The sequence below is a fragment of the Paenibacillus sp. ACRRY genome (assembly GCF_022346995.1).
Classification (GTDB): Bacteria; Bacillota; Bacilli; order Paenibacillales; family Paenibacillaceae; genus Paenibacillus.
In genome coordinates, this window is sequence record NZ_JAKRNM010000003.1 from 288,358 (window position 1) to 346,028 (window position 57,671).

Genomic DNA, 57,671 nt, shown 5'->3' on the forward strand with positions numbered 1-57,671 from the left:
TTGTTGTCTATTCATTATGGGTTCCTTCCTCAATCAGATTTGCGACATTGCGCACAAATTCATTCCATTCCGTAGTTAGTGCCTGCATGTAGTCACGACCTGTATCCGACAGCTTGTAATATTTACGGGGCGGTCCCTCGCTTGATTCCTGTAAATAGGTGGTGCAGTACCCGTCTTGAACAAGTCTGCGGAGTAATGGGTACAGTGCACCCTCGGCAACTTCAATATGTTTGGAAACCGCCTGAGCCAGTTCGTAGCCATACCGATCCTGGCGGTTAATCAGCACCAGGACGCATAGCTCCAGCACTCCCTTTTTGAACTGGATATTCACGTTCACACAGGTTCCTCCTTAATCCTTCTTCAATCACTAGTGTGTATTGATCAGTAGTTGTGAAATCATAATAGCATTCAGTACTGTATATTGCAAGGTAGTGATTTAAAAATAGTTCCGTATCATGGGTGTACTCAAGAAAAGACACCCGATGTTGGTGTAAACCTCGATTGACTTCCCATAAGAACAGCATACGCAAAACCCGGGTAGGATGCCTCCGTCCGAAGACGGAATCCTACCCGGGTCTGTAAACCGAATCTACCTTGTTTATTCTGTAGCTTCAAGCACTTTGAGATCTTTGACAGCCGGTCCTTCAATGACTTTGCCGGCAAAGTCGAAGCGGGAACCGTGGCAAGGGCAATCCCACGAGCGTTCGCCTTCATTCCATTCGACTTCGCAACCCAGATGCGTACAGGTTGTATCGACCAAAAACAGTTTGCCACTGGTATCCTTATAGGCACCAGCGCGTTTACCGTTATGTCGGACAACGGAACCTTCGTCATTGCCGATCTCGCTGACGTCCTTGTGAACGATGCCTACTTTTCCAGAGATCAACTCTTTCGCTACATTCGCGTTTTCGATAATAAAGTTTTTTACACCTGGATCTGTCTTGAATCTGGCTGGATCGAAGACAGCGGCATGGGGATTGTCACGACCGGTGATACGATCTGCCAGGATGTGTCCGGCCATCGTTCCAGTGGTCATGCCCCATTTGGCGAACCCGGTAGCGACATAAACTCGTTCATGTCTCCCGGTAATCGGTCCAATATAAGGCACCTTATCAATGGATATCAGATCCTGGGCGGACCAGCGGAACGGAATGCTGCGGATGCCGTACGTTTCTTCTGCGAAGCGTTCGAGGCGTTCATAGTGACCATAAGTGCAGATTCCTTGTCCGGTTTTATGGTTTTCCCCGCCGAAGAGGATGAGTTCCTTTCCTTCGTGGAGCACCTTGCGAAGGGAACGGGATGGCTCATCATCCGAGATATACATGCCGCCAGCATAAGGCTTTTGAGGTTCTACTGCAACCGCATAAGAACGCTCGGCGTGCAGCCTTGTGAAATAAAAGCCTGGGTCATACACAGGAAAGTGGGAGGCTACAACAACATGTTCTGCTGTCACGGATGGACCATTACCATAAGTCCGTACATGAAGTGAAGCATCTTCTTCCACGTCGGTGACTGTCGTATGCTCATAGATTTGCACTCCCTGCTTAACGGCAGAGTCAAGCAAGTGGTGTAAATAAGCGAGCGGATCAAAGCGTGCTTGACCTGGCATCTTAATGCCTGCTCTAGACGGAACATGGATAGGGAGCGGATCGACCCACTGACCTGGTATGTTCAATTTGCCGTAAGCGGTGAGCTCAATCTCCAGCTTTTTCAGATTATCTTCGGATTGAATATACACATAGGCATCTTCCTCCGCCCACTGGCAATCGATCTGTTTCTCTTTCACGAGATTGCGCATCCAGTTGGCAGCCTCAGCATTGCCTTCATAATACATGCGTGCCTGTTCTTGTCCGAAATGGTGAAGCAGTTCATCGAAAATTACCCCATGCTGAGCAGAAACCTTGGCTGTTGTATGTCCAGTTGTACCATCCAGTACTTTCCCGGCTTCAAGCACCACAACACGCATCCCAGTTTGGGCAAGCAAATAGGCTGTTGTGATTCCTGCAATCCCTGCACCAATAATGGCTACATCTGCAGTGATATCTTCAGTAAGCTTCGGATAGGCATCAAATTCGTGAGTAGCCCTCCAGATCGATTCCGGTATGGGGGGTAGGCCCGCCGGGGGCTGTTGATTGTTGCTCATTCGGTTGTCCTCCTTGATCTTTCTTCAGGTCATAATTAAATGGTTCGTATCCCAGGCAAGCGCGAAGGGGATGTACTCCTATCCATGATTGCCACACTATGTACGAATAAAACGAGGTGGCAGAGACTTTACAAATCATTGTTCACATTTTCCTGGGGAGGACCCCTGTTTTTTTTGCCAGACATGCATTATGATAGATTTATCGAAACCGTTTTAGTAAATGTAATAAGATAACGTGTACAGATGTGAAAATGCTGATTTAACAGTGTTTCCAACTATATAAAACGAGTCAAATATTTATTGAAGTGCACAATGTTCATTACATTTAATGTATTCGCTATCATTACCCAATAACGATCTGAAGTGCAAAGGAGATTCCAACCCATGACTAATCAAACCAAATATCCATTTCAGGATACATCGCTCGAACTGGACGCAAGGGTTAAAGACCTGGTATCCCGTCTGACAGAAGATGAAAAAATCGAATCCATGCTGCAATACCAGCCAGCGGTAGAACGCCTGGGTATTGCTGCTTATAAACACGGAACAGAAGCCGCTCATGGCCTGGCATGGCTTGGCGAAGCTACATCCTTCCCGCAGCCTGTTGGACTGGCTTGCACATGGGATGCGGAACTTATGAAAGAAATCGGTTCTGTCATTGGGGACGAGGCGCGCGTGTTCTACAAACGCAATCCGGCTGTGAACGGTCTCACCTTGTGGGCACCTACAGTAGATATGGAACGTGACCCGCGTTGGGGCCGCAATGAAGAGGCTTATGGCGAAGATCCGGAACTGACTGCCGAACTTACCACAGCACTGGTTAAGGGAATTCAGGGAGATCATCCGAAATATTACAAGGCTGTTGCAACGCTCAAGCACTTCCTTGCCAACAATAATGAAGTGGATCGCGGAAGCGGGTCATCCAGCATTGATCCGCGCAATATGCGTGAATATTATCTGAAAGCATTCGAGAAGCCGTTCAAGGAAGGTGGAGCGCAGTCGATGATGACCGCGTATAACTCCATTAACGGTACGCCGGCGCTGCTTCATCCCTTTGTGAACGAAATTGTCAAAGGCGAGTGGGGCATGGATGGTTTTATCGTCAGCGATGCAGGTGATGTGATGGGGATCAAGAACGATCATAAGTACTATGATTCCCATACACCAGGCACGGTGGAATCTGTAAAAGCGGGAATCGACAGCATTACCGATGATGCGGATCTGTCCAAGCAAGCACTGCGTGAAGGCCTTGAACAAGGAACACTTACAATGGAAGATATCGATCTGGCATTGTTCAATACATTCCGTGTACGTTTCCGCCTGGGTGAGTTCGATCCGGCTGAAGGCAACCCGTATGCGTCCATTGGCGAAGAAGCGATGATGACAGAGAAGGCGAAGGCCCTATCGCTAAGAGCGGCAAGAGAACAGGTCGTATTGCTCAAAAACGATAAAGGCACTCTGCCGCTGGATAAAACAAAATCAGGCAAAGTGGCTGTCATTGGTCAGCTGGGCGGCACCGTTTACCGTGACTGGTATGCTGGCACTATGCCTTACAGCGTATCTCCGCTTGAAGCGATTAGCAGCAAGGTAGGCAGTGATAAGGTTGCGTTCAAGGATGGAAATGACCGGATTACATTGACTTCAGTGGCGAATGGAAAAGCAATCGGACTGGCTGAAGGCGAGAAATCACCTCTCGTTGCATCGGGAGAAGCTGAGACGTTCACGCTAACGGATTGGGGCTTCGGCAGTCTTACTTTGCAGGCAGAAAGCAATGGCAAATATCTGACCACAGACGAAGAAACGGTAACGGCTTCAGCAGATGAAGTGTACGGCTGGTTCGTGAAGGAAGTATTCCACTTGCTTCCGCAGGAAGATGGTAGTGTGGGCCTGACAACATGGAATGGCAAAACGGTTACCGCACCAAATGGTGGAAATGACACATTTGCCGTGTCAGAAGAGCTGAAGTCTTTTGGTGCGACCGAGACGTTTAAGAAGGACATCGTTGTGAACGGGCTGGATGAAGCCGTAGCAGCAGCGAAGGAAGCGGAAACGGCTATTGTATTTGTCGGTAACAATCCACTTGTGAACGGGAAGGAAGAGATCGACCGTCCAAGTCTGGATCTGGCTGAATCCCAGCAGCGTCTGGTTGAGGCTGTATATGCTGCCAATCCGAATACCATTGTGGTTATTGTGGGCAGTTACCCGTTCACATCCAATTGGGTTCAAGAGAACATCCCGGCTGTATTGTACACTTCCCATGCAGGACAGGAACTGGGTACGGCTGTCGCTGACGTACTCTACGGAGATTACGCGCCTGCAGGCCGTCTGAATATGACGTGGGTGCAATCGGCAGATCAGTTAACGGATATCAAGGACTATGACATCATCCAATCCGGACGTACGTATCAGTATTTTGAAGGTAATGTACTGTATCCATTCGGACATGGATTAACGTATGCTGCGTTCAAATACAGCAACCTGGAGTTGAATCCTGACCAAGCGGGAACAGAAGAAACGGTTCAAGTAACCGTCGACGTAACCAACACCGGAACCATTGCCAGTGATGAAGTAGTGCAGTTGTATGTACGTGCTGGCAAATCCCGGGTGAAACGTCCACTCAAAACGTTAAAAGGATTCCGTCGTCTCCATGTTGAAGCTGGTGCAACCGTAAAAGTGAGTTTCAACTTGCCAGTACAGGAACTGGCTATCTGGGATGTAACCCGTGATCGTTATGTGGTGGAAGCAGGAACGTATTCCATCATGGTCGGTAAATCGTCATCCGATATTCAGCTTGTTGCTGATCTGACGGTAGATGGCGAAACAATTCCTGCCCGTAATCTGAGCGTGGTGACACGTGCTGAGAATTATGATGCCTACTTTGGTGTCGATCTGGATGAGAGCAAAGAAGGTGGAACTTCTGTCCGTGTGACTGGTGAGCAAGGATGGATTGCCTTCAAAGACGCCGATCTGGGTGATTATACAGCAGTCATTGAAGCACGTGTTTCGTCAGAACAGTCAGGTGCGGCGCTGGAAATTCGTCTGGATGCAGCGGATGGTACGCTGGCAGGACGTGTCGACATCGCACAAAGTGGTGCACAGCAATGGTCTACGGTAAAAGCCGATCTTCAAGGTGCAGCAGGTCAACGAGACATCTATCTTGTATTGTCTGCGGGTGTACGCATAAGCCATTTTGAGATTCGCTAAAAACAAATAGAATGAGCCTAAATTATATTCAATAGAAGAAAGCCTCCGAATCAGATTCGGGGGCTTTTCGACTTGAGCATCGATATGTAATTTACCTGCCGTCAAACGTAATCAGTTTGTTCACGAATTGTTTCAGTTGCTGGCTGGTTTCATTCAGCTGTTCAATGGTACTCATAAAATTGTTAACGAGTTCCGCCTGTTCCTGCGAGCTGGCGGTGATCTCTCCAAGCTCATTTTCCATCATATGAATGGATTGCCGGACAGCGAGGAGGGATTCCTCAATTTGGGTAGTGGCTTGCTTGGTATCTACCGATAGTTTGCGTATTTCCTTCGCAACGACGCCGAATCCTGCTCCTGCATCACCTACACGGGCAGCCTCAATGGCTGCGTTCAACCCAAGCAGATTGGTTTGTTCCGAAATCTCCCGAATGAAGCTCGCAACCTGAGTCACGTTTCCTGATTTCTGTACAGCTTGTTTGGAGTTGTTTCGAATCTCTTCTGTAGTGGCACTGAGCTCCTCGGAATGTGCAGCCACATGCTGGACGCTATCGATAAGCTGATTGGTCAGATGCTCCGTTGCTTCCATGAGTTGTTGTAACTGAGCCTGGTCGTCCATGCTGTAGAGCAGATTGAATATGGCAATGACCTCACCCTGTTCGTTTTTGATCGGCAAGTACGATACATCAAAGGGAACACCAAATAATTCTTTGGGGTAATGATCGAATTGTTTCTCCGTAGTTCCTTTCAGATCGGCAAAATTACGATTGGGTTCAAGCAAAGGGTCTCCCGCTTTGAATTCCAATTGTTTTAAGGACTCTCCTGCAGAAAAGTACAGGAACTTCTCCCGATCAATAATGGAAAGGGTTACATCCTGGCGTATGGTATCACGGAAAAACGGCATGCATGTAATGAGTGCTTGAATAATATCCATAATTGGGTAACTTCCTCCTAAAATGTTTAATATAGAAAAGTGCCAAAGTTTATTTTAGTAACCATCTATATATTATATCGACATGCAATAAAGAAGTGAGTAGTGAAAACCAAAAAAAAAATCTCATCGAAAATAAACGCAATTCATCCTCTGCGTATTTCCAATGAGAATATCGAATGGGATCATGCTACAACGACTCAAGGCTCACTGTAACAATTTTTTGTTCTCTTAATGTCGCCTGCACATCCACCAAGCGCTGATTGCGGCTGCCCCGAAAGGGTAAGGACACATCCCGCTCAGCAGCCACGTAGGGGCCATCTACAATGACATCACACAGCCAGGCCAGTTCTGCCCGAATGGGATCAGCGACAAGCTCTTCATAGGTAAATCCGGTATAGGCCCACACCGTCCGGTCAGGGCATGCTTCGCGGAAACGGCGAACCCACGGGAGGCATGCCTCTGCTGAGAAAAAGGGATCACCTCCGCATAATGTAATCCCATCCAGCAGGGGATGGGCAGTTACCTCATGCAAAATCTGCTGCTGCCGCTCCGCGGTGAACGGTTCCCCTGCCCGGAAGCTCCATGAATCCGGGCTGAAGCATCCCGGGCAGGCATGGCGGCACCCGCTGATGAAGATGACGGCGCGCAGACCAGGCCCTTCATTTACGGACTCGGGAATATATCCATACAGATTCACTTGTGTTTCACCCGGTCCCGCACTTCTGCCTGTTTCGCGGAATTGAAGCGCACCTTGTAGTCGCCGGTAAGATAACCGGTGACCCGGCGCAATCGCTGAAAGTGCACGTGGTCCTCATGTACCTCACACCCAGGACATACATCACCGATGACACCTTCATATCCGCATGCTGGACAGCGGTCAATCGGGTGATTAATGGAGAAATATCCGATATCCTGTGCGAGTGCATATTGAACAATACGCTGGAAGGCGCTGGTATTGGCCCGTACATTCCCATCCAGTTCAACATAGGATATGGCTCCGGCATTACATAGCGTATGGAAGGGAGCCTCCAATTCAATTTTGCGGTAGGCCGGCAGGGTGTAATAGACCGGAATGTGAAATGAATTGGTATAGTATTCCCGGTCATTGACCCCAGCAATGAGGCCATACCGCTCGCGATCAATCTTGGTGAACTTGCCGGACAGCCCTTCGGCGGGCGTGGCAAACAGCGTAACATTCAGGTTATGCAGTTCACTCATTCGATCACAGAATTCACGCATGGCGCGGATAACGTTCAACGCTTCACGGTGGATATGGGGGTCCTGTCCGTGGTGCCGGCCATACAGCGCGGTCATGCATTCGGCAAGCCCAATGAAACCAATGGACAAGGTGCCATGCTTCAACAGTTCGGCTACCGGTTCATCTGGTGCGAGCTGCTCACCGCCTTCCCACACACCTTCCCGCATCATGAAATCAGATGCCTTGGCAGGTTGTGCTGTTTGAATACGATAGCGGTGCAGCAGTCCGGAGGCCGCACGATCCATGACCTTTTCCAGTGCTGCATAGAATCCTGTACGGTCGGCGACGGCCCGTGCACCCTGACAGATGCCATAGCGAATGCCGAGTTTGACCAGATTGATGGTGTTGAACGACAGGTTGCCTTTACCGCTCTGCCGATTGCGTCCGAAGCGGTCTGCCAGCGTACGTGTACGGCATCCCATAGTGGCGATGATGGTATCCGGATCTTCAGGACGATAATATGGCAGGTTGAATGATGCATCCACGTTCACAAAGTTCGGATACATGCGCCGGGAAGAGCAGGTCACGGCTAGACGGAACAAGTCGTAGTTGGGTTCCCCTTGTGCCTGGTTAATTCCCTGCTTGCACTGGAAGATATGCTGTGGAAACACTGGGGTCTCCCCGCCGCCAAGGCCGCGGATGGTTGCTTCCAGCAGAGAACGGGATACAAGCCTGCCTTCGGCTGAGGTGCATAGTCCATAGTTCAGTGAGGTAAAAGGAATCTGTCCACCTGCCCGGCTGCTCATGGTATTCAAATTGTGAATCAAGGATTCGGCAGCCTGTCCAGTCTCCAGTTCTGTTTCCTCACAGGCAAAAGCGAAAGCGCGCGGGCATGCTTCCCGTGCCAGTGGACTGTCCAGGTGCAGCTGCTCGTCGTCAATCTGTGTGTGCTCTCCAAGCAAACGCTGTCCTTTGCGATAATGTTTGCGGAAGGAGCGTTGTACATAAGGAGCCAGATCCCAGTCGATTTTGTTGGCGGATACCCCGCCGTACTGACTGTTTTGCTGTGATTGAAATATGATGGCAACAAGCGCCATTGCAGACATGATGGTCTGCGGCGTACGCACGGAGCCGTTACCTGTATTGAAGCCAGAGGCCAGCAGTCGATCAAACGGAATAAAGATGCAATTGGTTGTTCCAAGGGCATACTGATCGAGATCATGAACGTAGAGATCTCCATTCTCCACAGATGCAGCAAGCTCTCCCGGCAGCACATGACGAAGAGCATGCCACTTGGCCGTCTCCGAGCCGAGCCTGCTCATTTTGCCGCTGAACGAATCGCCGTTGAGGTTAGCGTTCTCCCTCAATGTGTCCGCGTCTTCTGCGCCAATAATTCGTCTTCCCAGGTCGGATAATAGATCGGATGCCGGTGGTGTGGCATACTCAAGCAGGTTCATGTGAGATTCCTCCCAAATATTGATTTTTATTATCGGTTATTTCAACTAAATACTATATGTAGACTTGCATTATCCATTTATAAACTATATGTGGATTTTTGGGTGTGATCATTCTCACACAGTGACCTTCTATCGGCACGAGTTGAAGCGGGGGGAATGGATAAAGGTTTTCAAAGTGAACGGGTAAGAGTATAATTCCTATTTACGCTGTACTAGGGATAAGCATGGTTTTCATACACTATGGTTCTCTTGGGCTTCTATGGTGGTAAACATATATGTACATGTTGTGACAGTTAACTTAAGAAATTTGACCCTCATATACAGGACAGATTCATTTTGAGATAGAGATGTAGAAATACAGCTAAGATTTGAGGGGTGGATCATGGGAACGGCAGGGATAACGAGAGGCTTTTATGAAAATGTACAGGAAGCAGCGTCCCACATCGTGGACGTGTTAAGCGGCGTATTGAAGGTCAATACGATCTTCGTCGCTACCAATGATGGGATGACCAATGTCATTTTGGAAGCTTTTAACCGAAACGAGGAACTGGTTTTTAGTGGCAGTGAACTTCCATTTGATTCTTCCTACTGCAGTCTGGTACTGCGAAATACAAAAGAAAACCTGACCATAACGGATACTGCAGCACATCCGCTGACTTGCTCAATGGATGTAACGAAGGCGCTCGGTAACCGTTTTTTTGTGGGCATACCCATTATGCGGCGTTCGGGCGAAGCTTTTGGGACCATTTGTTTAATGGACAAGCCGGACTATGTCATCAGTGAGACAGATATGAAGACGTTGAACGCCATGGCTGTATTTCTTGGATATGTCGTTGACTTGGAGAGTAATTTGCTTATACAGAAACAGAAGCTGAACGATACGGAGCAGCTGAAGCAACAGCTGCAGTTGGAGAAGGAACGTGCAGAATCGGAAGCGATGACGAAAGCGCAGATGATCGCGCTGATGAGTCATGAGATTCGCAACCCGCTCAATGGCATTCTTGGTTTAACCGATCTGATGCGTACACCGAATATGCCCGAAGAGCATGTGGAATATGTGGACATGATCGAGACCAGTGGCAACATCCTCCTGTCTCTGCTGAATAATATAATGAACTTTAATATTAATGAAACAGGCAAAACGGTAGTTCATGACGATCCCTTTGATCTGGTTTCCACGATTGAGAGTACGGTGTACCTGCATGCCGGGCTGGCGATGGAGAAAGGAATCGAGCTGGGTTTGAACCTTGAAATGAACATCTCTCAGGTGTTCGTGGGAGATGAGGTCAAGATCGGTCAGCTGCTCGCAAATGTGCTGAAATATGCCATTGATTCAACACGTGCAGGCTCCGTGCTTGTTACGGCAATCGTAGATGGTCAGAATGTGGATGAGGCGGGTACGTTGCTGCTTCATATCAAATATACGGGTCGGATGCTGACATCAGACAAAAAACTGCAGGCATTTAATACATTGGACGGAAATGTCAGCATTCAAAAGCTTGTGGGCACCAACCTCAGTTTGGCTGTCAGCCAAAATCTCGCCATTCTCATGCATGGGCGTATTGAGGTGAGCAGCCTGGGTGAAGAGGAGACGGAATTTCAGATCAGACTGCCCCTGATGAGGCACTGGGAACTTCCGCAGCTTACAGGCATTCAAGAGCGATTGAAAGGTAAAACGGTACTGCTGGTCAAAGCTCCTGATATTCTGCAGGGGGTATCTTCCCTCATGCGCAGGTGGCAGATGGATGTGAACATGACATCAGACACGAGCCAGGCAAAAGACTGGATGAAAAATGGACTTGAGCCTGAAATTGCGGTTATTGATATGGGGTTACATCCAGACAAGGCCATGGAGTTTATTCAAGAATTGAAGGGAATGGCCGAACAACTCCCCATCATCATGCTGGTCCCCTACGGGATGCATATGGATCCTCAGGAGGCGGGGAACGTTAATGCTGTCTTGACCAAGCCGGTTAGACAGTTGGACTTGCTGAACGCACTGAGCGCGACATTGCACCGGGCATAATCAAATATAAGCAGCGTACCTAATCAGGTACGCTATTTTATTGTATAAGGAAAGGTTGCGACTCAACTTCGATTTGTTTATTTATCCGTTTTCTTTTGTTAAATCCCTTTTCATCCACGCTGGTTACGTTACAATAGAAAAGTAAGAACCATACTAATTAATCTAGAGGAGGATGTGCATTCAATGGAATACCGCAGATTGGGTGGAAGCGGACTGAAAGTAAGCGAGATCAGCTTGGGCAGCTGGCTGACGTACGGAGGATATGTGGAGCGTGAAAATGCGGTGAAGTCGATTGAAACCGCATTCGATGAAGGCATCAACTTTTTTGATACAGCGAACGTATACGAGCGCGGTGCTGCGGAAGAGCTGCTTGGGCAGACTCTGAAAGCATATTCCCGTGATTCCTATGTTCTTGCAACCAAAGTGTTCGGCAAAATGGGCGATGGTCCGAATGACCAGGGCTTATCCCGCAAACATATTAAGGAGCAATGTGATGCCAGTTTGAAACGCTTAGGCGTGGAATATGTGGACATCTACTATTGCCATCGTTATCATACGGAAACACCGATCGAAGAAACGCTGCGGGCACTGGATGACCTCGTTCGTCAAGGGAAAGTGCTGTACGTAGGCGTAAGCCAATGGACAGCTGCTCAGATGGAGGCTGCGTTGGGTACCGCTGATCGTCTTCTGCTCGATCATATCGTGGTCAATCAGCCGGTCTATAATATGTTTGACCGCTACATTGAGAAGGAGATTATTCCACTTGGTGAGCGCAAGGGAATAGGACAAGTGGTCTATTCTCCACTTGCACAAGGGTTGTTAACCGGCAAGTATGCCTCTGTTTCAGACCTTCCGGAGAACTCCCGTGCAGCGAAGCTCGGCTGGGATGAAGGCAAGATCAATGCAGACAAAATCGGAAAAGTGCGTCAGCTGATTGAAGTAGCGGACAAGCTGGACCTCAAGGTAGGCCAGCTGGCACTTGCTTGGATTTTGCGTCAAAACAATGTGTCGAGTGCACTTGTAGGGGCAAGCCGTCCGGAGCAGGTAAAGGAGAATGCTGCTGCTTCAGGTGTGAAACTGGACTCAGCCATTATTGAAGAGATCGAGCAGATCCTGTCTTAGGGGTTAGCAATCTTCCAAGGCTTAATCAAGCAAACTAAATCGTAAAAAAGGATGCCCCGCAGCCATCATTAGGCTAAACTGTGGGACATCCTTTTTGGGTTTTAAGCTAGAGTAAACGATTGCCGATAAGTACCTTGGATCGCTTCGGAATGGCACAGACCCGATTTCTCCCGGTATTTTTGGCTTCATATAGTGCACGATCTGCCTGCTCGAAGAAGTCAGCGTCATCCTGCTCATCGCAATGATCCGGAAAGACGGCTACCCCGATCGAAATGGTCAGGCGAATGGTTGTGCCGTCCGGCAGAGCGAAGAGATACTTTTCAACAGACTGGCGGATGGATTCTGCAATGGCCAGGGCTTGATGATTGCCGCAGTCGCGCAGCAGGATCGCAAACTCCTCCCCTCCGTTACGTGAGACCATGTCAGCTGATCGTGAATGTTCGATGAGTAGTTGCCCCAGCTGTTTCAGAACAGCATCTCCAGCACTGTGACCGTACGTATCATTCACTTTTTTGAAGCGGTCGATGTCGATGACGAGCAGGGAAAGCTTCTGTTTGTTTTCCCGGGCAAGCTCCAGCTGCAGTTGCAGGGATTTCTCAAACTGACGGCGATTGCTGAGATTGGTGAGATGGTCTGTGGATGCTCTGCGTTCCAGCAGGAATAACATCTCATTCGACTTATTAATAAATTCGGCGATGAAATAAATAAAGATCCCGCCGACAAAGGAAATCGTCATTTGTAACGGATATACTTTCATTAATGAATTCATGCTGCTGGAATTCAACATCAGAATCACAAAGATCAGTGTAATGCCCAGCAGGTTCATCGTTATGATTTTGGTTAATCTCGACCAGGAAGCGTATGCAAAATATACACCGGACAAACCGATGAGGGTCATAACGAAGCCGGCATCAATCGCTGCGGACGACAGACCAAACATGGCAATGCGCAGGATGGAGATGACCAGTCCGGAGATGACTGATGCCATACCTCCTAAATAGACTGCAGAGGTAACGATTGCCAGATGGCGCAGATCCACAATGGTGTCTTCATTGAGAGGGAAGGAATAGTTCATCAGCACAGTGCCATAGATACCAAACAGGAGGCCGCCGATCATCTGCACACGCAATGAGGGAAACGGGACACGAATGTTATAGTATTTGGCAATAATTCCGGATATGTACATGAATGTGATCATGACACAGATATTAATAAAGAACGTGCTTAACAATGAACAGCCCTCCTTTAACGCACATTACTATATTTTATCTGAAAAAGGACACAGTAGCGAACCATATTATAGCAAATGTGTAATTGGATTGCTGGAAATGGTTTATTATTAATATAAGTTTTCTGGTAATGAACTCGTATTGACTTCATTATACATTAAGATTTATACTTAATCTAAATCAAAATTTGTTTCAACGTTTCTGGGAATCATAGTAATCGGTGGATTGCTGTGTCATTGTATATATTTTGGAATGGATTAATAAAGGAGAATTGCCGTGAGAACTCTAAATCTGACGATACAAAGACAGGCCGTATATGATGTAGTACGCCACTCGGAAGACCATCCAACTGCCGCAGACGTGATGAACCGTCTGGTTGAACAAGGCTATAATCTGGCCTATGGCACCGTATATAATTCGCTTCGTTATTTAACGGACAAGGAATTGATTCGGGAGCTTAAGCTGGGTGAGACCGCCAGCCGGTATGATGCCCGCATGGATGACCACCAGCATATTATGTGTGAAGTCTGTGGCAAAGTGGATGAGGTTATGACAGAGGTTCCTTCAGCGTGGATGCAGCAGGTGGCCGAGGAAACCGGATATGCAATTGATCATGCTCATGTGGTCTTTGGAGGTGTCTGCGGGGAATGCAAAAACAAACGGATCAAGTAAAAATCAGGATGTCTGATCGCCGTTTGCCGCTGCGGGTCAAGCCAGCGCTTGCTGATCCGGCTCCCTTTGTGGAAGCTTGTCCTGTTACGCGGCGTGTCATTCTGATTAGTCCGATGCCAGGTCAGGTTCATGAACTGGTCAAAGCACTAACCGACAGCTGCTTCGATGTATTGGTGTTTCATCGCTGGGAACCGGATCTTCATGAACGGCTGGTATTTGATCTGTTGATCTATGATCTGTCTGTAGCTGGAACGATTGATGCGTTCGCCGGTATCAGCAGCCGTTTAAACCGGGAGGCAGAACATATGGCGCCTTGCCTGTATCTGGTGGGCGAGAATATGATAGGCAGCGCTAGCGGACCCATGCTTCAGGAAGAGCTGCTGGTATGGCCGGCACGCCCGCAGGAAGCACTGTACCGGGTGCAGCGCATGATTGGCAATAGTCCGGTTACACCGAAGCGCGGCTTCTTGCCTGAGGAAGGACAACGGATCAGCTTCAAAGACTTGTGGCTGGACCGTGAGCGGATGAGTGTTCAGCGGGACAACGAACGGATTCACTTGACGAAGACCGAATACGATCTGCTGCTGAAGCTGATTGATGCCAAAGGAGCTGTCATTTCCCGGGAGGAGATGCTGAGCGATATTTGGGAGACTGATTTTACGGGTGGAAGCAATGTAGTCGATGTTCATATCAAAAGCTTGCGCAAAAAGCTTGGAGATAACGCAGCTTCCCCGCAATATATTGTTACAGTAAGAGGAGTGGGCTACCGCCTGGCGGATTAGTCCGCTTTTTTTATTTCCAGTTATTAATGACCTAAGCAGATATTCATCCTTCATTCATGAAACGCTCAGGATACTCATGATAACCTCATGCGAAGCTCATGCAGACTCTTTATGGGACATGTTAGAATCAATTTAACAGTTAGATCAAGTCTAAATGTATATTTAAAGTAATGACGAATATGATTTAAATAATAGATACAACAGGCATGAGGCCATCATGAGGAGGATGCAGAAATGACAGAACGTATGACAACTAACCAGGGAGCACCCGTTGGTGATAACCAGAATTCCCGCACAGCAGGCAGACGAGGACCTACTCTACTTGAAGATTATCATTTGATTGAGAAGATTGCCCATTTTGACCGTGAACGAATTCCGGAGCGGGTAGTACATGCCAGAGGTGCAGGTGCTCATGGGGTGTTTACCCTGGAGAACAGCATGAAAGAGTTTACCAAAGCAGATTTCCTGCAGGAACCTGGGACGGAAACGCCTGTACTGGTCCGTTTCTCCACGGTAATTCATGGAACGGGTTCACCGGAGACTGCGCGTGATCCACGCGGGTTTGCAGTCAAGTTATACACGCGGGAAGGCAACTATGATATTGTCGGTAACCACCTGCCTGTATTCTTCATCCGTGACGCGATGAAATTCCCGGATATGGTGCATTCCCTGAAGCCTGCGCCAGATACGAATATTCAAGACCCTGCACGGTACTGGGATTTCATGACCCTCTCACCTGAGTCCACACATATGATGACTTGGTTATTCTCTGATCTGGGTACGCCAGCGAGTTACCGTGAGATGGATGGATTCGGCGTGCACGCGTTCAAATGGATTAATGCTCAAGGCGAGATCCACTACGTGAAGTATAAGTGGGAGTCTGCGCAAGGTGTGCGCGGTTTCTCTCGTCAGGAAGCGTCTGAAGTGCAAGGGCAGGACTTCAACCACGCTACCCGGGATCTGTATGACCATATTAAAAACGGCCAGTATCCGCAGTGGAAGCTGCAGGTACAGCTCCTGAAGCCGGAGCAGATGGATGATTTCTCATTTGACCCGCTAGATCCGACCAAAACCTGGCCGGAAGATATCATTCCGTTTCAAACGGTAGGAACCATGACCCTGAATCGCAATCCGCAGAACTTCTTCGCCGAAGTAGAACAGGCTGCTTTTTCGCCAAGTGCATTGGTGCCTGGGATTGAGCCATCCGAGGATAAACTGCTGCAAGGACGCCTATTCTCCTATCCGGATACCCAGCGTCACCGGCTTGGACCAAACTATCTGCAGATTCCGGTGAACTGCCCGTATGCACCAGTTCGCAACCATCAGCGCGATGGACTCATGAATGTGAATCAGGATCCTTCCCCTGTGAACTATGAGCCGAACAGCTCCTCCAGCAGTCCACAGGAAGATCCGGCATACCGGGACAGTCAGATTCCGCTGCACGGTCATGTTACACGGGAGAAAATTGAGAAAACGGATGATTACACGCAGGCAGGCGAATTGTTCCGTTCCTTTACGGCCGAAGAACAGAAGAATCTGCTTGATAATCTGATTAATGACCTGAAAGGTGTTCCGGCACAGACGCAGATGCGTGCATTATGTCACTTCTTCCAGGCTGATGGACAGTTTGGTGGACGTCTGGCTCGTGGACTTGGTGTAGATATCTCGGCCTACATGCCATCAGCAGACCGCAAATAAGAGACTTTATTAATATATTTTCATAGCGTGCAGGAAATAATTAATATTGATGAGACTGGGCATGACTGCAGGAAATGCAGGAATGTCCAGTCTTTTTGCTGTCTTTGCAGCCGAGCTGGCTCCTTATATACTCTCCCAGTGATATTCTGAAATGGAAAACAAATTTACAAATCATTTACAATAAATACCTGACATAGAGGTTGACTTCTCGTTTGTTGTCACTACAATGGGTAGTGTGAGGGGTGTCTGAATATGAAAATACACAATTTTAAAGTGGGTGAGCGTGGGCTGAACCGCTTTTTTGGCCCGCTGGAAGCGAAGATTATGGATATCTTATGGGCGCGTCCAGGCAGCAGCATCCGTGAGGTGCAAACAGCACTTGAACAAGATAGAGATGTTAATTTCAATACTGTTATGACGGTCATGAACCGGCTCGTGGACAAGGGGCTGCTTCGCAAGACACAGAAGGGCCGGACGTCATTGTATCACCCGGTTCAGAGCAAGGAGGAGTTTATGAACGACCAATCGAAGGAGCTGTCGCATGAACTGGTAGACGAGTTCGGTGCACTTGCAGTGAGCCATATGCTGGATGCGCTGGATGAAGCCGACGCAGGATTGATTGAACGTCTGGAGCAGAAGATCAAACAATGGAAAAAGGATAGCGACTGATATGTGGAAGGCCCGCTCGAAGCTGTTGTTTACTGTCGGGTTTGGCATTCCGCTACTTGTGTTCATCCAGATGTTCATGTACGCCATGTACAAACTGTTTGGCTGGGATATTCCCTTTAACTTGCTCTGGCTGTGCAATCATTGGATGAGCCGTATGGGCTGGTTATCGGTTGGCCACTTTTTGATGCTGCTTGTCGTGCTAACTTTTGGAGGAACAGGCTGGCTGTTCATGCATCGAATGATGAAGACGCGAGCAGCCGTACACAAGCTCCATGCGATTGAGGACCAAGCGATGTCGAGAGCCCTTGAGGTCAAGTATCGTCATCTCAAACAACCGGGATTCATCGTCGTGGACAAGCAGTCACCGATTGCTTTTACGATTGGTTTATGGAGACCATATATTGTTCTCTCGACGGGATTGCTGGATATGCTCGATCCTGAAGAAGAAGAGGCTGTTGTCTATCATGAAGTCCATCATCTGTGGCACCGTGATCCGCTGAAGACGACGCTTTTGTCGGTGTTTGCCATGATGATGCCGTATATTCCTGTTTTGAAGCATACTTCGAAACAATACCATATTGTCCGGGAAATTTTGGCCGATAATGAAGCGATTGAACGTACCGGAAATGCAGCCGGAATTGGGAGTGCCTTGCTCAAACTGATCCGCGCTTGTCCTGAACCATGGCGGGTACGGGAAATGGCTGTGCAATCCTCGTTTGCCGATACGTCGGTTAATGTGCGCATCTCCCGTCTACTCGATCCGGAACAAGATGTTGAGCTGGCTCTACCGTGGTTTGCAATATTAATGTCGGCGACAGTGTTTCTGTTGATGTCTGTTTTGTTTGTTTGGTCGATCGGATAATTTGGATGTGTCACACTTAAATACCAAGGAGGAAGAGAAACGTGAATAGTAGGAGTGTAGAGATTGGCTTGTTCTTCTTAAGAATCATGATTGGTCTCATCTTTGTATTGCATGGGTGGAGCAAGTTTGAAGGTGGAATCAGTGGTGCGGTGGGATTCTTTGAAAGTATGGGCATTCCCGGCTTCCTTGCATCAGTGGTAGCCATTATTGAGCTGGCTGGTGGGGCAGCAATGATTCTGGGGCTGGGAACACGTGTGTTTGCTGCTTTGTTTATTGTCTTGATGGCAGGGGTTCTGTTTACGGCCAAAGTAGGTCAGCCATTTGTTGGTGGTACTGAATTTGATTACCTGACGCTGGCAGGTTCCCTGACCTTGCTATTCACAGGCAGCCGCTTCCTGGCGGTGGATCAGTATATAGCCAGACAAGGTAAGGTTCGGAATGCAAGTTCATAAGACTCACCGTTTGTAAGCATGTATTTCATTAAAAGCAGGCTAGGCCTGCATCGAAGCCTTTTCCTGCTGGATTGGTTTGCGGGTAATTACCTTGCGAATCGTTCAGCCGGGAAAGGTTTTTTTGTTTTGGACGCCAAGCCTAAACTTTTGGTACAATGAGAATAAGTATGCTACTAAGAAAAAATAAGAAGATTGAGGAGGATGCTCTTTATGATTAACGTCATTTCATCCGATGCCCGCGCCAGCTTCGACAGGGGCTGGCTGCGCGGAAGTCACAGCTTTTCCTTTGGAGGATATCAGGACCCGGAGAACACAGCTTTTGGACCGATGAGAGTAGCAAATGATGATGTGATAGCACCTGGTCGTGGTTTTGGTGCACATCCGCATAGTGACATGGAGATCGTATCCATCGTGCTAAATGGCAAGCTTCGCCATGAGGACAATCTTGGAAATGTAGCTATAACCTCGTTTGGGGGGATTCAGCGAATGTCTGCGGGCAGCGGCATGATTCACACCGAGCACAATGCGTCCGATACGGAAGAAGTACGTTTGCTCCAGCTGTGGTTTATGCCTACTACGAAGGGGCTGCAGCCTTCATATGAGACGACATCATTCGATCCTGCTGCACTAACGGGAGCGCTCCTGCCTGTAGTATCTCCTGAAGGCGGACCGCGAGTTGCATCCATTCATCAGGATATGACCATATATCTAAGCCGTTTGACTAAAGATGAGGCACTGACATATAAGCAGGATGAGGGACGCCGCCAGTATATTTTTGTGATTGAGGGTAAGCTTGGACTGAATGGTGAGCACGATTTGACGGCAGGCGATACAGCGAGGGTTGAACAGACTCAAATCATGGAATTGCAGGCAAGTGAGGATGCGTTCTTCATGCTGATTGATTTGCCTTAGCTTGAGCGGAACGCAGAATTAATAGATACGCGCAATAAGGGAGGATATACGTCTATGGCACAGCAGGAATGGTTTATGGTTAAACATGGGGTAACCGGGCGAGGTCTGGCGAATAGCAAAACAGATTCCCTGTCCTATCGGTTCCAAAAAGAGGGCGAAGGCTTCGTATTCACCGTTACAGGTTTGGATGAACCAACTGTGGAACAGATCATTGATCTCAGGCAGGAGCTGAACGTCTTTCGTTTCGTACAGCGCAAGGATCAGCCCCTTGTGAAGCACTGGTACTATGTTCAAGGAGACCGGGTTGCATACGATAAGGATCGTTGTACCCTTACGATTTTTGCGAATTCAGAGATTCGATATGTGCCTGAAGATTACTTCGCCGATTAATGAAAATAGACAGATGGGCCTTCCATACCGGAAGGCCTATTTCTTTTTATCTATTTTCATAATGCATGTGATATCTATCAGGTTGTTTTACGAAATCCCAAAAATTGCGAAGTCATACAAGGTTGACATCTGGAAATTAATATAGATATAATTCATATCAATTCAATTGATAATGAATATCAATATCATAAGCTGAAGAATAGAGTCATTACGCTGGCTTAAGGCTATCGATGAGGGGTTTAGTAAAGAGATGAAGTTAGGTTATATGTTGATCGCACTGGCTGTTCTGTCTATCGTTTACATATTTATCGGCAATTCGGACATTTCACCCTTGGATATATTCCACTTAACCCCAGTGCAGCTGCAGGTACTGCAAGTCAGTCGGTTTCCCCGCCTGATCAGCATTCTGGTCGCGGGCATCAGTATGAGCGTAATTGGTCTGATCATGCAGCAGCTGACACGCAACCGGTTTGTTTCGCCTACAACGGCAGGTACCATGGATTCAGCAAGGCTTGGAATTCTGGTGACCCTGATGTGGTTCCCCGGAGCGTCCCCTCTGCAAAAAATGCTGGTTGCCTTCGCCTTTGCTCTGGCAGGTACACTGATCTTTATGCGAATCCTCGAGAAGGTCAAATTCAAGGACACGATATACATCGCCCTTCTGGGCCTGATGTTTGGGAACATCGTTAGTTCGGTAACAACCTTTTTTGCCTACAAAAACGATCTGATCCAAAACATCTCCTCTTGGCTGCAGGGTGACTTCTCCACCATCATGAAGGGCCGATATGAATTGATCTATATCAGTATTCCGCTGCTGATTATCGTCTATCTCTTCGCCAACCGTTTCACACTGGCGGGGATGGGAGAAGACTTCGCAACCAACCTGGGCCTCGCGTATCGGAGAGTGGTCAACCTCGGATTGATTCTGGTAGCTATGGTCTCGGCCGTTGTCATTATCACCGTAGGAACCATTCCGTTTCTGGGTCTGGTCGTGCCCAACATTGTTACGCTCTATAAGGGAGATAACTTGCGTGACACACTGCCCCATACGGCGGTGCTGGGAGCGATATTCGTTCTGGTCTGTGACATTCTGGGTCAATTGATTATTTATCCGTATCAGCTGTCCATCAGTTTGACAGTGGGAGTCGTAGGCAGTGTGCTGTTTCTGTATTTACTGCTTCGAAGAAAGGCAAATGGGTCATGAGAATGAAATATTCAGCGAATACTCTAAAGTTTGGTATCTTGATCGCAGCGGCGCTCATACTGATTGGTGTGTTTCTGGTTATTCAGTCCGGGGGCAACTGGGATTATATCCTGCCGCGCCGGGGAAAGAAGATTCTGGCCATCGTGCTCACTGGAGCATGTATTGCATACTCAACGGCTATCTTCCAAACGATAACCAACAATCGTATCCTAACACCTGGCATCATGGGACTCGACTCCCTGTATATGTTGTTTCAGACGTTTGCGGTGTTTGTGTTTGGAAGCAGTCATATCAGCTTTGTAAATAAAAATCTTAATTTTGCAGTGTCTGTCCTGCTAATGACCCTCTTTGCCCTGCTGCTGCATCAATTCATGTTCAGACGGGAACGAGGGCGCAATATCTATCTGCTGCTGCTTGTGGGCCTGATTCTGGGAACGCTCTTTCAGAGCCTGTCCTCCTTCATGGAGGTCCTGATTGATCCCAATGAATTTCTCATCCTACAAGGCAAGATGTTTGCCAGTTTTAACAATGTGAATACGGATCTGTTGATCATTTCGATGGCTTCCATCCTCCTGATCCTGCTGTATGCGCGGAAATTCACCAAGTATCTTGATGTTCTGGCACTTGGGAAGGATCATGCGGTGAACCTCGGTGTGGATTACCACTATATCGTGAAACGGCTGCTGCTGGTTGTCATGGTGCTGGTATCCATCTCTACTGCACTTGTCGGTCCAATCATGTTCCTGGGATTGCTGGTGGTGAATCTGGCTCATCAGGTGTTCCGGACACACCGGCATACCGTACTGATCTGGGGCTCGGTCATCATCGCCGTCGTTGCCTTGGTAGGCGGACAGCTGATCGTGGAACGGGTATTCACCTTCTCCACAACCGTAAGTGTCATTATCAACTTTGTAGGCGGTGTGTATTTCATCTATTTGCTGCTAAAGGAGAGTAAGTCGTGGTAGAAGTCAGAAATGTCTCAAAACAATACGGCGGCGTCCGGGTAGTGGATGACGTATCACTGAATATTGCCAAAGGGAAAATTACTTCCTTTATCGGACCGAACGGTGCCGGCAAAAGTACACTGTTATCCATGATCACCAGACTCATCGGCAAAGACACCGGTCAGGTCCTGATTGAAGGCAAGGAAATTGAAGGCTGGAAGAGCAAGGAGCTGTCCAAAAAAATATCCGTGCTCAAACAATCCAACCACATCAATATCAGGTTGACGGTGGAGGATCTGGTGGCGTTCGGGCGCTTCCCTTACTCACAAGGACGGCTTACACCGGAAGACCGCCAGTGGATACAGGAAGCCATTGATTATATGGATCTTGGTCCGTACCGCAAAAGGTATTTGGACGAGCTCAGCGGTGGACAGCGGCAGCGGGCGTACATCGCCATGGTTATTGCGCAGAACACCGAATATATCCTGCTGGATGAACCGCTGAACAATCTGGACATGAAACATTCCGTGCAGATTATGAAAGTGCTGCGCAAAATGGTGGACGAGCTTGGCAAGACGATTGTCATTGTCATTCATGATATCAATTTTGCATCATGCTACTCCGATTATATTGTAGCGCTCAAGGAAGGCCGGGTCGTTCAGGAAGGTAAAACGGAGGACATCATTGATACGGAAGTATTACAGCAGGTATATGACATGCATATACCAGTGCAGGTGATCGATGGACGCAAGATTTGTGTGTACTTTTCGTAAGAAAATTAAACCAATATAGAGAGTGAGAGGTGTCTATTTATGAAAAAGGGTTGGTTGTTTACGTTGCTCGTTGTATTGTCTGTAGTGCTGGCAGCATGCGGGGGAAATAAAGCAGCGGAGAATACGGGTGCAAGCACAGGAACAGGTTCAGAGGCCAATGCGGGGGCAGAACAGTCCAATGAGGAGATTGTTATTAAGCATAAACTTGGCGAGACCAAAGTGAAGAAGAATCCGCAAAACGTGGTTGTGTTTGACTATGGCGTGCTGGATACCCTGGATCAGTTGGGCGTAGAAGTTGCCGGTGTTCCTCAAGAAGGCGTTCCTCCATATCTGGAAAAGTATAATGACGCCAAGTACACCAACGTTGGTGGCTTGAAAGAAGCCGACTTTGAAAAGGTAAATGCCATGAGTCCTGATCTGATTATCATCTCGGGACGTCTGTCGGATTCCTATGAAGAACTGAGCAAGATTGCACCGACCATCTATATGGCGGTGGACACTGAAGATTACATGAATTCACTGACAGAAAACGTGAAGACACTTGGTGAGATTTTCGGCAAGGAAACTGAAGCCGAGCAAGCGTTGGCTTCCATTGAAGCCTCTGCCCAAACATTGAAAGACAAGGTGACGGCTGCAGGCAAAAACGCACTGATCGTGCTGACAAATGAAGGCAAACTGAGCGCATATGGTGCAGGCTCTCGATTTGGTGTCATTCATGATGTATTTGGTTTTAAACCAGCAGATGCCAATATCGAAGTATCTACGCATGGACAGAGCGTTTCCTTCGAATATGTCATGGAGACCGATCCGGATTACCTGTTTGTGGTTGACCGCAGTGCAGTGGTTGCAGGCAGTGGGGAAGCAGCTCCGGCTAAACAGGTCATCGAGAATGATCTGGTTAAGAATACAACAGCGTACAAAGAAGGACACATTGTGTACCTTGACCCGAACTACTGGTACTTGTCCGGTGGCGGTCTGGAATCCATTCAGGAAATGATCAAGGAAGTCGACGCAAGCGTGGAATAACTGAAGTATATAACAGCATTATATTGGAATTGGGAAGAAAGATCTCTGCGAACGCGGGGATCTTTTTTTGTTTTCCTGAAGCCGGAAGGATACATGGATTTTTGTAAATTGCCCACATAATTCCCGTTCATTTGGCACAAGCTACCTTGTATAAAAAAAGAGCGGAGGGACGGACATGGCCGACAGGACAACAGGAAAAGAAGCTGCCTCAAACGCAGCCGAAAAAAAACATATCCCCTTGGGGCTGCCGTCTCCGCCGATATTGAAGCAGCCCATCGGATTGACTCATGAGAGTCATATGCTCGCCCTTGAAGACATTTTCTCGGACAGTTCGGACGTGGTATTCCGGAACGTCATGATATCACCTGAAGTTCAGGGGCTTCTGGTGTATATCGAAGGGATCGTGAATTCGGCTGATATTCAGGACCATATGCTCCGTCCACTCATTCGGGGGCTGATCGAGCAGCGTACAGATGAACCCGATGTTCCGATCGATGATACCCGGATTGCGCTAACTCAGGTGAAAAAGGTGGACTCCTGGGCTGAAGCAGCTGATGGTGTGCTGGAAGCGTCGGCACTATTGCTGATTAATGGAAGCCGGGAAGCCTGGCTCTTTAATGTCAAAGGCGGCGTCCGCCGGGGAGTAGAGGAACCCCAAACCGAATCGGTTATTCGGGGGCCTCGTGAAGGATTTACGGAGACACTTCGTGTAAATACAGCTCTCATCCGATTCAAGTTGAAAAATTCGTCGCTCAAAATGTTGAGCATGACCATCGGGACAGAGACCAAGACGAATGTGGTCCTGACCTATCTGGATGATATTGTGGATCCCAAACTGATTAAGGATGTCAAAAAACGCCTGAATAAGATCAAGATTGATGGCGTTCTCGAAACGGGGTATATCGAGGAATTAATCGAAGATCACCCGTATTCCCCGTTTCCGCAGATGCATTATACGGAACGTCCCGATACCGTAGTAGGCAACCTGCTGGAGGGCCGTTTTGCCATTCTGGTGGACGGCAGCCCGTTTGCCCTGATTGGTCCGGTGACCATGTGGCAGATGCTGCAGGCCAGTGAGGACTATTATGAACGGTTCTTTATCAGTAATCTGGTGCGGTGGATCCGGTTTCTGTTCGTAGCCATTGCATTGTTTTTGCCAGCACTCTATATCGCCATTACAACCTTCCATCAGGATATGCTTCCGACTACATTGATCCTGAGTATTGCCGGAGCCAGGGAAGCCATTCCGTTCCCGGCTCTGGTGGAAGCTCTTATTATGGAATTATCATTTGAAGCCTTGCGTGAAGCCGGGGTCAGGTTACCGAAGACGGTGGGCCAGGCAGTCAGCATTCTGGGTGCACTCGTGATCGGGCAGGCAGCGGTTCAGGCCGGGATTGTATCGGCACCAATGGTTATCATCGTATCCATGACAGGAATTGCATCGTTTACCATCCCGCGTTTCAACTTTGCCATTACGGTTCGTTTGCTGCGGTTTCCGATCATGCTCCTCGCCGGAGCACTCGGACTGTACGGCATCGTCATCGGACTGGTATTGATCTCGGTCCATCTGACGCAGATGACATCTTTCGGCGTGCCGTATCTGTCAGGGCTAAGTCCTTACAGCAGGACAGATACCAAGGATATAGTGATTCGTACACCATGGTGGAGGATGATCAATCGCCCATCGACGGTCCATCGGGATCAGAAACGTATGAATGCCAAGATCAATGGTTCGCCAGAAGCTGAGGAGGGGTGGTAAGCTCATGCATTTTATGCATAAGTATCGCACCGTGGTGCTGCTGTTCCTGTGCACCCTCTTGTTATCGGGCTGTTGGGATCGCGAAGAGATTAATGATATTGCATTTGTGATTGGCATCGCCGTCGACAAGGAGAAGCAGGATTACAGGACAAGTCTGCAGATTGCGCTTCCGGGTCAATCCGGTGCTTCGGGAAGTGAAGGAGGCGGGGGAGGAACAAGCGGGGACAAATCCTGGTTTATGCTGTCCACGACAGCCAAAACCTTTCGCGGCACTTCGCTTGAAGGGCAAAAGGCCCTATCGCGGCGTCTCTATTATGCTCATCGTCGTACGCTGCTGATCGGAGAGGATCTGGCCAGGGAAGGCATTGCTCCGATGCTGGACCTATTAACCAGATATCCGCTAAACCGCCTGTCAGCCATGCCAGTCGTGACCAAGGGGGAGGCATTTAAGGTGCTTGATACAGATGCACCGATTGAAAAATTCCCTTCGGAGATGGTACGGGAGCTATGCTTCCTGAATATGCGGCATCCGCGTTCCCTGAAAGTGTTTATCGACTCCATCCTCGCGGACGGAATCGATCCCTTTCTCCCGATTGCTTCCGTTGCGGAAAATGTACCGAAGGATTGGAAGGATGTCAAAACCAATATCAAGCTGGATGGGCTGGCGATCTTCAAAAAGGACAAACTGGTGGGAATGATCGAAAAGGCTCCTGCGGATGCACTAATTTTGGCCATGGGTGAAGCCAATACTCCAGAGGTAATGGTTAAAGCTCCAGAGGGAGAGGGGACGTTGTTCCTGAAGCTGAACGAAAACAATTCTTCGTTCCAGCCGCATATTCGTAATGACAAAGTGAGTGTCACGATTCAACTATACGCCAAGGGAGTTTTGGTGGATAACGAATCGAATTACGGCGACCTGCGGGAACGTGAGATTTTGACGCTTAACGAAGCTATTCACAAAAAAGTGAAAGAAGATATCGAGGAGGGCGTAAGGCTGATCCAGCGAAAGTACAATGCCGATATTCTGGGGCTTGGTCGTTCCATCCATCAGCAGATGCCGAAAGAGTGGGACAAGATCAAGGATCGCTGGTATGACATATATCCGAATATGGAGGTTGTGGTAGAGCCCCATATCATCATAGAGAATGTAGGGATCACCAATAAACCGATTGGATTGACCGAGGAGGAGATCGTCCATGATTAAGCCACTCATGTTTACTTACCTGGCCATGGTCATCGTTGTTATTATCATGGACTTTAAGCACCTGAGGCAGGCAGCGGCGATTAACCGTTGGTTATCGTATGTGGTGATAGCAGGCAGCACCGGAATTTGGTTCTATGTTACCCATTTGAGCAAAACGTTCTTTATTACGGTTTGGCTTACCCATTGGATTCAGCGGAATTTGCCACTGCCATAGATGTTTGTTTGTGGCTTATCGTCATTTCGGTTGAGCAGGCAGAAAGGAGGTATTTGATGAATCAGGGAGTGACTAGCCGGCAGCTTACGCTGCTGATCTTGCTGCTGAGTGTAACAGGTACGCTGATTCAACCCCATGCACAGGCCATTTTCTATGCCGAACAGCATGCCTATCTATCCTATATACCTGTGTTTCTAGTTATATTTGCATCCATGTGGATGCTAAATCGTGTCCAGAGCCGGTTTCCCGACCAGGACCTGTTTGAGTCTTTGGTCGAAAGATTTCCCTTCTTGGGACGGATGGCGAGCTTAATGTATATCATGTTTTTTCTTTTGATATTTGCCCGTGACATCCGGCTGATCGGTGACTACGTAAGTATAACTTTGCTTGAGACAACGCCCATATCCATTATCGTGTTGTCTCTCTTGGTCATGGCTGTATTTATTGTCAGAGGAGGACTGGGTTCCTTGATTGGGATGTCCGAGCTGTACATTACCTTATTTCTGCTCAACTCGGTCATTGTCCCATTCATGTTGATTCAACAAATTAACCTGGATAATCTGATGCCGTACTTCGATATCGATGCAGCGGGCGTGGGCAAAGGAAGCTGGTACATTTTCTCCTTCTTTGGAGAAATGATTGCATTGCCTTTTGTTGTCAAGGGAAGCGACTTTCGTTTTAAATCCATGACATGGGGGATAACGATTGCTGCTTTGCTAATGATGCTGATTATGGTTGAAACCATTACAGCAATCGGTGTGCCGATTGCATCCCGGTTGGTATACCCGTCGTATGAGCTTGCCAGACAGCTGCAGGTAAGTGACTTTCTAGACCGGTTTGACCTGGCTTTGGCTGCGGCTACCCTGCCTACCATGATTACCAAGATCGCATTTGATCTGTATTTTATCTGCTGGGGATTGAAGCGAATGATTCCCAAGTTATCTGGTAAGCTGATGACGGGTCCAATTGCCCTGTTAGGATTCGTATGTGCATTTTGGTTTTTTAAAAATGCGATTCAGCTGTTCCGCTTCACACGGGAATGGACATGGATTGCCATTCTGTTTGAAGTGCTTTTTCCCATCATTTTTTTCGTGTTTCTTCGACCACGTAAAAAGGAAGGGGACTCTTCACGTCAAATAGAGAAGCATCGTGAACCATCCAAAAAGCAGCATGAACAGGAGAAAAGACGTGGTTCGGACCAGGAAGACGAAACTGGACAGGATGAAATGCAGGGGGGCGAGCTTCAGCCTTCCTGATGCCAATCATAAAAAATCGTTATAGAAGATCAGGCCAAATGACGTGAAACGAGGTTTCCCTCCATGAAACTACCCTGTATACTGTAGTCAAACGAATGACGTTCGAACGAACTGGGGGGAAACATGAATGGCTCAACATTTGGCAGGTATACGTGTAGCACTGACGGGACCGCGTAAATCCAAGGAAATGGCGTTGTTAGTTGAGAAAATGGGTGGTATTCCACTCGTGCGGCCAGCACAGGGAACGGTATTCCTGGATGATCGGAACATACGCAATGGGCTCGTCTCCTTAATCTCTGATCCGCCCGATTGGGCAGTATTAACTACAGGCATGGGACTCGATGCCATATTTGAAATGGCAGAGGATATGGACATAGCTGGTCAACTGCTGGATGTTCTGTCGGAAGCTTCGATTGCGGCAAGAGGATACAAAACGGTGAACTCACTTCGCAAGCGCAAGCTTGCACCGCTGGTCCGGGATGATGACGGCAGTACGGACGGGCTGATCCGTGAATTCGCACCACATGATCTTGCCGGCAAGAAAGTCATGCTCCAACTTCATGGGGAGACTGCGCCGAAGCTGGTCAACTGGCTGGAAGAACAGGGTGCCGAGGTAAGACAGGTTCTGCCTTATCGCCATGTACCACCGGAAGAGGCCGAACTGGAACTGCTTTTGAATGAGATCGTGCAGCGTGAGGTTGATGCCGTAGCATTCACGAGCGGTCCCCAAGTACGGTTTTTGGCAGCGTATGCGGCTTCCCAAGGCAAGCTGGAACAGATGCAGCAGGCCTTCCGGGACGGTGTCATTCCCGCATCTGTAGGCAAAGTGACTGCGAACGCCATGCGTGAAGAAGGGATTGAAGCACTAGTTGTTCCGGAGGAAGAAAAGATGGGAGCGCTCATCGTTGAACTGGGACGATATATTGCTGCAGCACACGCAGATCAATCCTGACAAGTAGATCAGGACGCAGGTCTGTAAGGGATTCGGTAAGATCGTTATTGAGGGTTTTGTATATGGATATCGTATTTCAAGTTCTGATCTGTTCTGGATCAGAACTTTTTTCTGTTTTGTCTGAAAATAGGATTATGGACAAACATCATAAGCATGGACATTTTTTCCTGAGCGGTGTTATGATGAAACCAATATCATTTATGAAAACAAGCAAGGTGCTCTTGCGTTGAGCAAGAGGTAACAGGGAATCGGGTGCAAATCCCGAGCGGTCCCGCCACTGTAATGGGGAAGCCCTTTTCATCCAAGTCACTCGTTTACCCGGGGAAGACAGAAAAGGAAGCTGATGATCCAGAGCCAGGAGACCTACCTTGCATGTGTCACCGAACCCTTCGCGGAAAGGAGTGGTGTACGAAGAATCAGGAAACGGGCGAACAATCGGTTCGCCTGGCAGGCCCTTTGCGGCCATGCAGCCACAGGTCTATCCTCTATAGGGCCGTGGACTGTCTTCTTGAGTGTACGTACATGCGTATCCCATCCGTTATAAGGATGGGATTTTTTTGTTTTTTACAGTTGATCCAGAACCGGACTTAATTGAACATGCCGCGAAGAAGAAGGTCGGTCAAGCCGTCCTTTTTCACTGTTTTGGAATAGCCGGGATAAGAAGGTTGAGCTGCAAGGAGCAACGCATTAAGCAAGAGCTCGCTACAAACCACGGCTGAAGAAGCGATGATATAGATGTGATTGACGTGCTAAAGGTGAACAGGGAGATGGAGGAGGAGAAGCAATGCAGAGTCAAGGAAAGCTGCTGATTATCGGATTTGGCCCGGGAGCGATGGAGCATATCACCACACGGGCATTGGAGGCACTTCGGGAGAGTGAGGTCATCATTGGTTATAACACTTACGTTGATCTGATTCGTCCACTCCTGGACGGACAAGAGATTGTACGGACAGGCATGACCGAAGAAGTAAGCCGGGCACAGGAAGCGGTCAGACAGGCCGAGATGGGCAAAATCGTTGCAGTAATCTCCAGTGGGGATGCAGGTGTATATGGCATGGCTGGACTGGTGTATGAGGTGCTGATGGAACAAGGCTGGAGGCCGGAAACTGGCGTTGGCGTTGAAGTTATTCCGGGTGTGTCTGCCATTCAATCCTGTGCTTCCTTGCTGGGTGCACCCGTAATGCATGATGCATGTACGATCAGTCTGAGTGACCACCTTACGCCATGGGAGACGATTATTCGCCGAGTTGAAGCAGCAGCATCAGCTGATTTTGTTATTGCTCTGTACAACCCTCGCAGTGGACGCCGGACACGCCAGATCGTGGAAACGCAGGAGATGCTGCTGCGATACCGTAGTCCCCAGACACCGGTGGGGCTTGTAAAAAGTGCCTACCGTGAACGTCAGGATGTCGTGATGACCACGCTGGAAGACATGTTGAATCATGATATTGGCATGCTTACGACTGTGATCATTGGTAACTCCTCGACCATGATGTACGAAGGACTCATGGTCACACCGCGCGGATATCAACGGAAATACACGCTGAATACCGCGGAACAGCCGCTCAGACCGCATGAGCGGCTCCGCACGGAAGCTGAGCCTTGGTCGCTCGGCGCGATGGAGGCCCGTTCTGCCGCTTCCGCCGATGCAGCAGGCACAGTCCGCGATACGCAGACCGCGCAGCCGACTGCGGAACCAGCCCTGCGCGGCGCCAGCGCCAGTATGGGCATGGGACCGCAAGGGCAGCAGGGTGCTGGCTTGCCTGCTGCTCAGCCAGCGGGCGGCAGCACCGCAGTGCTTGCAGCCGAGCGGCCTGCAGCGGTGGAAGGCGCACCTCGTGCTGCCCTGGCGGTGCCGCAGGCTGGTGCGGCCGAACTGGCTGCCGAGGCGCTGACGCGGCTTGCGGCAGGCGGCAAGCTCGCCGGCGAAGCGGCCAGCCGCTGGCTGGATGCAGCTGGACCAGGCGTGCCAGCCGCAGCGCCGCAGACTGCAGCAGCGGCTGCTGTACGGACAGCAGCCGAGCCGGGACGTAAGGCACCGCTGTTCGAGATTGGCGTGTCGCCTGGCGTCGGCAACAAGAAGTTTACAGCAGCCCAGATGGCGCTGCTGGCGCAATGCGCGAGTGAAGAAGGCGAGCTGGAATACACGCCGGAGCATCAGATTATTTTGCGGGTACCGACCTTTGAACCGGATCAGTTGGTAGAGGAACTGCGTGCAGCGAATTTCATCGTGGTGCCGATCGGTGACGTCATCAAGATGAAGGCCTGTGACTTCTGCAATATGGAGAAGGATGATGCTGTTCCGATGGCTAATCATTTGCAGGCTGTTATAGGCGGACTTAGTGCGCCGAAAGAGACCAGTGTGGCTCTGAATGGCTGCGGTATGGCATGTTATGGTGCCGTACTCGAGGACATCGGAATCGTCTACCGCAAAGGCGGGTACGACCTGTTCCTTGGCGGCAAGAAGTTCGGACGTAATGCTCACCCTGCCCAGCCAGTAGCCGAGGGGATACCAGGTGATCAGATTGGCGGGATTGTGGAGCGGATCGTAGCGGAGTACAAGGAAAAGGGTCACCCGAATGAGCGATTCCATAAATTTTTTAAACGTGTCGGAGTAATCCAGGGCTTCCGTCACGTAGATGCGCCTGTCACCGTGGAAGTGAATCCGGTATGCGGCGACTAGGATTCGCGCCAGTTTTGTTATCGTCTTAATATTTTTTATCCAATGTTTGTAGTTATAGCGGAAAAGTTCATTGCACTTTTATATAGATCGAAATGATGGGGTAACCAGGTTACCCTCCGTGAAAGGCTCGTTTACCGAGTAAAGCACAATAAAAAATTGAGATGTCTGATCTATGGATCAGGCGGGGGAGGAAGAAGCCAGAGATGAATGCCATTTTGCTGGTGGGACACGGCAGCCGTGATCCAGAGGGGAACCGGGAGTTAATGGAGTTTGCACGTGCGGTAGCGGAGAAAGCGCCGGAGAACACCGTGGTAGAGACCTGTTTTTTGGAATTAACAAGACCGAGTATTGCCGAAGGAGTTACGGCTTGTGTAGATAAAGGCGCAACACGCGTCGTATTGGTACCGATTATTTTGTTTGCTGCGGGCCACGCCAAAATTGATATTCCGAATGCCATCGACCGGGCCAAGATTCGTTATCCGCAAGTGGAATTTGTATATGGGCGCCCGATTGGCGTACATGAGAAAGTCGTTCAAATTATGCAAACCCGTCTGCAGGAAGCACAGCCTGTCCTTGTTACCGCCAATCAAGGCGGCGCAGCAGTGGCAGCTCCGCCTGCTACTGTCACGGATGAGGAGACAGCCGTGCTTGTCCTTGGACGGGGAAGCAGTGACCCAGATGCCAATAGCGACTTTTTCAAAATGACCCGGATGTTATGGGAGAAGCTACCGTACAAATGGGCCGAAAGCAGCTTTATCGGCGTGACGCAGCCTTCATTCCCGGATGGACTGCAGCGTTGTCTCCTGCTCGGGGCGAAGAAAATCGTCATCATGCCTTATTTCCTGTTCACAGGGGTGCTGATCAAACGCATTGATGAGATGACCGCAGAATTTGCTGCGGCACATCCGGACGTTCAGGTGGAAATTGGTGGTTATTTTGGATTCCATCCGAAATTGGTGGAACTGGTATTGGAACGTGCGAACGAAGGGTTGAATGGACGGGTAGCGGCCAACTGCGACAACTGCCAATTTAGACTTGAGGCTGCCAAACATCACCACCATCACCATGATCACGATCACGGGCACGATCATGACCACGATCATCATCACGATCATGACCATGACCACCATCATAATCATGCACATGATCACCACCACGATGAGGAGCACCATGATCACGACCATGCCATGAGCAGCCGTGAAGCATCGCCGGATTTCCATCATGATCACGACGGTGAACTGCACCATTCGCATCATGAACAAGAAGGTGCGTTGAACAGTCAAGATGAAGAGGGACATGAAGGAAAGTACATCTCACCAGAGGATGCTGGGCATGCAGAGATCGCAGCTGCCTCGGAACGGGTGAACCGCCCATGATCTTGATGTTATGTGGCACAAGTGATGCGCGAGAATTGGCTGTGCAGATTAAGCAGCAGGGTGTGGACGTACTCACATCGGTTGTAACCGAGAGTGCGGCACACAGTTTGTCCGAAGCCGGGTTGCCGGTTCGATCAGGCAGGCTGACGGTAGAGGCAATGACTCAGCTTGTCCGTGAAAAAGGAAGCCATGCCATAGTGGATGCAAGTCATCCCTTTGCGGAGGAGGCCCATGCCAATGCCATGGAAGCAGCCAGACAGGCAGGAATTCCTTATATCCGTTACGAGCGGACGGGACTTGCCTACGATGACCATCCGTTGCTCCATGTCGTGCCTTCCTATGATGAGGCCGCTCTTAAGGCGAAAGAACTCAAAGGTTCTGTCATGCTAACAACAGGAAGCAAAACGCTGCAGATTTTTACCAAGCATCTGCTCGGTGATCCTGACATACGTCTCGTTGCCCGTATGCTTCCGCGTCTCGACAATATGGAGAAATGCAGTGAACTGGGTGTGGAACAGCGCAATATTATTGCCATGCAGGGACCCTTTTCCCGTGAAATGAACGAAGCATTGTACAAGCATTATGCCACCACCGTGATGGTGACCAAGGAAAGCGGCAAGACCGGGGCTGTAGATGAGAAGATTCAATCTGCACTGGAGCTAGGCATTCAGGTTGTATTGATATCCCGCCCAGAAGCCGAATTCGGAACGGTGTTTGATGAATTTGAAGGCGTACTCTCCGAGTTAAAGCGCGTATTGAAGCAGTAGGACACCCGAATAGATCAAATTGGGATAGACCCATTTTGAATCATTTTACGATTGAAGGAGTGAGTGCATATGGATTTCAAAACGGAATTTAAACCATTAACTGTACAGCCTCAGGAGATTGAGGGAAAAAGCTTCGAGATGATTACCGAGGAGCTGGGTGAGCACCCATTCACGGATGAACAATATCCCGTTGTACAGCGTGTCATTCATGCATCAGCTGACTTTGAACTTGGCCGCAGCATGGTGTTTCATCCGGATGCCATTCAGGCAGGAATTGCAGCCCTTCGTGCGGGACAATCCGTCATTGCCGACGTACAGATGATCCAGGCTGGAGTAAGCAAGGATCGTATTCGTGGGTTCGGTGGAGATGTGCACGTGCATATTTCCGACCCGGATGTGATGGAGGAAGCGAAGCGATTGAATACAACGCGGGCCATCATCTCGACGCGTAAAGCAACCAAGGCCTACGAGGGCGGAATCTATGCTATCGGTAACGCACCGACAGCATTGCTGGAGCTGATCCGTTTGGTAAAGGAAGGTGAAGCCAAGCCAGGCTTGATCATCGGTATGCCTGTCGGATTCGTGTCCGCAGCCGAATCCAAGGATGAGCTACGCAAGCTGGACATCCCGTTTATCACGAACATCGGCCGTAAAGGCGGCAGCACCATCGTGGTAGCTGCCTTGAACGCCATCTCACTGATGGCAGTGAAGGCTTAGTCGCTGTTTCAGCCTACACTGAGCGTAGCTAGAGCGTACCTAGCAGAGAGTACAAGGGCAGTGCTAACGAACATTAAGAGCCTTATTTCGCAGATAATCATGAGTTTTAAACTCTAACGAACCTGAGTGAGGCTATTCTGCTCAAAGATGCCAAAAACGGTGGGGACGTCGGGTTCCTGGTGAAATAGCATCGCTACGATTCGTTAGATTTTCAGTGTGTGGAAATCGGCTCGAATAGCACTTCCTGAATTCGTTAGAGTCAGCCAGAATCAACTGAAACAGAGCGAATGTTTGAGCATGCATGGTGCAAAGTGCATGGGTAGTTCAATCCTTAAGCATTGCTCAATTGCTAAATTGTAAAGGCCTGAACCGTAAACTTGATAACTACATTCCAAGCTATCTGCTAGTAGCATGGAATGTCCAGTTACCCATAATAAACATCATGACATTGTTTAGCTCATGAGGTTTGATCACGAACTTTTTTAGGTTAGGTATGCAAAGACGCAGGGAGTAGCGAAGGGGACGGAATCGATTCTGTAGAAGCGACAGCGTTCGCCTTTGTCTCCGGAATTCTCCCTATACATAAGGGAATCAAAATAAATCTGGAGACAACAGCGATCGGAAGAACGATCCGTACCCGTAGCGGTCACCCCGTAGTCTTCGCAGCCAAGTGTCATCTACTATGTAATGTGATAAGAAAGGACGGGAGGTTCAAAGCCATGGAAAAGAAACGCATGAAAAGCGGGGAAGCACCCGATCCGGACAAACCGATGCGTTCCGGCTTCACCACAGGTGCCTGCGCTACGGCCGTTGCCAAGGGAGCCACACAGCTCCTGTTAACCGGAGTTACTCCTGCACAGGCTGTGGTTTCATTGCCCGCGGGCTTTGACCACTCGTTCGAACTGATCGAGCAGGAACTGATGACGGACGGCACGGCCACCTGTGCGACCATCAAGGATGCCGGGGATGACCCGGATGCTACGCATCTGGCGAAGATCATCGCACACGTCTCCTGGCGGGAGGAGCCTGGTGTGGAGCTGGATGGCGGCATCGGGGTAGGACGTGTTACTAAACCCGGCTTGCCTGTTCCTGTGGGCGAAGCGGCGATTAATCCCGTTCCGCGTCGTATGATTACCGAGGCTGTGACCCAGGTACTTGCCGAACATGGGACAGCCAGGGGTGTGAGGGTCGTCATAAGCGTGCCGGACGGCGAAGAGATTGCCAAGAAGACGTTGAATTCGCGTCTCGGCATTCTGGGCGGCATCTCCATTTTGGGTACACGTGGCGTGGTCGTTCCGTTCTCCACCTCTGCGTACAAAGCCAGTGTGGTACAAGCCATCTCAGTTGCGCAGGCGTCCGGTTGTGATCACATCGTGCTGACGACAGGCGGCAGTAGTGAGAAATATGCGATGAAAATGATGCCAGAACTGCCCGAAGAAGCCTTCATTCAGATGGGTGACTTTGTTGGTTTTGCTATCAAACACGGGAAACGACTGGGCATGAAACGCATCAGCCTGGTGGGGATGCCGGGCAAATTTGCCAAAGTGGCCCAAGGGGTCATGATGGTGCACTCCAAGAGTGCGCCGGTGGATTTTGGATTTCTTGCGTCCGTGGCCCGCGAGACCGGGGCTGGAGATGAACTGGCGCAAGCGATCGAGGAAGCCAACACGGCGACTCAAGTGGCCGACATGATGACTGAGGCGGGGTATTTGCCCTATTTTGAAAAGCTATGTACCTATGCCTGTAGGCACTGTCTGGAGCATGCCGGAGGCGGCGTAACGGTCGAAGTGGTATTGGTAACGATGAAAGGAATGGAACTGGGGAGGGCGGAAATCAGTGAACTGGACGACAGCAACTGGAGCAAGGAATCATAGAATCCGTATCATCGGCGTAGGTGAAGAAGGTGCGGCAGGATTGACGGCGGATAGTCAGAATCTGATTCAGGAAGCGGATGTACTTGTGGGCGGCGAACGTCAGCTGCAGTACTTCCCAGCATTTGCGGGAGAGAAGCTCACGATTAAGAGCGGATTAAGCGACTTGGTTGTGAAAATAAAAGCGCTGCAGGACACGCACAACATCGTTGTGCTTGCCTCGGGAGACCCGCTGTTCTACGGCATCGCCGGGTACTTGGCGCGCAAGCTGGGCCCGGATCAACTGGAGATCCGGCCTAATCTCAGTTCGCTGCAGCTGGCATTCGCCAAGCTTGGCGAGAGCTGGCACGACGCCGTGCTCGAAAGCGTGCACGGACGTCCGCTCAAGGGCCTCGCACAGCGCATTGATGGGCAAGCCAAAATTGCACTGCTCACGGACGAGCATAACAGCCCCGCTGCGGTTGGGGCTTATCTGCAACAGTTCGGCATGACCGAGTATGATGCCTACGTTGCCGAGAACCTCGGCGGGCCAGACGAGCGTGCCCGCCATTACACCCTGGACGAACTGGCGGCAGCTGAATGCAGCCCGCTGAACGTCGTTATTTTGCTGCGCCGCAAGGATGCACCGCCACCGCGCAAAGGCTTTGGGTTTGCAGATGAGGAATTCCATCAGCGCAAACCGGAGAAAGGCCTGATTACCAAGCGCGAGGTCCGCGCCTTCAGCTTGTCGGAGCTGCGACTTGGCGAGGACAGCATCGTGTGGGATATCGGCGCAGGTTCCGGCTCGGTGGCCGTCGAGTGCACGCGGCTGGCGCCGCGGGGCCAGGTCTTCGCCATCGAAAAGAACGAAGGGGACCTCGTGAACATCGAGGCCAACCGGATCAAATTCCGGACGGACTTTACCGTCCTTCATGCCAAAGCACCAGCAGGGCTGGACGAACTACCGAATCCGGATGCGGTGTTCATTGGTGGCAGCGGCGGCGAGCTCGCGCAGCTGATCGCCCTATGCGCGTCCCGGCTGCGCCCGGAGGGACGCATCGTCGTGAATGCAGCGACGATCGAGACGCTGCATGACAGCATGAAGGCCATGCGCGAAGCGGGCATGGATGCATCGGTGACGCTGCTTCAGACGGCGCGCAGCAAGCCGATTCTGAACATGACCCGTTTTGACGGATTGAATCCAATCTACGTGATCACAGGCCAGCATGCAGCGGCAGAGGAAGCGGTAGCCGGAGCGGAAGAATGACTTTTCAAGGACAGGACAAGGGGGAAAACAACATGAGTACGGCAGCAGTAGGTACGCTGTATGGCGTGGGTGTCGGGCCGGGAGACCCGGAACTGATTACGGTGAAGGCATACCGAATGATCCGGGAGTGTCCGGTGGTTGCGTATCCGAAGAAGCGTAAAGGCGGCAAATCGTATGCCCACGAGATCGTGGAACTGTACGTCAACCCGGAAGAGAAGGAGATGCTCGGCCTGATCTTTCCGATGACCAAGGACCCGGTTGTCCTTGAACGGGAGTGGGGCAAAACCGTCGAGGCCTGTTGGGGTGCGCTGAAGGAGGGTAAGGATGTGGCCTTTGTAACCGAAGGCGATCCGAATCTGTACAGCACCTTCATTCATCTGGCAAGGCTGATGCGTGAACTGCATCCCGAGGTGCCGATTGCTTCGATTCCGGGAATTTCATCTGTACTGGGCGCCGCAGCTGCACTGGATATCCATCTGGCAGACGGTGATGAGCAGGTGGGCATTATCCCCGCAACCGCCGATAAGGAAGCGATGCGTCAAGCAATTGAGAATCACGATACGATTGTGTTTATCAAAGTGGCGAAGGTGCTTGACCCGATGCTTGAACTGCTGGACGAGATGGGTCTCGGCGGCAAAGCCTCGGTTGTCACCAAAGTCACTTCTCCATATGAACTGGTCTGGCGCGATGCCCGTGAACTGAAAGGGCAGGAGCTGGAATATCTGAGCCTGATGGTGGTGAGCAAATGAAAACACTGGAACCGAAAGTTTATATCGTAGGTGCAGGCCCGGGTGACCCCGAACTGATTACGGTGAAGGGCTCGAACATTTTGAAAAATGCAGATCTGGTCCTGTACACCGACTCCCTCGTGAACGATGAACTGATTGCGACAGCAAAGCCTGAAGCAGAAGTGCTGCAAAGCTCCGGTATGGATCTGGAGCAGCAGGTTGAACTCATGTGCGAAGCTACTCGTGCAGGCCGCAGCGTAGCTCGCGTGCATACCGGTGATCCGGCGATGTACGGCGCAATTCTGGAGCAGATGGTACTGCTGAAACAGCAGGGTGTGGAGTATGAGATTATCCCGGGAGTTAGCTCGGTCTTTGCTTCGGCGGCAGCCCTCGGAGCGGAACTAACTGTGCCGGAACTAACGCAGACGGTTATTCTGACCCGCGCAGAAGGACGTACACCAGTGCCTGAGCGCGAGAAGCTGCGTGATCTGGCGTCGCATCACTGTACAGTGGCCCTCTTCCTGAGTGCTACACTGGCGAAAAAAGTCGTGGTTGAATTCCTCGCCGCAGGGTGGAGCGAAGATACACCGGTGGCAGTTGTGCAGCGGGCGACTTGGCCGGATCAGAAAATTGTACGGACCACGCTCGCCAATCTGGCTGCCGATCTGCGTGCCGCTGGTATTACGATGCATGCGATGATTCTGGCAGGCTGGGCACTTGATCCCGATCTTGTGAACCGGGATGCCCACCGTTCCAAGCTGTATGACAAGTCCTTCACCCATGGTTATCGCAAGGGAGTGAAGTCCGGTGAGTAATCCGTTTGCAGCCGTTGCTATTACGAAGCATGGCGTGGAGATGGTACGCAATCTGGCTGGACAATTCCAGGGTACGGATGTGTATTACATGAGCAAGTTCGCCCGCGGGGATGAAGAAGAGCTGGGTTATCAGCTGTTTGAAGGCTCGGTGAAGCTGATTCTGCCGGATCTGTTCAAGCGATACAATGGCATCATTCTATTTATTTCTCTGGGAGCGGTGGTCCGCATGATTGCCCCAATTCTGGTGGACAAAAAGGTGGATCCTGCGGTGCTGGTCATTGATGACCGCGGAGAGAATGTTATCAGTGTCCTGTCCGGCCATCTCGGCGGGGCGAATGAACTGACTCGTCAGGTTGCAGAAGTACTCGGTGCACGTGCGGTAATTACAACCGCTTCGGATGTGCAAGGAACGATTCCGGTAGACATGTTCGGACGGGAGCTGGGCTGGATCGTGGACAGCTTCGACAAGGCTACGCCAGTCAGTGCAGCAGTTGTTAACGAGGAGCCGGTTGCGCTGATTCAGGAGACAGGAGAGCGGAACTGGTGGCGATATAACAAGCCTGTACCGGATCATATTCGTGTCTTCAGCAGTCTGGAGGAAGCCGAGTCATTTCCGTTCAATGCGGCACTTGTGGTCAGCGACCGCCTGCTCACGGAAGATGAACAGACACGTTTTCTAACGAATGGTGTGCTGTATCGACCGAAGAGCCTTGTACTGGGCATGGGCTGCAACCGCGGCACATCTGCTGAAGAACTGGAGCGGGAGATGCTCACCACATTGGAAGAGTTGTCTCTTTCGGTGAAAAGCGTGCGAAACGTAGCTACCATTGATCTGAAAAAGGATGAAGAAGGCCTGCTGGCTCTATGCGCCAAATATGACTGGGAACTTGTGACGTATACGCCAGCCGAGCTGAATACTGTCAAGCTTCCCAATCCATCGGAGACAGTTTTTAAATATACCGGAGCTTACGGTGTGAGCGAGCCTGCGGCATTATTGTCTTCCGGAGCAGACAACTGGCTGTTGGAGAAGAAAAAGAGCGGAAACCTGACGATTTCCGTAACGCGAATCCCTTTTGACTAAACTATAATTTAGAATCATGTGCTTCACGAGATGAAGCCATTATGGTTGATTTAAGCCGCATCGTTTATTGGTGCGGTTTTGTTATATCGAAGAAAGGTGGGAATGGATCATGACCATTTCAAATCAACATGCCAGACCAAGGCTGATCATAGCCGGAACGGGAAGTGGTGCAGGAAAAACAACGGTGACCCTGGGCCTGATGAAAGCACTGGCCCGGAGCGGAATGAGCGTACAGGGCTTCAAATGCGGACCGGATTATATTGATCCAACCTATCATACGGCTGTAACGGGCAGAGCATCGCGAAATCTGGATGCATGGATGACCTCTCCGGAATATGTAAGAGAAGCATTTGCCAAAGCGTCAGCGGGACATGATATTTCCATTATTGAAGGTGTCATGGGTCTGTATGACGGCAAAGATCCCTTAAGTAATACGGGGTCTACTGCGGAGATTGCTCTCGTAACACAGACTCCGGTCATTCTGGTCGTGGATGTCCGCAGCATGGCTCGCAGTGCAGCCGCGATCGTGCTTGGTTTTCAGCAGCTGGATCCTGAGCTTAACATCGCTGGTGTCATCGTCAATCGCTGCGGAAGTGCGGGCCACTACAGTATTGTGAAGAAGGCCATTGAGCAGATGTGCGGCATTCCTGTGGTCGGCTGGCTGAAACGGGAGGAAGACATGTCGATTCCCGAGCGTCACCTGGGGCTGGTCCCTGCCATAGAACGTGGAGAATTGGAACCTCTATTCGAGCGAGCTGCGGACGCGCTGCTGGAAGGCACCGATCTGGATGCGATTGTTGCCATAGCGAAGGCTGCACCTGCCATAGAAGAGTTAACCATTAACCGTGAGGATGTCTCACCGCAAAAAACAGATCCTATGTGGACCGATGTTAACTTAAAGAATAGCGAAGACAGCACGGTAGGCCAGCCCGATGAACAAGAGGCTTCGTCACGTCCCGTAATAGCCGTTGCCCGGGATGCCGCTTTTAATTTCTATTACCCGGACAATCTGGAGCTGCTCGAAGCAGCCGGAGCCCGATTGAAGTATTTCAGTCCTCTTGCAGGAGAAGGCGTACCGCCAGAAGCGGATGGCATTTATCTTGGCGGCGGCTTCCCGGAGGAGTTTGCTGCTTTGATCGCAGATAACATCTCGTTTCTGGAGGGACTGCGTGAGGCCGTTCGCAGTGAGATGCCTTTGTTTGCGGAATGCGGGGGTTATATGGTGCTCGCGGAGACATTAACTAATCGAGAAGGGCTAACTTATAACATGGCAGGGATTATACCTGCTGGGGTACAGATGCAAGCGAAGCGTGCAGCACTCGGTTATCGTGAGGCTAGAGCTGTAGAGGATTCCTTTTTGCTGAAAAAAGGAGAAGTGATCCGGGGCCATGAATTTCATTACTCTACCATGACCTACCAAGAGGAAGGCGACGTTCCCTATGCTTATGAGACTAAGGGATTACGGGGCATGAAGCAGGAGGGATATGCCAGAGGTAACGTTGTAGCCGGGTATACCCATGTTCATCTTGGTTCTCATCCGGGTGCGGCAGTGAGATGGGTGCAGCATTGTCTGTCATTCGGGCTGAGAAGAAGTGGTCAGCATATATAAAGAACGATTTTTAGATGAGGTGACAAAAGAGAAGATAATCCTGCAAGTGTCGCATCATGAGACTTTGGTCGTGAAGTTGGGCTTTCCTGTTTACATTTAGAGGTTTTTGCCTGACCATGTGGAATGAATTAAAAGACAGAGTAGCCTGGATAAGGAGGGGAAGCATGGTGAGAACCGTATGTGTGACCGGGGCAGCCCGGGGACTTGGATTGGCTCTGACGGCACAAATGCTGAAGAGAGGATATACGGTGTATGCTGCGGGCTTGGACATGGAGGATTCTGAGGGGATTCGTCTGTTAATGCAAGCTTATCCGAAGCATCTTCGGGTCATCGACCTGGATATTGCCGATGATCTGTCCGTTGCACTGTTTACCGAAACCATCAAACTGGATACAGATCGTCTGGATATGCTGATCAATAATGCGGCTATACTAGGGGATATTACGGATCATGTCCGCGGGCCGTTAAACTTTGCCGAAATGGCAGAGGTATTCAACGTGAATACGCTGGGTTCACTGCGCGTAACTCACGCATTGCTGCCCCTCCTTCTTGCGGGCGCGGGCAAGCTGATTGTGGACATCTCATCGGAGGCGGGCAGTATTGAGCAGTGCGACCGACATGGCTGGTTCGCTTACTGCATGTCCAAATCTGCACTAAACATGCAGGCCCGGCTTGTGCATAATGGGATCAAGGATGAAGGTGGACAGGTCATGCTGATTCATCCCGGTTGGGTGCAGAGCTATATGAGCGGTGAATTGAACACAGCCGCAGACCTTACGCCAGAACAATCGGCACAGCATATCGCAGCACTTATTGACCGCCACAAGGATTTTATGGGAGATCAGCCTGCCTATGTAGACTATAAGGGGGACGATCTTCCCTGGTAATCTTGTTTATAAAGTGAGTCTACTTCTACACTATAACGGAGAGAGCAGAACCAATCTGGAGAAACGAAGTGCTCGCTGAAAGCTTTCTATAAGAAAGCTACATCGGAAGCATACGCTTATCCCTAGATTTTCTCATTAATAAAAGAATACAAAAAAATCTAGGGATAACAGCGATCGTAAGATGGTTCTGCAATCGGAGTGAAACGGTGTAGAAACTTTTCTCATTTTATATAGGTTTAACATGAAAGGAGTTTTATTAATGGACCATCGTAAAAAGGCGTTGTTGCTCGGCGATTATACACATCCGGACTGGCATCCGCTGCAGGATGTTGACGCAGAGATCAGCCGTATTTTTCATGATAGCATGACCGTGCAGTGCAGTGAGAATCGCAATATGCTGCTGCAGGAAAATATATCGGGATTTGATGTATGTATTTCATACATGGACGATTGGAAGGGGAAAGTCTCCCCTCAGCAGACAGCTGGATTGCTGTCCTATGTGAGCAATGGAGGCGGACTGGTCATTCTACATAACGGGATTTCGCTTCAAAATCGTTATGAACTCAAGCAGATGATCGGTGCGAAATTCCTGCATCATCCACCGTATGCACCGCTGGAGTTTACCGTAACGGAACATAAACACCCTGTGACCGAGGGGATTACCGGATTCACCATGGAAGAAGAGCCTTACCTGTTCGAGTTCGGATCATTCGCCGAGACTACGATTCTGCTTGAGTACCAGACTGAAGAGGGACCTAAACCTGCGGCTTGGGCACATACCTATGGATTAGGCCGGATCGTGTACCTCATGCCAGGGCATCATGTGCCTTCTTTTGCACACGAATCCTATCGCCAGCTGATTCTGCAGGCAGGCAAATGGGCAGCGCGCTACGTGTAACCTGACCGCTTCTTTGTTGTGCTGGGTATAAAGGGTATAATATAGAGATCAACGAAGAGGAGGATGACAAGAATGAGCGATTTGTTCAAAAAGGCGATCTCATTGGGGTTAGGTCTTACTGTCGTAAGTAAGGAAAAAATCGAAAAAACCGTAGATGATCTGGTCAAGCGCGGGGAACTTGCGCCCGGTGAATCCAAAGCCTTGGTAGAGCGTCTGATGGAACGTGGCGACGAAGAACAGGGCCAGCTCAAGCGAGTGATTCATGAGCAGGTCAAGCGGGTGCTTCAGGAAGTAGGCGTACCTTCGGAGAGTGATGTGACCAGTCTGGAACAGCGCGTTGCGGTACTGGAGAAAAAGCTCGCCGAACTGGGCCAAACACCACAGCTTCAACCAGATGTATCCCCAGCTCCACTTGAAGTTCCTCCTCCGCACAAAGGAAACGAGATCGAGTAGATGGCTGTGCGAATTAAACATGTCGGCAGATACCGGGAAATTGCCATGGCGCTGGTGCGTCATGGCTTCGGTTATATGGTCGAGGAACTGGGGCTGTTCCAGCTGCTGGCCATACCCCGGCGGTGGATGTCACGTGAAGCACACACGACCAAAACGCTGAGTGAACGGATCAGGCTGGTGCTGCAGGAGCTGGGGCCGGCTTTCGTGAAGCTGGGGCAACTGGCAAGCACAAGGGCGGATCTGCTGCCTGAGCCGGTCATTCGTGAACTGGTGAAGCTGCAGGATCAGGTGCCCCCTTTCTCTTCGGAAACGGCACGGGGGATTTTGGAACAGGAATTAGATACACCACTGGAGGAGATCTTTTCCCGGTTCGAGGATACCCCTGTGGCTGCAGCCAGCATCGGGCAGGTGCACCTGGGCAAGCTACGAAGCGGTGAGGCGGTCGCCATCAAGATCCAGCGTCCCGGCATCTCGCGGATTGTACAGCGAGATTTGGACATTTTGCGTGAGCTGACAGCGATGGCGGAGAAGCGATGGGACTGGGTGAAGCAGTACCAGATTCCGCAGATGGTAGAGGAGTATGCCCAGGCGCTGATGGCTGAACTGGATTATACCGTCGAAGGGCGGAATACCGAGAAGATTGCCCAGCAGTACCAGCAGGATAACAAAGTCAAAATCCCTTTAATCTACTGGGATCAGACCTCCTCTCGTGTGTTAACCATGGAATACGTTGAAGGTATCAAGCTGAATGACCGTGACGAACTGGTCAGACGTGGACATGACCTCAATGACATTGCCCAACGATTGGTGGATTCCTTGTTGAATCAGATCTTTATTCATGGTTTCTTCCATGCGGATCCGCATCCTGGCAACCTGATGGTGTTAAAAGACGGGCGACTGGCGTTTATCGATTTCGGCATGGTTGGCACTCTGAGCGATGAGATGAAGCAGCATCTGGCTTCGCTCATCATCGGGTTGATGCGCAAGGATACAGACAGCATGATTCGGGCGATTGAGAAACTGGGCATGATGCCTGATGACATGGATCTCCGCGGCCTCCATAATGACCTGGACAAGCTGCGCAGCAAATACTATGATATTCCCTTTTCCAAAATCAGCGTGGGTCAGGCACTTAATGATCTGTTTGGTGTCGCGCAGAGACACCGGGTCGTCATGCCAGCTGACATTGTGCTGTTGGGAAAATCACTGCTCACGATGGAAGGCGTGATCGAACATCTGGATCCATCGCTCAGCATTGTGGATATGGCGGAACCCTTCGGCCGGAAGCTGATCAAGGACCGGTTCAGTCCGGGCCGAATCAAGAATAGGCTGTTCCGCAGTGCGGCAGACATGGCTGAGAGTGTGATCGGATTGCCGGGGCAGCTCCGGCAGCTATCCTCCATTATCAGTAAGGGCAAGCTGCGGCTTGAGGTCAGCGTACCTGAATTGGAGACACTGATGCGCAGGCTGGATCAGATCAGTAATCGTCTATCCTTCAGTATTGTGCTGCTCGCTTTTTGTATCATTATGGTCGGACTCATTATTGGTTCCTCAATCAGTCATCAGTCAACGATGCTGTGGGATATTCCGGTCATTGAGATCGGTTTTCTGGTTGCGATTCTGATGGTGGCCTTCCTGCTCTATTCCATTTTCAAATCGGGAAGATTCTAGTTACATTAAGGTAGGAGAGAGAGCTGTTAATGCTGCTTCTTGGTGAAGGAGCGTTAACGGCTTTTTTGGTCTGGGAAATAATGCAATATCTATAAAACAGATAAACAGAGCATAATCGAGATATATTATAAAAATAAAAGAAATCCAGGGATAATCTAACGTTTGCGAAGATATAGCCTGTTCGTATAAAAGGATTGTCCTGTCTATAATAATAGGTCAGTACATAACGGACCCGGTCTTTCTGAGAGGGGAAGACCAGAGACATCATGAGTCAGCTTCTGACGTCTCCCAAGCTCGAACCTGAATGATGTAACAGAATCATGTGGAACGCACTGGAACGGATCTAGCAGGATGCTGCGGACTCGGACAACATGCTCCGGATGAAGAGCATCTTATATCAACACGTACAGGCCATGATGCGGAGATAGTGTTCCGCTCTTTTGTGCTGCCCTGTCGTGGTTGGTCAGTGACGTGCCTAGCTGCTGCATTTCAGGCAATCAACCCAAGGGGTTATAGGTGTAGGAGGAACGGCAAGAATATATGAATACGTTAAAACAACAATGGTTCGGCAACATTCGCGGAGACGTGCTGGCAGGTATTACGGTAGCGCTGGCGCTGATTCCGGAAGCTATTGCCTTCTCCATCATTGCAGGTGTCGATCCGATGGTCGGATTGTACGCATCGATTACGATTGCGATCGTGATCTCGATTGCAGGCGGAAGACCGGGAATGATCTCGGCTGCTACGGGCGCCATGGCGGTGCTGATGGTTGGTCTCGTCAAGGATTACGGCGTGGAATACCTATTCGCGGCCACGATATTGACAGGAATTATTCAGTTTATTTTGGGGATTTTTAAAGTTGGGAAGTTCATTACGTTTGTGCCGCACTCGGTACTTACCGGATTTGTAAATGCCCTGGCGATTTTGATCTTCATGGCGCAGCTGACGCATTTTACTGGCGCGAACTGGATCATGTACGCGATGGTTGCAGGCACACTGGCCATCATTTATATTTTGCCACGGTTTTTCAAAGGCGTTCCGGCCCCTCTCATTGCGATTATCGTTATGACGATTATTACAGTGGTGTTCCATCTGGATGTGAAGCAGGTTGGCGATATGGGGAATTTGACGAGTACCCTCCCAATGTTCCATGTGCCCAATATTGAGTGGTCCTTCAACACGCTGATGATTTTGCTGCCCTATTCATTCACGATGGCGCTGGTAGGTTTGCTGGAATCCCTGCTGACCGCTACCATCGTGGATGAGATGACGGAGACCAAGAGCAGCAAAAACCGTGAGGTGCGCGGTCAGGGGATTGCCAACTTCGTTAACGGATTATTCGGCGGCATGGGTGGCTGTGCGATGATCGGACAATCCGTCATTAATGTGAAGTCCGGCGGCCGGGGACGGTTGTCCACCTTTACGGCAGGCGCCTTTCTGGCCATCCTGCTGCTGCTGCTCAGCGGAGTGGTGAAACAGGTACCGATGGGTGCGCTGGTAGGTGTCATGTTTATGGTGTGTATCGGTACGTTTGACTGGAGTTCCGTCAAAAATATTGCACGTGTTCCCCGCGCAGAGGCCTTCGTCATGGTGGTCACGGTTGTGATCGTCGTCATCACCAACGATCTATCCATCGGTGTATTGGTCGGCGTTGTGCTTAGCGCCCTGCATTTTGGGTGGAAACAGGCCAAGATTCGTGTTCATGCCATCGATGAACAGGGTCAAAAGGTATACCGTGTTCACGGTCCGTTCTTCTTCGGTTCTTCATCCCGCTTCGTGGATGAGTTTCATGCCGAGACGGATCCGGAGGAGATCACGATTGATTTTGGCGGATCACATATCTGGGATAACACGGCCGTTGTTGCCATCGGCAAGGTGAAGTTCAAATATGCGAAACTGGGCAAAACGGTTCATCTCCGAGGCTTGAACGAGGAAAGCTCGCGTTTGCTGGAGAGAAGCGGGTTTGCGGTCTCACAGAGCCATGGTTAAAGGAGATCCATGACCTCTGGAACATGAAATACAATAAAAGGGTGCCGGAACATGTCCGGTACCCTTTTGTTTTGCTGGACAAACGTGTAAACTACACGGTATGGAGAAAAAGAGCAGACGGACTGATTGCTTTTTGAAAATCCATTTCCGTGGGAAGAATACATGGAAATGGGCTTATCTAAATGAACATACAGAGGTGTAACGATTGGCAAACTTTGAACAACTGGGCATTCGCCCGGAATGGTGCGAAATCCTGAAACATCAGGGGATCGCCGTGCCGACACCGGTACAGGAGCGCTCGATTCCCGTACTGTTAGGCGGACGTGACATTATTGCTGAGGCACAGACAGGTACAGGAAAAACGCTGGCTTTTTTGCTGCCGATTATTCAAAAAATCAACGTATCGGACCGCTCGCCACAGGCATTGATTATTGCCCCTACGCGTGAGCTGGCCTTGCAAATTACAGAGGAAGCGAAGAAGCTGACGGCAAATGACGATAAGCTTCATGTGCTTGCTGTGTATGGCGGACAGGACGTGGAGAAACAGCTGCGCAAGCTGCAAAATGGGACTCAGATCGTCATCGGTACACCGGGGCGTCTTCTGGATCACCTGCGCCGTGGCACGCTGAAGCTCGATAACGTGAAGAAACTGGTGCTGGATGAAGCGGACCAAATGCTGCACATGGGCTTCCTGGATGATGTAGAAACCATTCTACGTGAACTGCCACATAAACGTCAGACGATGCTCTTCTCGGCAACGATGCCGAAGGGCATTCGCAACCTGGCGAAAAACTACATGAAAGATCCCGAGGATGTAAAAGTATCTTCGAAATCGGTTATCCCGATCAATCAGATTCGTCAGCAGGTGCTGGAATGTACGGATCGTGGCAAGTTCGATGCGCTTCGCGGCATGATTGATACATATCGCCCGTACCTGGCGATTATTTTCTGCCGGACCAAGCGCCGTGCATCCAAGCTGAATGAGGATCTGCGCGAAGCAGGATACGAGAGCGACGAGCTTCATGGGGATCTGTCCCAATCCAAGCGCGAAAATGTCATGAAGGCATTCCGCGACGCAAAACTGCAAATCCTCGTGGCTACCGATGTGGCGGCACGCGGACTGGATGTGGAAGGCGTAACGCATGTATTCAACTATGACATTCCACATGATGCAGAGAGCTATATCCACCGAATCGGCCGTACGGGTCGTGCCGGCGGAACGGGTCTTGCCGTGACGTTTGCAACGCAGCATGACAGACCGGAGCTTGCACGTATTGAGGAAGGCACCAATCAGAAGCTGACCCGCATCCAGTGGACAAGCGAAGGTCCAGTGGCCTCCACCGGAGCAGCCAGACGTTCCATTAACAGTCAGGATAATGATGAACGTTCAGGTGGGCGCTCTGCGGGAACAGGCAGTGCCCGTCGCGGCGCAGGCCGCAGCGGACGTAATGAAGGCGGCCGCGGAGGCCGTGGTTCCCGCGGCAGTGAAGGTGGACGCAGCGGTGGCCGTAGCGGCGGCCGCAGTGGCGATGAGCGCAGCGCAGGACGCGGATCGGCGCGCAGCAGCGACAGCAGTCGCGGTGCAGCAGGCCAAGGTGGCCGTGGCGGGCGCGGTGCAGGTCGCAGCGGTGATGAGCGTAGCAGCGGCTGGGCTGGCCGCAGTGCGGACAAGCGTAATTCAGGTGGACGCGGGCCAGCCAAAAGTGACCGCCGCGATTCTCGTCGCGGACGGTAAAACCTTGTCGTCCGCGGCAGTGCAGCCGCACTGGACGATCAGTTTGAAGCCATGCCTAGGATAACGGCATGGCGAGAATATGAGAGCACTCGCGTACCAATGTACAGAGTGCTTGATGAGAGGGTCGCGACGAATTCCGTCGCGGCCCTTTTTACATATGCGGTATTGCACGCAACGCTCTGCCTTCTGGAACGTATTGGATAGATATGTTGAAATATGTGAAAGAGCCATCGCTCGGATTCCATGGTGCATATGTGGATAATGCGGGTATACAAGAAGTGGGAAAATCTCGCCAGCTGGCATATGGGTCATGATGAAGCAGGCAGACCGGAGGTTTTCATGAATACATATCCTCTAATACAGGAGCAGCGCAAGATCCTGCCATTTTACTGGCTGTTTACACGATTGATGATGTGGATCGGCCTGCTGGGTATTCTCTTTATCTGTGTGCCGCTCCTGGTCTATCAATTCAAGGTGGCTGCACGTGAAGCTTCGAACAAAAAGTACAATGACAAATCAACACACAGATAGGGTGTGAATAGAAGGATAACGAAGGAGGCGGGCATGGGTACGGATGATAACTCCCTGAACAGCTTCCAGGAGCTGATTGAGAAACAAAGACCAATGAGGCCGACTGTGAAGTCGAAGCTAACCACAAATCGGATCGTGGGGAGCGCGATGGTCGTCTTGCCGCTGGTGCTGATAGTCCTGCATTTCTCCGCGGAAACGTGGTTTCTGCTGGGGCTTGTCCCTTTTGGTGCGGTGTTATTTTATCGTTCAATGACATCTTTGCGTATGGAAGCGAGGCGTGAATCTCACCCGTCCTATACGAAGCTTGATACCAAGGAAGTAAGTTACGCCAGTTGGAATCCACGTTCCGACATATCTGAAGAAAATCGATTTGACGTTTCCTGTATCGAGCATGCATATTATGGCAGGCATACCGTAGAGCATCTGCACTATTATCTGGAGAAAACCCCGGAGACAGCGATCATGCCGCCCGTCATTCATTTCATTTATGATCAAAACTTGAAGCGGAGAGTCCACAGCGTTATCTTTCTGGACGAAAGGGATGCAGAGAAATGGCTGCAATCTCTCTCTTCACTGCAGGTTCCATTGAAGTTTACAGCCGAGCCCACCTCGGACCAGATGACGGAAGTAGAGCTGCTGGATAAGCTCCTGAACGACAGGGATCAGAAGCCGTTTCTTTACAAGCGGAATGTGGATCGGCAATTTTACAATTACTTGGATAGGGTAGACGAAGAGTTTCATCGGGCATATGAGGAAGGCAGTCTGTCGAAAGAGGAGGAAGAAGAATTCCTTCAGAGAGTACGTGCATATCAGGAAAAGGAACGTAATGCCTCAGCATGGATGAGTGTTGGGCCGGGCTGGTTTGTTTTTCTGCTTCAGTGGGGTGTGGCCTACTACCTGGGTCTGGAGGCAGCGCAGGGCAAGATCGAAGCGGAGCACTGGTTAACACCGAGTATATATATCATGGGATTAAGTTTGCTGTTTTTTATATTGGTCAAAAGACTTCGCTGGAAGCAGATTCTCATATACGCGATAGGTTCCTTTATCAACCTGATGGTAGCAAGTATGGTCCTGGAGCTTCTGGATCATAGCGAGCCCACAGCGCAAATGTACGTTTCCTTATATGGCAGCGTGTTGTTGTGCTCCGTACTGCTCTGGATTCCATACGTCCTAATCTACCCCTTGAAGGCAAGAAAAAGGGATTAACATGGCAGACGGATTCGACATGAGCCGTTATGCAGTTGTTTGAAAAAAGCACCCTATTCTCATGTGAGAATAAGGTGCTCTTTGGGTTGTGGACAGGTGGATATTGTATAGGATTGCTCTTGCATATTCTTGTCCCCAAAATCGATGCAGGGGTTCTTGGGAATTACGTCGTCTATATATTAGGGAATCATTGTGCACGAAAATGCTCTTTAGGAATGAATCTCGGTAACGTTGTCCCGATATTTCTCGTTATATACTCTCCCAACGGATTCGGCCAAACCGCCACGTGCCTTGCCAGGATACAGCTCAAGCGTACGATAGAGACGCATGAACCGGTCTTTGGGCATAAAGCGTGCGTAGCGGGTAATAAGACTTGGGAATAACTCGATATATTTGCTTTTACGCACAGCCGCGGCAGCTACAGCAGTCAGAATCTGAATTCCGTTGTGCAGCTGCAAAATGTTAACTTCGTATGTGGCGATATACCGGATCGCATCTTCACGAATCAACTCCGGCTTAAGCCGGGCGATTTCACCTATATATTCGGCGAGCAGCCGCTCGAAGCTGCGCAGCAGCAGGGGCTGGAGCTGCAGATCCATATCACTTCGCAGCACGAAGGATTGCAGCAGGGCAACCTGCTGCAGACGTATCCGATCATTGTAGACGAGTGATCCAATCTCGCGCAGCATCTCATAAGCGAGGGCCTCGTCTTCTTTGCGGGCTTCGGCAACGAGCGCCCAGTTTCGGTTGATCCCCTGACGGATGTCCTCCCGGTCTTCGTTTAACATGCGCTTCATCTGCCGGTTCTGCTGGGCAGGGAAGGTACGGTGATGCATGAAGATGAGCCATCCAATCAGCAGCAGGGTCACGGTGGCTGCCATCATGGTCTGATCCGTTGTTTCACCGAAGTAGGTGGCGGCAGCTCCGAGTATAACGGCAAGGAACAGATCGCGCGCGATCCGGCGCTTCACTCGTGAGCCGGCACGCTCCTGGACAGAAACGAGGGCGCTGCGACCACAGGAGGTACAGTCATCCTCCCACAAGCAGGTATATTGTCCACAACGCTTGCAGACGTGCAGCTTCTCAAAGGCATAGGTCGTTCGGTTAAAAGGTCTGATGGATACCACTTGTTTGGTACTCATGCTTAATCACGCTCACCATTCAGTATAGTGTATAGGGTACGGTCCGAATCCTCTGATGTTACGGGTTTGCGACCCTGGAAAAAGAGCGAGATTCCTTTTATAAGGACAAAAAGAAACAATATGGCGAGGCATCCGTATGTAACCATAATCGATTCCTTTCTAGGCATAGTTGTTATGCAGAATAGTGTAAATCTGAAACACGGTTTCGTTATATTGCAGTTTACTGGCAATAACTATATCATATTTCCATAGTTGGAATTAAAATGCCAGCAAGAGCGCCGAATAGGTCGATTTTTGTCAGTCATTACAAAACTGTAACTCAAGATAGGGGTGCTTTTCAGAATATATTAGTAGACTGTTAAGATTTCCTTAAGGCTTGACGCCTATAATAAACTATTCCCATTTTAATCTCAAACGTGAAGGAGTACACCCAATGCTGCGGACACGCAAAATACGCTGGCTTAGCGGAACCCTGGTTCTGCTGACATTTCTAACGCTGCTGCTGCCTAAGGCGTTGCTGCCCCAAGCTGCAGCTGCTCAGGCACAGACGAGCGGGATCGACGCCGTACTTGTAGCCGATGTAAGTAACTCGATGAATACAAGTGACCGTGACAAGATCAGTAATGAAGCCATGAAAATGTTTATCGATATGCTGCCGGTCCAGGGGGACAAGGTAGGGATTGTTGCTTATACCGATCAGGTAGAGCGAGAAAAAGCGCTGCTGGAGATTCAGTCCGATGCGGACAAGAGCAGCCTGAAGAACTTTATTGATCAGCTCGGCCGCGGGCCATACACTGATATTTCCGTCGGGGTGGCTGAAGCGGTGAATGTGCTGAATCATGGTGCAGATGCATCGCACTCACCCATGATCGTACTGCTTGCAGACGGCAACAATGATTTTAACAAAACCAAAGGTCGCACCCAGGCACAGTCTGATGCAGATCTGGCGAAGGCCGTTCAAGAAGCACAGGATCAGGGCATTCCGGTCTATACGATCGGACTGAACGCAGATGGCAAACTGAACAAGGATGCGCTAGCTGATCTGGCCAGTCAGACAGGAGGCAAGTCATTCATCACGGATACGCCGGATGATCTGCCGCAGATTCTGAGTGAGATATTTGCAGATCATGCCAAGCTGAATGTCGTGAAATTGCCTTCCATCACAGGCAACGGCAATTTTCAGGAAGTTACCGTCAACGTGCCAAATGACAGCGTGCTTGAAGCCAACATTTCCATTATGTCTTCCAAGCAGGTGGAGATTGAATTGACTGATCCTTCGGGCAAAGCGGTGGATCTGAACTCGGATGCAGCCAAGCTCTCGACTTCCAAAAGTTATTCACTGGTCAAGCTGCTTAAGCCTCAGGAAGGCGACTGGAAACTTCGGGTAAAAGGGGCTCCGAAAGACAGCATTGATATCAACCTGCTGTTCAACTATGATCTGCAGCTCGTCGTGGACCCAATTAAGACCAAGTCCTATACAAAGGGCGACAAGGTGGACCTGACGGCCAAGTTGGAAAATGGAGGCCAGCCGCTCCAGGATAACGATCTGTATGCAGATATGAAGGCGACCTTGGTCGTGAACGATCTGGATACGAACAAGAGTGAGGAGCATCCGCTGGAGAATACGGGCAGCGGCTTTGCAGGTACCTTTGAAGTGCCGGACAATCATAACTATGAACTGGTGATTCGTGCGGAAGAGGACAGCTTCTACCGCGAAAGTGCACCCATCGCCATCAATGCAGGCGGTACGGCAGGTGCGGGCACACAGCCAACCACCTCAGGTGGTGAGCAGGACAAGCCGTTTCCATGGTTGCCTGTGATTTTGGGAGTCGTAGCCTTGCTGGTGATTGGAGTTGGTGCCTGGTTCCTGATGGGCTGGCTGAAACGCAAAAATCGCGGCTTTGTCGGCCAGATCATTGTCGAGATTCGGGATGAGAACACCGGAGACAAGTCCTATCCACAATACAAAAAACTGGCATCCTTCCGGGGCAGATTCCATCTGCACCAGCTCTTACAGCTGGATCCGGAATTGAAGGAAACCGAGAAGTATATATTTACGCCAAGCAATGGAGACCGAATTATTATTCGCAATACCGCGGGCGGGACATTGGAGAAATCCGGACGTGCCGTTGATGCAAGCTCAGGCGTTGAACTGAAGAACGGTGACCGGCTGAGCATCCCGCTGCAACAGGCGGATAAGACGATTTTGATTGAGTATCTGGTATAAGAAGTTTGAATGCCTAAGCAAGGCATGTGCGTTGAACAAAAGGGAGGACATGGAATGAAACCAATTGTCAGAGAACATATTCAGCAGCTGGATGTATCGCTAGGCGGAGGGATTGTCAGCGAGAAGATCAGGGTCGATTCGATTGACAATCCGATCCTGATTATCGGTCTTGGAGGAACGGGAATTGATGCGCTGCTGCGCCTTAAATATCAGATTAACCGTCGCTTCAAGCTGCCTCAGGATCCGGTATCCAAGAAAAAAATGGACAAGCCGGACAACGTGGAATTTCTCGCGTTTGAAACCAACGAGCAGGACCGTGCGAAGAAGTACAAAGGCATCGGACTGGACCCGATTAACGAATTCGTCCTGCTGTCCAATGCCGAGATCGGCGGACTGCTGCAGAATCGCAGCGTACTGGAGCCGTATATTACGGACTGGCTGTCTCCGGAACTGAGCATTACGGACGGCATGAATGGAGCAGCAGGGGTACGTCAGGCTGGACGGTTGCTGCTGTTCACCAAGATCAATCAGGTCGTGCAGGCAATCGACAAAAAGATCAAAACATTATCCGTAGGCACCAACAAAAAGCTGATGGTATTCCTGCTTACCGGTTTGTCCGGGGGTACGGGTAGTGGCTGCTTCCTCGATATCTCCTATATCGTGCGCGGTATCATTGAACGGGATCACGGTTCTGCCGGGATCGACCGCGTCAATACGCTGGGTTACCTGTTTACGCCAGACGTGAATCTATCGAACAAAAGCTTGAGCGAGCACACACGCGAATATATTCGCAAAAACGGCTATGCTGCGCTCAAAGAGCTGGATTACTGGATGAATGTCGACAGCCGCGGCGAGCGTTTCACGCAGAAATACGGCAATATCCTGAATGTTAATTCACCGCTGCCGCCGTTTAACCTGTGTCACCTAATTTCGGCAACGAATACGGAAGGTAAGCTGCTGGAGAATGCCTATGACTACTGCATGAACGTGACGGCCGAGAATATCACCAACTTCATGGCCAGCGAGGAGAAACAGTCGGGCGAAGAATTCGCAATTCACGATTATATCAGTAACATCCGTACCAACATTGCACAGATGAACAAGGCATATCCGGCCAACTATGATTACAACATTATCGGTGCTTCCTCAGCGGTACTGCCGATTGAAGAGATGACGACGTATCTGGCTTACCGGATGTTCGACAAAATGAGCACCATGTTCTCCAAAGCTCCGAACCAGGAGGATACGGAGAAGTTTGCCCGCAAGCTGGGCATCGATCTCGAAAGTGTTGTGAAGTCCTTCGAGTCCCGCGTGCCAGAGCCGCTGCCGGGTTATCAGAACAGTGAGCGTCTGTCGTACGGCAATGTTGTGAAATCACAGGTAGTGAACATGGACACCGAGCTGGAGCAGAACTTCCTGGCCCGTGCCCGCGAAGAATATATCAAGGCGAAGAAACAACTGCCGGGCGAGATTGCCGGTCAGTTTACCGAACAGATCCGGCGCATGTTTTTGCATCCCGAACAGGGTCCGTTCTACGTTTCCCGTCTGATCTACACCGAAAAAGGCTTCTGTGTACTGAAGATGATCCAGTCGTATATCGAAACGCTGCGGGAGAATGCATTCCGCATTCCGCGTGATATTGAAGCTGCGCAGGAGCAATCGGAGGAGAAACTGGGTGACGCGAAGAGTGCCTTCGTCTCCAAAGAGAAGAAAAAGAATGCTTATATTGAAGCTAAAATTCATGAGTACTGGCTGCACGCCGACGTGGAACGCAACGATCAGATGATCGAGTTCTATGAGGATCTGTATGAACTGCTGAATCAGGAGAACAGCCGCATCTACAATGTGTTTACCGAGACGCTGAATGCGCTCAGCTCGATCTTCTCCAAAAACGGAGATATTCTGACGCGCGGCGAAGAACAGTCCGATCACAAAGGCAACAAAACCTACTACTGGAACGTTGTTAGTGTACCGGATATCGTCAATGTGGTGGATGGGCTGCTGGACAAGCGCGACACGGATGACCTGATCCGCGACTTCTCCCGTGAGCTCCTGGAGAACTCCAACCAGTGGGTGAAGGAAAACGAGATCGACGTGGTCAGCTCCATTTCGGACTTCCTGACGGAGAAATTCGGGGACCTCATTACCCGTTCCATGGAAGATTTCCTGGTGATCAAATACGGGCAGGATGAGTCTGTTGAGAAATTCGTGGAGCGTCACATCGCTGGCAAGCTGGATGATGAGGCCGTTCCGGTGTTCAACCTGAGCAACAGCACAGGCAGTCTGCATTTCCCGTCATGGGGATTCGTCTCTGTGCCGACACAGGCGCCAGGCATTCTCAAAGGGATTCGCAATTATCAGAACAATGCGGTGGGCAAATCCCACTTTACCGTCAAGGAAAGTGAAGTCCGCAACCGGATTTTCTGGCTGAATACGCGCAACGGGGTACCACTGTTTGTGTATACGCCGCTCAAAGTATATGAAGAAAGCTATGAACGCACCATTTTGGACAAGGAAGGCATCGGTCGCCATCTGGTGCAGACGGAGAAAAACAACTGGACCTACCTGCCATCTCCGATTCCCGAAAAGTCCTGGGGCGATGTCTACGAGAATGCCCGGGTGAAGCAGTATAACGCGCGGGTACGTACCGAATTCGAGCAAGCGATTGGATACAACATCATTACGGCCAAAACAATTGATGAAAATACGAGCAATCGTTATGCCGTTGTTACAACGGAACCGTTTGACCTGACCGCGAAGCTGAATGCTTACGACATGCGTCTGACGTCGACGACCCCGAATCTGGGTGAGGTAAAACGGGCAGTTACCGAACTGAAACGTCTGCAATCCGAAGGGCTGCCGCGTGTAGGGATCAAGGATATTTTCGGCAGTATTAATGAAGATATGGCCAAAGAAAACCTGGTACGTTCCCCGCAGCTTATCGCACGGGTACGTGAAGA

General features: G+C 50.1%; 48 protein-coding genes and 1 riboswitch (2 of these 49 only partly in view). Of the genes, 40 read left to right on the forward strand and 8 right to left on the reverse strand.

Translation table 11 applies throughout. From position 1 onward, the window contains the following. From MH144_RS14875 to MH144_RS14885, 3 genes are all read right to left on the reverse strand, one after another. Nucleotides 1–15, reverse strand: partial view of a DUF1700 domain-containing protein gene (locus MH144_RS14875; protein ID WP_239301564.1) — the 5' end (the start) only. 579 nt of this gene lie to the left of the window's left edge; the window shows 15 of its 594 coding nt (coding positions 1–15); its start codon is at nt 13–15; its stop codon lies beyond the left edge, outside the window. Then, complete coding sequence (locus tag MH144_RS14880; RefSeq protein WP_127537344.1) at nt 8–337, reverse strand: PadR family transcriptional regulator; 330 nt, start codon at nt 335–337, stop codon at nt 8–10. Before MH144_RS14880 ends, MH144_RS14875 begins: the two co-directional genes overlap by 8 nt. Nucleotides 338–598: 261 nt before the next feature. Further along, a complete protein-coding gene (locus tag MH144_RS14885; protein ID WP_239301566.1) occupies nt 599–2,143 on the reverse strand; it encodes an FAD-dependent oxidoreductase in 1,545 nt (514 codons plus the stop codon). A 384-nt stretch (nt 2,144–2,527) separates the two neighbouring features. Here MH144_RS14885 and MH144_RS14890 point away from each other — a divergent pair, with 384 nt between their 5' ends. Further along, on the forward strand, nt 2,528–5,347 hold the full coding sequence (locus MH144_RS14890) for a glycoside hydrolase family 3 C-terminal domain-containing protein (protein ID WP_239301580.1): 2,820 nt from the start codon (nt 2,528–2,530) through the stop codon (nt 5,345–5,347). Between the two features lie 91 nt (nt 5,348–5,438). Here MH144_RS14890 and MH144_RS14895 read toward each other — a convergent pair whose 3' ends face one another. From MH144_RS14895 to MH144_RS14905, 3 genes are all read right to left on the reverse strand, one after another. Then, on the reverse strand, nt 5,439–6,278 hold the full coding sequence (locus MH144_RS14895) for a methyl-accepting chemotaxis protein (RefSeq protein WP_183523418.1): 840 nt from the start codon (nt 6,276–6,278) through the stop codon (nt 5,439–5,441). 187 nt (nt 6,279–6,465) lie between these two features. After that, nucleotides 6,466–6,975, reverse strand: coding sequence for an anaerobic ribonucleoside-triphosphate reductase activating protein (gene nrdG / locus MH144_RS14900; RefSeq protein ID WP_239301590.1), 510 nt, complete (start codon nt 6,973–6,975; stop codon nt 6,466–6,468). Next, entirely contained in the window at nt 6,972–8,933 is a 1,962-nt protein-coding gene (locus tag MH144_RS14905) for an anaerobic ribonucleoside triphosphate reductase (protein ID WP_239301592.1), read from the reverse strand. The genes nrdG and MH144_RS14905 overlap by 4 nt, the downstream gene beginning before the upstream one ends. Before the next feature lie 382 nt (nt 8,934–9,315). Between MH144_RS14905 and MH144_RS14910 the strand changes: the two genes are divergently transcribed. Together MH144_RS14910 and MH144_RS14915 are read left to right on the forward strand one after the other, a co-directional pair. Beyond that, nucleotides 9,316–10,959 carry a GAF domain-containing sensor histidine kinase gene (locus MH144_RS14910; protein WP_239301602.1) on the forward strand — a complete coding sequence of 548 codons (1,644 nt, stop codon included), beginning with the start codon at nt 9,316–9,318 and terminating at the stop codon, nt 10,957–10,959. Between the two features lie 183 nt (nt 10,960–11,142). Beyond that, the gene (locus tag MH144_RS14915; RefSeq protein ID WP_239301604.1) at nt 11,143–12,081 is read left to right on the forward strand and encodes an aldo/keto reductase family protein; all 939 of its coding nucleotides are present in this window, start codon (nt 11,143–11,145) and stop codon (nt 12,079–12,081) included. A gap of 106 nt (nt 12,082–12,187) precedes the next feature. On the opposite strand, the gene MH144_RS14920 is transcribed toward MH144_RS14915, so the two are convergent. Then, on the reverse strand, nt 12,188–13,312 hold the full coding sequence (locus MH144_RS14920; RefSeq protein WP_239301606.1) for a GGDEF domain-containing protein: 1,125 nt from the start codon (nt 13,310–13,312) through the stop codon (nt 12,188–12,190). A gap of 274 nt (nt 13,313–13,586) precedes the next feature. Here MH144_RS14920 and MH144_RS14925 point away from each other — a divergent pair, with 274 nt between their 5' ends. The 35 genes from MH144_RS14925 to MH144_RS15095 all read left to right on the forward strand — a co-directional run bounded on the left by MH144_RS14925 (nt 13,587) and on the right by MH144_RS15095 (nt 51,342). Continuing rightward, nucleotides 13,587–13,982, forward strand: a complete 396-nt coding sequence (locus MH144_RS14925; protein ID WP_095291039.1) for a Fur family transcriptional regulator — start codon at nt 13,587–13,589, stop codon at nt 13,980–13,982. After that, entirely contained in the window at nt 13,958–14,764 is an 807-nt protein-coding gene (locus MH144_RS14930) for a winged helix-turn-helix domain-containing protein (RefSeq protein ID WP_095291041.1), read from the forward strand. Before MH144_RS14925 ends, MH144_RS14930 begins: the two co-directional genes overlap by 25 nt. Nucleotides 14,765–14,998: 234 nt before the next feature. Further along, a complete protein-coding gene (locus MH144_RS14935; protein ID WP_239301608.1) occupies nt 14,999–16,462 on the forward strand; it encodes a catalase in 1,464 nt (487 codons plus the stop codon). A 252-nt stretch (nt 16,463–16,714) separates the two neighbouring features. Then, the gene (locus tag MH144_RS14940; RefSeq protein ID WP_154894738.1) at nt 16,715–17,131 is read left to right on the forward strand and encodes a BlaI/MecI/CopY family transcriptional regulator; all 417 of its coding nucleotides are present in this window, start codon (nt 16,715–16,717) and stop codon (nt 17,129–17,131) included. Nucleotide 17,132: 1 nt separating this feature from the next. Continuing rightward, the gene (locus MH144_RS14945) at nt 17,133–17,993 is read left to right on the forward strand and encodes a M56 family metallopeptidase (protein WP_239301609.1); all 861 of its coding nucleotides are present in this window, start codon (nt 17,133–17,135) and stop codon (nt 17,991–17,993) included. Nucleotides 17,994–18,034: 41 nt separating this feature from the next. Beyond that, nucleotides 18,035–18,445, forward strand: a complete 411-nt coding sequence (locus MH144_RS14950; RefSeq protein ID WP_239301610.1) for a DoxX family membrane protein — start codon at nt 18,035–18,037, stop codon at nt 18,443–18,445. Nucleotides 18,446–18,655: 210 nt separating this feature from the next. Continuing rightward, a complete protein-coding gene (locus MH144_RS14955; RefSeq protein WP_239301611.1) occupies nt 18,656–19,357 on the forward strand; it encodes a pirin family protein in 702 nt (233 codons plus the stop codon). 54 nt (nt 19,358–19,411) lie between these two features. Continuing rightward, nucleotides 19,412–19,747, forward strand: a complete 336-nt coding sequence (locus MH144_RS14960; protein WP_239301612.1) for a hypothetical protein — start codon at nt 19,412–19,414, stop codon at nt 19,745–19,747. A gap of 250 nt (nt 19,748–19,997) precedes the next feature. Further along, nucleotides 19,998–20,951, forward strand: coding sequence for an ABC transporter permease (locus tag MH144_RS14965; RefSeq protein ID WP_239301613.1), 954 nt, complete (start codon nt 19,998–20,000; stop codon nt 20,949–20,951). 2 nt (nt 20,952–20,953) lie between these two features. Further along, complete coding sequence (locus MH144_RS14970) at nt 20,954–21,916, forward strand: iron chelate uptake ABC transporter family permease subunit (protein ID WP_153980249.1); 963 nt, start codon at nt 20,954–20,956, stop codon at nt 21,914–21,916. Beyond that, nucleotides 21,910–22,668: an iron ABC transporter ATP-binding protein gene (locus MH144_RS14975; protein ID WP_095291055.1), complete on the forward strand. Its 759-nt coding sequence runs from the start codon at nt 21,910–21,912 to the stop codon at nt 22,666–22,668. Before MH144_RS14970 ends, MH144_RS14975 begins: the two co-directional genes overlap by 7 nt. A 39-nt stretch (nt 22,669–22,707) precedes the next feature. Next, nucleotides 22,708–23,694, forward strand: a complete 987-nt coding sequence (locus MH144_RS14980) for a siderophore ABC transporter substrate-binding protein (protein WP_239301614.1) — start codon at nt 22,708–22,710, stop codon at nt 23,692–23,694. 175 nt (nt 23,695–23,869) lie between these two features. Beyond that, a complete protein-coding gene (locus MH144_RS14985) occupies nt 23,870–25,453 on the forward strand; it encodes a spore germination protein (RefSeq protein ID WP_239301615.1) in 1,584 nt (527 codons plus the stop codon). A 4-nt stretch (nt 25,454–25,457) separates the two neighbouring features. Next, nucleotides 25,458–26,657, forward strand: a complete 1,200-nt coding sequence (locus MH144_RS14990) for a Ger(x)C family spore germination protein (RefSeq protein ID WP_239301616.1) — start codon at nt 25,458–25,460, stop codon at nt 26,655–26,657. Further along, nucleotides 26,650–26,871, forward strand: coding sequence for a hypothetical protein (locus tag MH144_RS14995; protein ID WP_239301617.1), 222 nt, complete (start codon nt 26,650–26,652; stop codon nt 26,869–26,871). Before MH144_RS14990 ends, MH144_RS14995 begins: the two co-directional genes overlap by 8 nt. A 56-nt stretch (nt 26,872–26,927) precedes the next feature. After that, nucleotides 26,928–28,127, forward strand: coding sequence for a GerAB/ArcD/ProY family transporter (locus MH144_RS15000; RefSeq protein ID WP_239301618.1), 1,200 nt, complete (start codon nt 26,928–26,930; stop codon nt 28,125–28,127). Between the two features lie 127 nt (nt 28,128–28,254). Continuing rightward, nucleotides 28,255–29,079 carry a uroporphyrinogen-III synthase gene (locus tag MH144_RS15005; protein WP_239301619.1) on the forward strand — a complete coding sequence of 275 codons (825 nt, stop codon included), beginning with the start codon at nt 28,255–28,257 and terminating at the stop codon, nt 29,077–29,079. Between the two features lie 196 nt (nt 29,080–29,275). Then, nucleotides 29,276–29,464: riboswitch (cobalamin riboswitch) on the forward strand. Nucleotides 29,465–29,863: 399 nt separating this feature from the next. After that, on the forward strand, nt 29,864–31,762 hold the full coding sequence (gene cobJ, locus MH144_RS15010; RefSeq protein ID WP_239301620.1) for a precorrin-3B C(17)-methyltransferase: 1,899 nt from the start codon (nt 29,864–29,866) through the stop codon (nt 31,760–31,762). A 203-nt stretch (nt 31,763–31,965) separates the two neighbouring features. Then, entirely contained in the window at nt 31,966–33,138 is a 1,173-nt protein-coding gene (locus MH144_RS15015; protein WP_239301621.1) for a sirohydrochlorin chelatase, read from the forward strand. After that, nucleotides 33,135–33,905 carry a precorrin-6A reductase gene (cobK, locus tag MH144_RS15020; RefSeq protein ID WP_239301622.1) on the forward strand — a complete coding sequence of 257 codons (771 nt, stop codon included), beginning with the start codon at nt 33,135–33,137 and terminating at the stop codon, nt 33,903–33,905. The genes MH144_RS15015 and cobK overlap by 4 nt, the downstream gene beginning before the upstream one ends. 69 nt (nt 33,906–33,974) lie before the next feature. After that, the gene (locus tag MH144_RS15025; protein ID WP_239301623.1) at nt 33,975–34,622 is read left to right on the forward strand and encodes a precorrin-8X methylmutase; all 648 of its coding nucleotides are present in this window, start codon (nt 33,975–33,977) and stop codon (nt 34,620–34,622) included. Nucleotides 34,623–35,341: 719 nt separating this feature from the next. Next, on the forward strand, nt 35,342–36,496 hold the full coding sequence (locus tag MH144_RS15030) for a cobalt-precorrin-5B (C(1))-methyltransferase (RefSeq protein WP_095291074.1): 1,155 nt from the start codon (nt 35,342–35,344) through the stop codon (nt 36,494–36,496). Next, the gene (gene cbiE, locus MH144_RS15035; protein WP_239301625.1) at nt 36,459–37,739 is read left to right on the forward strand and encodes a precorrin-6y C5,15-methyltransferase (decarboxylating) subunit CbiE; all 1,281 of its coding nucleotides are present in this window, start codon (nt 36,459–36,461) and stop codon (nt 37,737–37,739) included. The genes MH144_RS15030 and cbiE overlap by 38 nt, the downstream gene beginning before the upstream one ends. A gap of 32 nt (nt 37,740–37,771) precedes the next feature. Continuing rightward, a complete protein-coding gene (gene cobI, locus MH144_RS15040; protein ID WP_239301627.1) occupies nt 37,772–38,488 on the forward strand; it encodes a precorrin-2 C(20)-methyltransferase in 717 nt (238 codons plus the stop codon). Further along, nucleotides 38,485–39,282: a precorrin-4 C(11)-methyltransferase gene (gene cobM, locus MH144_RS15045; protein WP_095291076.1), complete on the forward strand. Its 798-nt coding sequence runs from the start codon at nt 38,485–38,487 to the stop codon at nt 39,280–39,282. The genes cobI and cobM overlap by 4 nt, the downstream gene beginning before the upstream one ends. Next, complete coding sequence (locus tag MH144_RS15050; RefSeq protein WP_239301629.1) at nt 39,275–40,363, forward strand: cobalt-precorrin 5A hydrolase; 1,089 nt, start codon at nt 39,275–39,277, stop codon at nt 40,361–40,363. Before cobM ends, MH144_RS15050 begins: the two co-directional genes overlap by 8 nt. Before the next feature lie 109 nt (nt 40,364–40,472). Further along, the gene (locus MH144_RS15055; protein WP_239301638.1) at nt 40,473–41,972 is read left to right on the forward strand and encodes a cobyrinic acid a,c-diamide synthase CobB; all 1,500 of its coding nucleotides are present in this window, start codon (nt 40,473–40,475) and stop codon (nt 41,970–41,972) included. A 164-nt stretch (nt 41,973–42,136) separates the two neighbouring features. Then, nucleotides 42,137–42,859, forward strand: coding sequence for an SDR family NAD(P)-dependent oxidoreductase (locus MH144_RS15060; RefSeq protein WP_239301658.1), 723 nt, complete (start codon nt 42,137–42,139; stop codon nt 42,857–42,859). A gap of 259 nt (nt 42,860–43,118) precedes the next feature. After that, a complete protein-coding gene (locus MH144_RS15065; protein ID WP_239301660.1) occupies nt 43,119–43,757 on the forward strand; it encodes a ThuA domain-containing protein in 639 nt (212 codons plus the stop codon). Between the two features lie 72 nt (nt 43,758–43,829). Next, nucleotides 43,830–44,210, forward strand: a complete 381-nt coding sequence (locus tag MH144_RS15070; protein ID WP_153980233.1) for a phasin family protein — start codon at nt 43,830–43,832, stop codon at nt 44,208–44,210. Further along, nucleotides 44,211–45,881: an ABC1 kinase family protein gene (locus MH144_RS15075; RefSeq protein ID WP_239301669.1), complete on the forward strand. Its 1,671-nt coding sequence runs from the start codon at nt 44,211–44,213 to the stop codon at nt 45,879–45,881. Nucleotides 45,882–46,421: 540 nt separating this feature from the next. After that, nucleotides 46,422–47,870 (forward strand): SulP family inorganic anion transporter, encoded by a 1,449-nt coding sequence (locus MH144_RS15080; RefSeq protein ID WP_239301671.1) that lies wholly within the window; start codon nt 46,422–46,424, stop codon nt 47,868–47,870. Nucleotides 47,871–48,075: 205 nt separating this feature from the next. After that, nucleotides 48,076–49,605, forward strand: coding sequence for a DEAD/DEAH box helicase (locus MH144_RS15085; protein ID WP_239301673.1), 1,530 nt, complete (start codon nt 48,076–48,078; stop codon nt 49,603–49,605). A 339-nt stretch (nt 49,606–49,944) separates the two neighbouring features. Then, nucleotides 49,945–50,136 carry a hypothetical protein gene (locus MH144_RS15090; protein WP_239301675.1) on the forward strand — a complete coding sequence of 64 codons (192 nt, stop codon included), beginning with the start codon at nt 49,945–49,947 and terminating at the stop codon, nt 50,134–50,136. A gap of 33 nt (nt 50,137–50,169) precedes the next feature. Beyond that, on the forward strand, nt 50,170–51,342 hold the full coding sequence (locus MH144_RS15095) for a hypothetical protein (RefSeq protein WP_239301677.1): 1,173 nt from the start codon (nt 50,170–50,172) through the stop codon (nt 51,340–51,342). A gap of 209 nt (nt 51,343–51,551) precedes the next feature. On the opposite strand, the gene MH144_RS15100 is transcribed toward MH144_RS15095, so the two are convergent. Further along, nucleotides 51,552–52,484, reverse strand: coding sequence for a hypothetical protein (locus MH144_RS15100; RefSeq protein WP_239301679.1), 933 nt, complete (start codon nt 52,482–52,484; stop codon nt 51,552–51,554). A 433-nt stretch (nt 52,485–52,917) separates the two neighbouring features. Here MH144_RS15100 and MH144_RS15105 point away from each other — a divergent pair, with 433 nt between their 5' ends. Continuing rightward, nucleotides 52,918–54,711, forward strand: coding sequence for a vWA domain-containing protein (locus tag MH144_RS15105; protein WP_239301682.1), 1,794 nt, complete (start codon nt 52,918–52,920; stop codon nt 54,709–54,711). A 54-nt stretch (nt 54,712–54,765) separates the two neighbouring features. Further along, a protein-coding gene (locus tag MH144_RS15110) for a tubulin-like doman-containing protein (RefSeq protein WP_239301684.1) crosses the window boundary here: on the forward strand, nt 54,766–57,671 show its 5' portion. Its footprint extends 484 nt past the window's final position; the window shows 2,906 of its 3,390 coding nt (coding positions 1–2,906); it begins with the start codon at nt 54,766–54,768; its stop codon lies beyond the right edge, outside the window.

Excerpts from the sequence above, each read along its gene's own strand:
- MH144_RS14955 (WP_239301611.1), top strand. The coding sequence starts at position 18,656 with ATGATTAACGTCATTTCATCCGATGCCCGCGCCAGCTTCGACAGGGGC.
- MH144_RS14985 (WP_239301615.1), top strand. The coding sequence starts at position 23,870 with ATGGCCGACAGGACAACAGGAAAAGAAGCTGCCTCAAACGCAGCCGAA.
- MH144_RS14945 (WP_239301609.1), top strand. The coding sequence starts at position 17,133 with ATGTGGAAGGCCCGCTCGAAGCTGTTGTTTACTGTCGGGTTTGGCATT.
- MH144_RS15055 (WP_239301638.1), top strand. The coding sequence starts at position 40,473 with ATGACCATTTCAAATCAACATGCCAGACCAAGGCTGATCATAGCCGGA.
- MH144_RS14930 (WP_095291041.1), top strand. The coding sequence starts at position 13,958 with ATGCAAAAACAAACGGATCAAGTAAAAATCAGGATGTCTGATCGCCGT.
- MH144_RS15060 (WP_239301658.1), top strand. The coding sequence starts at position 42,137 with ATGGTGAGAACCGTATGTGTGACCGGGGCAGCCCGGGGACTTGGATTG.
- cobI (WP_239301627.1), top strand. The coding sequence starts at position 37,772 with ATGAGTACGGCAGCAGTAGGTACGCTGTATGGCGTGGGTGTCGGGCCG.
- MH144_RS15030 (WP_095291074.1), top strand. The coding sequence starts at position 35,342 with ATGGAAAAGAAACGCATGAAAAGCGGGGAAGCACCCGATCCGGACAAA.
- MH144_RS14995 (WP_239301617.1), top strand. The coding sequence starts at position 26,650 with ATGATTAAGCCACTCATGTTTACTTACCTGGCCATGGTCATCGTTGTT.
- cobJ (WP_239301620.1), top strand. The coding sequence starts at position 29,864 with ATGCAGAGTCAAGGAAAGCTGCTGATTATCGGATTTGGCCCGGGAGCG.
- MH144_RS15015 (WP_239301621.1), top strand. The coding sequence starts at position 31,966 with ATGAATGCCATTTTGCTGGTGGGACACGGCAGCCGTGATCCAGAGGGG.
- MH144_RS15105 (WP_239301682.1), top strand. The coding sequence starts at position 52,918 with ATGCTGCGGACACGCAAAATACGCTGGCTTAGCGGAACCCTGGTTCTG.
- MH144_RS15025 (WP_239301623.1), top strand. The coding sequence starts at position 33,975 with ATGGATTTCAAAACGGAATTTAAACCATTAACTGTACAGCCTCAGGAG.
- cobM (WP_095291076.1), top strand. The coding sequence starts at position 38,485 with ATGAAAACACTGGAACCGAAAGTTTATATCGTAGGTGCAGGCCCGGGT.
- MH144_RS15000 (WP_239301618.1), top strand. The coding sequence starts at position 26,928 with ATGAATCAGGGAGTGACTAGCCGGCAGCTTACGCTGCTGATCTTGCTG.
- MH144_RS15095 (WP_239301677.1), top strand. The coding sequence starts at position 50,170 with ATGGGTACGGATGATAACTCCCTGAACAGCTTCCAGGAGCTGATTGAG.
- MH144_RS14910 (WP_239301602.1), top strand. The coding sequence starts at position 9,316 with ATGGGAACGGCAGGGATAACGAGAGGCTTTTATGAAAATGTACAGGAA.
- MH144_RS14915 (WP_239301604.1), top strand. The coding sequence starts at position 11,143 with ATGGAATACCGCAGATTGGGTGGAAGCGGACTGAAAGTAAGCGAGATC.
- MH144_RS15070 (WP_153980233.1), top strand. The coding sequence starts at position 43,830 with ATGAGCGATTTGTTCAAAAAGGCGATCTCATTGGGGTTAGGTCTTACT.
- MH144_RS14905 (WP_239301592.1), bottom strand. The coding sequence starts at position 8,933 with ATGAACCTGCTTGAGTATGCCACACCACCGGCATCCGATCTATTATCC.
- MH144_RS14890 (WP_239301580.1), top strand. The coding sequence starts at position 2,528 with ATGACTAATCAAACCAAATATCCATTTCAGGATACATCGCTCGAACTG.
- MH144_RS14990 (WP_239301616.1), top strand. The coding sequence starts at position 25,458 with ATGCATTTTATGCATAAGTATCGCACCGTGGTGCTGCTGTTCCTGTGC.
- MH144_RS15005 (WP_239301619.1), top strand. The coding sequence starts at position 28,255 with ATGGCTCAACATTTGGCAGGTATACGTGTAGCACTGACGGGACCGCGT.
- MH144_RS15090 (WP_239301675.1), top strand. The coding sequence starts at position 49,945 with ATGAATACATATCCTCTAATACAGGAGCAGCGCAAGATCCTGCCATTT.
- MH144_RS14965 (WP_239301613.1), top strand. The coding sequence starts at position 19,998 with ATGAAGTTAGGTTATATGTTGATCGCACTGGCTGTTCTGTCTATCGTT.
- MH144_RS14885 (WP_239301566.1), bottom strand. The coding sequence starts at position 2,143 with ATGAGCAACAATCAACAGCCCCCGGCGGGCCTACCCCCCATACCGGAA.
- MH144_RS14895 (WP_183523418.1), bottom strand. The coding sequence starts at position 6,278 with ATGGATATTATTCAAGCACTCATTACATGCATGCCGTTTTTCCGTGAT.
- MH144_RS14970 (WP_153980249.1), top strand. The coding sequence starts at position 20,954 with ATGAAATATTCAGCGAATACTCTAAAGTTTGGTATCTTGATCGCAGCG.
- MH144_RS14940 (WP_154894738.1), top strand. The coding sequence starts at position 16,715 with ATGAAAATACACAATTTTAAAGTGGGTGAGCGTGGGCTGAACCGCTTT.
- MH144_RS15100 (WP_239301679.1), bottom strand. The coding sequence starts at position 52,484 with ATGAGTACCAAACAAGTGGTATCCATCAGACCTTTTAACCGAACGACC.
- MH144_RS14935 (WP_239301608.1), top strand. The coding sequence starts at position 14,999 with ATGACAGAACGTATGACAACTAACCAGGGAGCACCCGTTGGTGATAAC.
- cobK (WP_239301622.1), top strand. The coding sequence starts at position 33,135 with ATGATCTTGATGTTATGTGGCACAAGTGATGCGCGAGAATTGGCTGTG.
- MH144_RS15075 (WP_239301669.1), top strand. The coding sequence starts at position 44,211 with ATGGCTGTGCGAATTAAACATGTCGGCAGATACCGGGAAATTGCCATG.
- MH144_RS15065 (WP_239301660.1), top strand. The coding sequence starts at position 43,119 with ATGGACCATCGTAAAAAGGCGTTGTTGCTCGGCGATTATACACATCCG.
- MH144_RS15080 (WP_239301671.1), top strand. The coding sequence starts at position 46,422 with ATGAATACGTTAAAACAACAATGGTTCGGCAACATTCGCGGAGACGTG.
- MH144_RS14980 (WP_239301614.1), top strand. The coding sequence starts at position 22,708 with ATGAAAAAGGGTTGGTTGTTTACGTTGCTCGTTGTATTGTCTGTAGTG.
- MH144_RS14960 (WP_239301612.1), top strand. The coding sequence starts at position 19,412 with ATGGCACAGCAGGAATGGTTTATGGTTAAACATGGGGTAACCGGGCGA.